A 56143-nucleotide genomic window follows, 5' to 3' on the forward strand; every position below is an offset into this window, starting at 1 on the left:
CCGCGAGCCGATGACGTACGAGGAATTTTTCCGCGAACGCCAGAATGCGCGGTACGGGTCGGGTGCGGGGAAGTGCTGTTGAGCGTGTGAAACGGCACGAACGAAGAAACGAGGCGTCATGGCGTGAAGGCCATGACGCCTTTTTTCATGGCGGCGCATGGCGATGGGGTCGCGCGACGCATCGTCTCACGGGCAGCCGTAGTCGGCCGTCGCGACGGTCAGTCGCTTTCGTGCCGGAGCGCAAGAACCGCTGCGGCCCCCGCGACGAGCGCGATGACGGTCAGTGCGACGGCAAAGCCGGTCGCGCCGGCCGTGAAGCCGATGCGATCGATCGCGTACCCGGTCATCACGGGCATCAGTCCCGCCGGAAGGTAGCCGCCGATGTTCATGACGGCGTTCGCCTCGGCGCGTCGTGCGTCCGATACGTGCAGGCCGATCAGCGTCAGGCCGCCGAGCTGCCCGAGGCCCTGCCCCGCACCCGCGAAGAGCGCCGCCGCGACGAGGACGGCGGCCGACGACGCATGCACGGCGATGCACAGCATCACCATCGACAGCGTGGTGGCGACCGTGCCGGCCACGAACGTCGTGCGGATCGATCCGCGCCGCGCGACGAACTGGACTCCGGTGGCGGCGATGAACATCGCGCAGGCCATCCCGCCCGCGAGCAGCGGGCTGCGCACGTGAAGCAGGCGCGCCAGCAACGACGGACCCAGCGCCAGCACGAAGGAGGTCGCGGTGATGCCCGGCCCGAACACGGCGATGCCGCCGGCGACATGGCGCCGGTTGTGCGACGGTACGGACGGCAGGCGCAGCGGCGGCGTGTCGCCAGGCACTTGCGCGGGACGGTTGCGCGGCAGCCGCAGGGCGACGGCCAGCGCGCTCAGCAGGATCACGAATTCGACGCCGAAGACGAGGGCGACCGGATGTGCGGCGGTTTGCGCGGCAATTCCGGCGAGCAACGGTCCGAGCCCCGCGCCGAGCACCATGGCCACGGACGCGAGCAGCGCGGCCTTGCGCCGCTCGGTGCCGGCGAGATCGATCACCGATGCCATGCCCGCCGACACGATGACGCCGACTGCGATGCCCGTCAGCAAGCGGGCGACCGCGAGCATCGCGACGGACGACGCGGTCGCGAACAGCGCGCACGCGATCAGCGCCGCGGCGAGGCCGGGCAGCAGGACCGGCTTGCGCCCGTAACGGTCCGAAAGCTGGCCGGCGACGAGCAGCGTACCCAGCAGCCCGGCGATGTAGAGCGCGAAGATGACGGTCAGCGTGCCGGACGAGAAGCCGAGTGTGCGCTGCCAGGCAACGTACAGCGGTGTCGGCGAGTTGGACAGCATGAACACGGCGGTGACCATCCAGGCAGCATGTGCCATGCGGGGCACGCCGCGCGGAGCTGCGCGTTGCGATTGGGGAACGACGGTGTCGGACATGAACGGACTCCTTGTACGAGTTTTTTCGAACTATAGCCTAGTTCGAAAAAACTCGTACAAGGTGATATGCTGGCGGACATGAAACGAGTTCACCCTGAACGGGCGGCCGGCAGCGTGCCGGCACCTGCGGATTTGCCCGATCCGCTGCCGGAGCCGGCCGTCGCCGAGCTTCGCCTCGAAACCATTCTTGGCGCGCTGGCCGATCCGTTGCGACTGACGATCGTGCAGAGGCTGATGCTGGAATCCGAGGCATACGACCATCCTTGCGGCTGGTTCGGCTTCGATCGCCCGAAATCGTCGCTTACCCACCATTTCAAGGCGCTGCGTGACGCGGGCGTGCTGCGCCAGCGTCAATACGGGCTCGAGCGGCGCAGCCGCGTGCGCACGGAAGATATCGACCTGCGCTTTCCCGGCCTGCTGAAGCTCGTGGCCGAGTGGGCGCCGCTGGCCAGCCACGACGGTTGATGGCGGTCATCCGGGATGGACGCGCGGCGACGGGCCGGGCTGGTCGCCATGCGGCGGCGAGCGTGACGCGCCGGGCAGGCCGCGCTGCGCAGCCGTCCTTGTGTCGAGCTTGATCTACCCGCAACCCGGGCGCGTTTCCCGGCCGGTATCATGTGAGCTTGAGCCATTGGCTCCCGATAAACCCGCACAGGAGGATCCCGTCGTGCATGCCGGTGAGCGTTTCAACAGCATTACCCATCTCGTCGGCGCGGTGCTATCGGTAGCAGGGCTGGCAACACTGGTGACGATGGGCGCGCTCGAAGGCGACGCCTACAAGGTGGTGAGTTTCAGCGTCTACGGCGCGATGCTCTGCGCGCTTTACGCAATCTCGACGCTGTATCACAGCGTGCGCAATCCGCGCCTGAAAGCGATCCTGCAGAAGTGCGACCACTCGGCGATCTACCTGCTGATCGCCGGCAGCTATACGCCGTTCACGCTCGTCACGCTGCGCGGCCCGTGGGGCTGGTCGCTGTTCGGCGTGAGCTGGGGGCTCGCCGTGTTCGGGATCGTGCAGGAGCTGACGCTCGGGCGCCGCACGCGCTTGCTGTCGATGATCCTGTACGTGCTGATGGGCTGGCTTGCGCTCGTCGCGGTGCGGCCGCTGATCCATGCGCTGCCGCCGATCGGCACCGCGTGGCTCGTGGCCGGCGGCCTGATCTACAGCGCCGGGATCTATTTCTTCATCAACGACGAACGCATCCGTCACGGGCACGGCATCTGGCATCTGTTCGTGCTGGCAGGGAGCCTGTGCCAGTTCGTCAGTGTCGCGATGTATGTCGCGTAAGCGGCGCATCTGCCGCGGCATGCGCTAGCGGCGCGTGGCGGCCGGCTGCAACTGCGCGGCAGCTTCGCCGGCTGCCGGTGCCGGCCGCTTCGTGATCGTGATCCACCACGTTGCCGCGGCGAGCGCCGACAGCGCGATCGCCATGACCAGCGCCACCCGCATCGCCACCGGAAACGGCTGCAGCGTCGCGATGCACGCACCGAAGATCGCCACGCCGAGCGCCGAACCGCACTGCCGCGCCGCGTTCAACGCCGCCGCCGCCACGCCGGCACGGCTGCGGTCGATCGTCCCGAGCGCCGGCGACGTCGCGGCCGGCGAGATGAATCCCGATGCGAAGCCGATCGCGAGCATGGGCGCGACGGCGAGCCATGCGGGCGTCGTCGTGCCGATGGCCGTCATCCCGAGCGCGCCGGCCGCATAGAGCCCGAACGCCGCGCACATCGTGCCGCGCGCGCCGAAGCGCGCCACCAGCCGCCCCGAACCCAACCCGCCGAGCGCAACCATCGCGGTCATCGGCAGGAACGCGAGCCCCGTGTCGAGCGGGCTCGCGCCGCGCACCTGCCGATAAAAGAGGCTGAGCACGAACAGCAGGCCGTAGAACACGAACGCCGATGCCATCGACACGAACGTCGATCCCGCGAACAACCGGTTGCGGAAGAAGGCGAGCGGCAGCATCGGCTCGCGGCGCCGTGCTTCGATCGCGATGAACGCGATCCACGCGACGACACTCGTCACGGCACCGCCGACGATCGGCGCCGAGCGCCAGCCAAGCGACGGCCCTTCGATCAGCGTGCCGATCAGCGCGGAGATCGCGACGATGGCGGTGGCCTGGCCGGCCCAGTCGAACTGCCGCGACGTGTCGGCGGCGGCGCGCGCGACCGTGCGGCCGAGCCAGATGCCGGCGAGCCCGAACGGCAGGTTCACGAAGAACAGGCTGCGCCAGCCGAACAGATCGATCAGCAGCCCGCCGATCAGCGGACCCGACGCCATCGCGATGCCGCCGCAACCCATCCACAGGCTGATCGCCGATGCGCGGGCGGCCGGTGCGGGGAAGGCGCGGTTGATCAGCGCGAGCGAGCAGGGCACCAGCATCGCGCTGCCGACGCCTTGCAACGCGCGAGCGGCGGCGAGTGTCGGGAGGGTCGGCGCGAGGCCGCACAGTGCCGACGCGGCGACGAATACCGCGAGCCCCGCGACATAGACGGTGCGGTCGCCGAGCCGGTCGCCGAGCGTGCCGCCCGTCAGCAGCAGGCTCGCGAACGCGAGCGTGTAAGCGTTCACTATCCATTGCAGGCCGGCGACCTGGCTGCCGAACGTATGCGCGATGTCGGTGAGCGCGACGTTGACGATCGACGCGTCGAGCAGCACGAGCGTGTAGCTCACGCAGGTCGCGGCGAGCACGCGGCGCGCCGCAGCCCTGTTTGGTGCGGCGGCCGTCATGCGTGGCCGCGCGACGGCGTGGCAGCCCGCAGCGCATTGAACCCGACCCATCCCCAGTACACGCGATGATGCGCGATCAGCCCGTCGCGGAGATCCATCACTTCGACGAGATCGACCTGGTCGCCGTCCGGCGTGGCGCGCGGGTATTCCCAGACGAGCTGGCGACCGTTCGAGAAGAACAGCCCGGTCCGGTACCAGCGCCCGAGCTTGTTGTCCGGATTGCGCAGGCCGGCCGCGAAGAATGCGCCGATCGCGGCCTTGCCGTGCAGCACGCCCGAGCCGTGTTCGGGCAGCGTGGCGACGACGAACGGCGTTTCGAGCACCGCGTCGTCGGCATACAGCGCCATCAGCGCGTCGAGGTCGCGCGCGACGACGGCGGCGTGCCAGTTTTCATGGATGCGCCGGGCGGCGGCGTCGGTCTCTGCGGGTGTCATGGCGGGTGTCCGGAAGCGTCGTTGACGGAAGCCCACTGTATGGGCGCACCGTCGCGTGACGTTTCACGTCGACCCGAAACGTGGATGCAGCGTCGGGCAGGTTGCGCCGTGGCCCGCCCTTATCCGGCCAGCGCGTCGAGATTCAGCGTATACGACTTGCCGATCCACACCGCGCAATCGCGATGGTCGCGCAGTTCGTCGTGCGTATTCGGATGCAGGAAGATGTCGAGCGCGCCGTGGTTCAGCACGAGCCACGGCACGATGTCGTCGAAGCGCGCGGCGTCGAACGCGATCTGGTACGACCACGCCGGATGCGGGCCGACGAGCCGTTCGTGAAAGCGCCCGAGTTCGATGACCGCGCCGAACTGCGCGTCGACGACCTGGCGAAACGCCCAGGCCGCGTCGCGGCTCGCCGCATCGAAATAGACGTGCGCGTGCCAACTGTCGATGGCGGTAATGTCGAGGGCAGCCATGGAGAGACTCGATTAAAAATGAAGAATGCGTGAGAGGCCCTGCGAAACGGCCGATGCGTGATTATCGCGCGTCCTTGCATATTGAGTCGCGTCTCAATCCGGCACGCCGATGCGAGTGATTTGTCCTGCATCAGAAGAATCGGCTGATCCGACGAAATCGCTTCGGCGGCATCCGCGTGCGCGATATTGCGCCGAAAGCCTTGTGCGCAGGCGCGCCTGCCGAAATCGCACCGGCAACACGTCATTTCGGAAATTGAAAAAGCGGGGCGAGCGCCCCACCGGATCGCCGGTAAAAATCCGATCAGATCGTTGAATGAAATAAAGAAATTCCATTTCGAAGGGATCCGCGAATGACGCAACTCGAACGCCGAATGCGCGGCTGAAAATAACAATTGCGGATTCGGCTATTCAAGCGGCATACGGCCCGACATACGATGATTTCAACGCATCGACGCTCGATCGATGCGGGGACAACCATCTGGAGGCCATTATGCGATCCCTCGTTCCCGTTGCCGTTCTTTCCTGCGCACTCGCTGCGCTGCCGGCCGTCAGCTTCGCGCAGTCGATCGGCGTCGCCGACGCCCCGAATGCCGCGCCGTTGACCTGGTCGGCGGCGCGTGCCGAAACCGATGCGCAGCTGATGCAGATGACGCGTGCCGGCTACCGCGCGACGACGGCCGGCAACCAGAACTATCCGCTCGCGATGCAGCGTGCGCTCGAGCGTGTGTACAACCCGGTGCCCGACCGGTGGGCCGACGAGAAGGCCGCGATGGAGGCGCGGGCGGCCCGCGACGCGCAGAGCGGCCATCCGGTGAAGGCGTTCTTCGTGAAAACCGCGTACTACCTGAAGGGCGAGAACACGTTTTGAGGCAGGAGACGAACATGGCATGCCCGAACCGATTGCCCGGCGTGTCGCGTGCGTCGGCGATACGCAAGCTGCCGGAGGCGTGCGCGGCACGGCGGCGCGTCGATGTGCACGGCATGCGACGCCGGGCGAATACCCCGCGCGACGCGGGCCGCGGCGCCGCCGTGTGCCGCCGCGCGTGGCCGGGCGCGGCGGGGGATGACGCGTCCGCGAACGAGGTCGCATCATGAAGGCTGCCCGCAAAGGCCGTCGCCATCCGCCGTTGACGCGCGAATGGCTGCTGCCGCTGCCGCCCGCGCATGCACGCGACATCTCGCTGAAATGCCACATGGCGCTGGTCGCGCTGCGCGGCGAGCACGGCAGCGAAACGCTGCTGATGCGGCTGCGCACGAGCGTGTATCTGGTGTTCCTCGCGCTCGACGATGCGGTTTCTCCCGACGCGACCATCGACCTGTGCGTCGACGCGGAGCGCGTGCTGGACGCAAGCGTGGCGCGAGCCGCGCAAAGCGGTGCCTGGATGCTGCACGACGACGAATGTGCGGTGCTCGAACGCGTGCTCGCTGCCAACGACGCATGCGTGGCGACGCTCACGCGGCATCGGCTGGCCGAGCTGTGGCGTCATGTCTGCACGTTCGCTTCCGCCGAACAGCCGGGGATCGTCGCGCAGGCCGCGGAGAAGATGCGGGCGTCGGCCGTTCTGCATTGAATGGCAGGCCGCAGGACGTGTTTCATACGCGTCCGATTCCATCGCGCGGCCGCGCGCCGTCTAATGACTTGACTGGAACCTGGCGTGGCCGGGTGACGAGGATCCATCCTCGCGTTTGCGACGGTCGTGCGTGTCGACGCGAACGCATTCGTTTTAGTCAGGAGGAGCGATGGCGCTATACAGGAGCGGCGGCTACTTCACATGCGGAAGTGGCCGCGCATTCAGCGAGAATCTGCCGCCGGGCAGCAAGGTGACGATCGCGGGCATCTATCGATGCACCGTATGCGGCGACGAAATCGGCATCGCGAAATGGCAGGCATTGCCGTCCGAGGACGCGCATCGGCACGATCTCGATCCGCCGTCCGACCCGCTGCTCGATCCGGGGCCGACCGCGTGGCAACTGATCGCCGCGGCTGAGTCGCGAAGTTAGGCATCTGACGTTCGCCCCCGCGCGCAGGCGCGCAAGCGCTGCCCGTCACACGGCGTCCGTCAAAACAAAAAGCGCCACGGAGCGAACTCCGTGGCGCTTCTTCGATGCGTGGCCGCTGCGAAGGCGCAAACCTCCGCGCGGCGCAACGTGCTGCTTAAGCAGCCGTTGCCGGCTTCGCCGGTTTCTGCAGCTTGCCCTTGCCGGCGCGCTGGATTTCCTCGAGCTTGATCTCGACGTGGCGCGAGAACACGTACTCGGCCGGACGCTGCTTTGCGATCGAGATGTCCGGTGCGAACGGGCCGTCGGTCTTGATGCCCTTGCGGCTCACGCGCAGCGCCTTCAGCGGGTTCGAGATGGTGTCCATCACGGCCGTCGCCTCGAAGCCGCAGTGGACCATGCAGTCCGCGCACTTCTCGTAGTTGCCGACGCCGTAGTTGTCCCACTCCGTCGTTTCCATCAGTTCCTTGAAGGTCTTCACGTAACCTTCGCCGACCAGGTAGCACGGCTTCTGCCAGCCGAACACCGTACGCGCCGGGTTGCCCCACGGCGTGCACTTGTACGTCTGGTTGCCGGCCAGGAAGTCGAGGAACAGCGACGACTGGCTGAACGACCAGCGCTTGCCGCCTTCGCCGCGCTTCAGGATTTCGCGGAACAGGTTCTTCGTCTTGTCGCGGTTCAGGAAGTGCTGCTGATCCGGCGCGCGCTCATAGGCGTAACCCGGCGACACCGTGATGCCGTCGACGCCGATCGGGCCCAGCGTGTCGAAGAACTTCGCGACGCGCTCCGGCACGGCATCGTTGAACAGCGTGCAGTTGATGTTCACGCGGAAGCCGCGGCGCTTCGCTTCCTTGATTGCCGCGACGGCCTTGTCGTACACGCCTTCCTGCGACACCGAGTGATCGTGCGCTTCCTTGTCGCCGTCGAGGTGGACCGACCAGACGAAATACGGGCTCGGCTCGTAGTCGTCCATCTTCTTTTCCATCAGCAGCGCGTTCGTGCACAGGTACACGAATTTCTTGCGCTTCATGATGCCCTTGACGATTTCCGGCATCTCCTTGTGGAGCAGCGGCTCGCCGCCGGCGATCGACACGACGGGCGCGCCGCACTCGTCGACGGCCTGCAGGCATTCCTCGACGGACAGGCGCTGGTTCAGGATCGGATCCGGATAATCGATCTTGCCGCAGCCGTTGCACGCGAGGTTGCAGCGGAACAGCGGCTCGAGCATCAGCGCGAGCGGATAGCGTTTGTTGCCGGACAGGTGCTGGCGCACGATGTAGGCGCCGACACGGACTTGCTGGAGCAGCGGAATAGACAAGGGATGTCCTCCTTAAACTTCGCGGGCGACAGCTTGCGTGAGCTTCGCCGGCAGCTTGAATTCGACTTTTTCTTCACGGCCCGCCATCGTCGCGACATCGACGGGCCCCAGTGCGCGCAGCGCGCCAATTACATCCTCGACCATCTCTTCGGGCGCCGACGCGCCGGCCGTCAGGCCGACCGTCTGCACACCCGTGAACCATTCGGCCTTCACTTCCGAGCCGTCCGCGACGAGATAGCTCGGCACACCGCTTTCGGTGCCGATCTCGCGCAGGCGGTTCGAGTTCGAGCTGTTCGTCGCACCGACGACGAGCAGCACGTCAACCTGTTCGCTCAGCTCGCGCACGGCGGCCTGGCGATTTTGCGTCGCGTAGCAGATGTCGCGCGTGTCCGGGCCGACGATGTCGGTGAACCGGCGCTGCAGCGCTTCGATGATGCCGCGCGTATCGTCGACCGACAGCGTGGTCTGCGTGATGTACGCAACCGGCGTGTCGACGGGCAGCGTCAGCGTATCGACTTCGGCCTCGCTCTGCACGAGGATTACCTCGGCCGGAATCTGGCCGATCGTACCCTCGACTTCCGGGTGGCCCGCGTGGCCGATCAGGATCAGCCGGCGGCCGGCCCCGACATACTGGCGGCCCTGCACGTGCACCTTCGTGACGAGCGGACAGGTCGCATCGAGCACGTCGAGCCCGCGCGTTTCCGCGTCGCGCTCCACCGTCTGGGCGACACCGTGCGCGCTGAAGATCGCGACAGCGCCGTGCGGCACCTCGTCGAGCTCCTCAACGAATCGTGCCCCTTTATTACGCAGATTTTCTACGACGTGCCGGTTATGCACGATTTCATGGCGTACATAAACCGGCGCACCGTGCTGCTGCAGCGCGCGATCGACGATCTCGATCGCACGGACAACCCCCGCACAAAAGCCGCGGGGCTGGGCAAGGATGACTCGCATAGGTGAGCGAACTCCGACGACAGACGCCGGGGTTCGAGAGCTGGCACTCGCTTGCTCGCCCCGGCTTGATGTTATGAAGGCAGGAACGAACCGGCCGGCCAGGCCCCGGAACCCCGAATTAATCGCGCATTTTAACCCTATCGCGCCGTCCGTGCTTCGGTGCTGTGCCGGCACTGTTGCAATTGCGGGAGAGCCGCGTCGGCGCTGGCGCGCGCGGAACCCGGTAAACTGCGCGGTTTCGCGGGCAGCCGCTCCGGCTGCCCGGCGTCGCGCTCATTTCAAGGCCATTCGATGACCGTCGATTCTTACGCGTATTGCCCGGCCGCCCCTGCGGTTTCGGGTGTTTTGTTCCAGACCCCAATTAAGCTCGGGCGAGTCGGCAACCGGCAGGAGGCATGCCGATGATGCTGGTGATAGCTTTCCTGGTGTCCGGCCTGTCGCTGATGATCTGGCTCGTGCTGCTCGTCGCGCGCGGCGGCTTCTGGCGTGCGCAGCCCGCGCGGCCGCTGCCGCCCGAGGCGCGCGGGGCGGCGGCCGAGGCCGGCTGGCCGGCCGTCGTCGCGGTCGTGCCGGCGCGTAACGAAGCCGACGTGATCGCCCGCGCGGCGACTTCGCTGCTCGAGCAGGACTACGCGGGCGAATTTCATCTGATCATCGTCGACGACCACAGCGACGACGGCACCGCCGATGCGGCCCGCGCGGCCGCGCTCGCGATCAACCGCGCCGACCGGCTGACGGTGCTGGGCGCGAAGCCGCTGCCGGCCGGCTGGTCGGGCAAGGTGTGGGCGCAGTCGCAGGGGATCGCCGCGGTGCAGACGCTCGGCCTGCCGGCCGACTACCTGCTGCTGACGGATGCCGACATCGGCCATCCGCCCGACGCCGTCGCGCAGCTGGTCACGCGCGCGCAGGCCGAGAACCGCGATCTCGTGTCGCTGATGGTGCGGCTGCGTTGCGATTCGTTCTGGGAAAAGGCGCTGATCCCGGCGTTCGTGTTCTTCTTCGCGAAGCTGTACCCGTTCTCGTGGATCAACAACCCGCGCAACCGCACGGCCGGCGCCGCCGGCGGCTGCATGCTCGTGAAGCGCACGGCGCTCGAGGAAGCGGGCGGCATCGAGTCGATCCGCGGCGCGCTAATCGACGATTGCAGCCTGGCCGCGCAGATCAAGCATCGCGGCAGCGGCCGCCATCCGATCCGGCTCGACCTCGCCGACCGCAGCGTGTCGCTGCGCCCGTACGACAGCTGGCACGACATCTGGAACATGATCGCGCGCACCGCGTTCACGCAGCTGCACTATTCGCCGCTGCTGCTGGCCGGCACGCTGCTCGGGATGACGATCATCTACCTCGTGCCGCCCGTCGCGGCGCTCGCGTACGGCGCGCGTGCATGGCCGGCCTGGCTCGCGTGGGCGTCGATGTGCGCCGCGTATGCGCCGATGCTGCGCTACTACCGCCGCTCGCCGCTGTGGGCGCCCGCGCTGCCGCTCGTCGCGCTGTTCTACGTGGGCGCGACGTTCGCGTCGGCGTGGCGCTACTGGCGCGGCAAGGGCGGCCAGTGGAAGGCGCGCGTGCAGGCGCCGGTGGATCGCTGAGTCTCGATTGCCCGGGAGGCATGTCTCCCGGCAGCGTGAAAGCAAACAGCCCGAGCGGTGCGAACCGGTCGGGCTGTGTCGTTTTCGGCGGGGCCGCCGACGGTGCGCGTGCTTACCGCTGGGTCAGCATCATGTACATCTGGACCACGACGTCCGGCGAGAACGTGAACGGCACCCAGCCGTAGCCGGTGTGGCGCGCGACCAGCAGGCGGTCGCCGTTCGACTGCTTCTGCACGGCCATCATCGGGTTCTTCGTCGTCACGAAACGCCAGCCGGCCGGGATGCCGGGCGGCGGCTCCGGCTGCATCGACGCGCGTGCGTGCGCGAGCTCCTCGATCAGCTGGCCCAGTTGCTCCGGATGCAGCGTGATCGACTGGCCGTTGACGGTCAGCGTGAGTTCGTTCTGGGACGGGCGCGCGACGTGCAGCGTCGCCTTGTCGGCCGGGGCGGGCGCGGCCTCGACGTCGACCGCGGGTTCGGCTTGCGCCGCCGGGACGATCGCAGTACCGGCTGCAGCCGCAGCGGAAACGTCGGCCGTTTCTGCCTCAAGCGTTGCAACTGCGCTCGCGACCGGTTCAGCCGCCGGCGTATCCGCCGGTGCCGCTTCGACGACTTCGGCCGCAACGGCCGGGGCGGCAACCGCGTGCGTCGCGGCTTCCTTGACGACGGCCTCGACCAGCGCCTCCGCGTCGGCGATGGCCTTCGCGTGGTGCTGCGCGGCCGCTTCGGCCTGCGCGATCGCTTCGGTATGGCGCTGCGTGACGGCCTCGGCTTCGGCGGTCGCCTGCGCGTGACGTTGCGCGGCGGCTTCGGCCTGCGCGATCGCTGCCGCGTGGCGCTGCGTGACGGCTTCGGCCTCGGCGGCCGCTTCGGCGTGACGCTGCGCGGCAGCCTCGGCTTCGGCGATCGCCTGCGCGTGACGCTGCGCGAGTGCTTCGGCCTCGGCGATCGCAGCCGTATGGCGTCGTGCGGCAGCTTCGGCCTCGGTCGTCGCTTCCGCGTGGCGCTTCGCGGCGGCTTCGGCTTCGACCGTCGCGGCCGCATGGCGTTGTGCGGCCGCATCGGCTTCGGTCGCGGCGGCGTGATGACGCTGCGCGGCGGCCTCGGCTTCGGCGATCGCGGCCGCGTGGCGCTGCGACGCGGCTTCGGCATCCGCGTGACGCTGCGCGAGCGCTTCGGTCAGCGCGGTGGCTTCCGCATGGCGCTGCACGGCCGCCTCGGCTTGCGCGGCGGCATCGGTGTGACGTTGGGCGGCAGCTTCGGCGGTGGCGGTCGCGGCGGCGTGGCGTTGCTGCGCGGCTTCGGCGTCGGCAGCAGCGGCCGTGTGGCGCTGCGCGGCAGCCTGCGCCTCGGTTTCCGCGGCGGCGTGACGCTCGGCCGCGGCCTGGGCTTCCGCCGCGGCGGCGCGCGCGAAGGCTTCCGCGCTGCGTGCCGCCTGCTGGGCGGCGTGGTGATCGTGGAGGAGCTGATCGACGCCCGTGGCGAGCGAAGCGATCTGATCGTTCAGGTTCATGCGTGTCTTCTCTGCGTAAGACCCGCGATTTTAACCGCTGCGCCGGTGCCGGTCCGCGCGGGACGTGTAACAAAATGCGCAAAGCGGCGCGAGGCGCGCCGCTTTGTGTTACTTCAGGTAGCCCGCCGAGCCGAACCAGTCGAGCGCATCGCGCAGCCCTTCGCGGTATGGACGCGCACGGTAGCCGAGCTCGCGCTCGGCCTTCGCGGACGTGAAATACATCTTGTTCTTCGACATCCGCAGCCCGTCCACGGTGACGAACGGTTCCTTCTTCGTGAACTTCGCGACCGCTTCGGCGCCGACCGCGAGCGGGTACAGCGGCCAGCGCGGCAGCGCGATCGTCGGCGCCTTGCGGCCCGTCATCTGCGCGATGTCGGCGAGCATCTGCTGCAGCGGCAGGTTCTCGCCGCCGAGGATGTAGCGCTCGCCGATCCGGCCGCGCTCGAGCGCGAGGAAGTGGCCGTGCGCGACGTCGTCGACGTGCACGAGGTTGAGCCCCGTATCGACGAACGCGGGAATCTTGCCGAGCGCGGCTTCGACGATGATGCGGCCGGTCGGCGTCGGCTTCACGTCGCGCGGGCCGATCGGCGTCGACGGATTGACGATCACGGCCGGCAGCCCTTCGTCGGCGATCATCCGCTCGACCGCGCGCTCCGCGAGCACCTTGCTGCGCTTGTACACGCCGATCGCCTGCTCGGCCGTGAGCGGCCGGTTCTCGTCGGACGGGTCGCCGGCGCTTGTCACCTTCAGCGTCGCGACGCTGCTCGTGTAGACGATCCGCTCGACGCCCTCCGCGCGGGCCGCGCGCATCGTCGCGACGGCCCCCTCGAGGTTCGCGCGCTCGATTTCGTCGGGATCGGGCGCCCACAGCCGGTAGTCGGCCGCGACGTGCAGCAGGTAGCGCACGCCGCGCAGCGCGGCGCGCATCGACGCCTCGTCGCGCATGTCGCCGGTGACGATCTCGGCATCGAGATCCGCGACGTTCGTGCGCGGGCTGGTCGGGCGCACGAGCACGCGCACCGCATAGCCTTTCTGCTGCGCAATGCGTGCGACGGCCGAGCCGACGAAACCGGACGCGCCGGTGACGAGAACGAGATCGCGGGAGGTATCAGTCATGCGTTTCCTTCAGGGCCGCGCGCGGGCGGCGCGGCGGTTGGGCATCGGCGAGATTGTACGTGGTCGGCGCGCGCGGCGACGCCTGGCCGGCGCGTGTGCGAAGCGGCCGACGCGACTACAATGCCGGGCTTGAATGCAACGGGAGGGCGACGCGATGAGCCGCAATGAACTGGACGAACGGATCGAGACCTACTACGTGCGGGTGCGCGGCGTCGTGCAGGGCGTCGGTTTCCGTCATGCGACGGTGCGCGAGGCGCATGCGCTGAAACTGCGCGGCTGGGTCGCGAATCTCGAGGACGGCACCGTCGAGGCGATGATCCAGGGCCCCGGCGCGCAGATCGACCGGATGCTCGCATGGCTGCGTCACGGGCCGCCGGCCGCGCGCGTGACCGAGGTGACGTTCGAGGAACGCCAGACCGAAAGACGCTTCGAGCGTTTCCAGCAGCAGTAAGAGGCACACAACAATCATGACGGGGTATCCGGAAGCCGGGCGCGGCCTCATGCTGTCGGTGATGGCGTCGACGCTGTTCGCGCTGATGTCGGCTTACGCGAAACTGCTCGCGCCGCTCACGGGGCTCGACATCTTCGCGTGGCGCGTATTGTGGACCGCGCCGTGCGCATTCGCGCTGATCGCACTGCGCGGCCGCTGGCCGTCGCTCGTCGAGCTCGCGCGGCGCACCGCGCGCGACTGGCGCCTGCTGATCGCGCTTCCGGTGAGCGCGGCGCTGCTCGGCGTGCAGCTGTGGCTGTTCCTGTGGGCGCCGCTGCACGGCCGCATGCTCGAAGTGTCGCTCGGCTATTTCCTGCTGCCGCTGACGATGGTGATCGTCGGCCGCTTCTACTATCACGAACGGCTCGACCCGCTGCAATGGGCGGCGGTCGCGTGCGCCGCGCTCGGCGTCGCGCACGAAGTGTGGGCGACGCGCGCGTTCGCGTGGCCGACACTCGTCGTCGCGCTCGGCTATCCGCCGTATTTCGTGCTGCGCCGGCGGATCAACGCCGATTCGCTGGCCGCGTTCGCGATCGAGATCGCGCTGCTGGGCCCGGTCGCGTTCGCGATGGTCGCGACGAGCACGACTCGCGTCGCAACGCATCCGGTGCTGTGGGCGGTGCTGCTGCCGGGGCTCGGCATCCTCAGCACGCTCGCGCTCGCGAGCTACCTGAAGGCGAGCCGGATGCTGCCGATGGCACTGTTCGGGATCCTCGGCTACGTCGAACCCGTGCTGCTCGTCGCGGTGTCGCTGCTGCTGCTCGGCGAGACGCTGAGCGTCGCGAAGCTCGCGACGTACGGGCCGATCTGGGTCGCCGTCGCGCTCACTGCGTGGCACAGCGCAATGCTGATGCGGCGTCTGCCCGCACGCGGATAAGCGTCGATCGCGATGCCGGGGCCGCACGGAACGTGCCGCGCCTCGCCGATCGATCGACGATCGAACGGGAGTCGTTCGGCGGTCGAATGCGACGATGCTGGCCGCGAACTGGCGTCGCGCTGACGCGAATCTGGCGGCGCCGACCGCCTTGCCCCACAAGGCTCGCGCGTGTAATCGAAGAGAAGATTCGGTTGCACTTTGTTACTTAGGGTCTCCCCTGATCGGCCATTAGACTGGTCTGAACGACTTCCCTTCGTATGCAGCTTTTCAATGAACGGTCATCTCCGTGCCTGGCCAGCCGGGTTGGCGCGATGCGAGCATACGCGCATCGCCGCTGATCGCGCTCGCCTTCTCCTTTCCGATCCCTTCCCCGGTGCGTGCCGCACCGCCGTCGTGCAGGTGCGCTCATGTCGTTGAGCCCGCCGCCTCCCGCCACGGTCCAGCCGCCACGCAGCGGCCGCCTGATCGAAATCGACTTCTTCCGCGGGCTCGTGCTGTTGATGATCGTCGTCGATCACATCGGCGCGAGCGTGCTGTCGCGCGTGACGCTGCACGCGTTCGCGCTGTGCGATGCGGCCGAGGTGTTCGTGTTTCTCGGCGGCTTCGCGACCGCGAGCGCGTACGGCGCGATCGCCGAGCGGCACGGCGCGCGCGCGGCGCAGGCGCGGTTCGTGCGCCGCGCGATGCAGATCTACCGCGCGTTTCTCGCGACGTCGACGCTGATGCTGGTCGTGTCGGCCGTGCTCGACCACTACGGGATCGATGCGCCGAACCTCTCGCTCGACGACGTCAGCGTGATGCTTGCGTCGCCGCTCACGGGCCTGGCCGAATTGCTGACGTTCCAGCGCCAGCCGTATCTCGCGTCGGTGCTGCCGATGTACGTGCTGTTCGCGCTCGCGTCACCGGTGCTCGTGCCGTTCGCACGCCGCCATCCGTGGCTGCTCGTCGCGTTCAGCGTCGCATCGTGGATCGCGGCCGGCTGGCTCGGCCCCGAGCTGCTGGACACCGACGGCTTTCGCTGGAGCTTCAACCCGTTCGCCTGGCAGCTGATGTTCGTCGCCGGCGTGCTGGCGCGCTGCCAGCCGTTTTACCGGCACGTCGCGCTCGGGCGCTGGGGCGCGGCGGCGACCGGGCTCGCGTGCGCGGTCGTGCTCGGTTGCGCGAGCTACAAGCTGTTCTCGGGGTTGCCGCTGCCGGAAGGCGTGTTCAAGCGCGACCTCGCGCTGCCGCGCGTCGTGAGCTTCGCGGCCGTCGCATGGCTGATGGCCGATTGCGTGCGCTTCGGCTGGATCGCGCGGATCGCACAGGGTGTGCGGCCCGTCGTGGCGGTCGGCCAGCGCGGGCTGATCTGCTTCGTGGCAGGCGCGGCGATTTCGCTCGTCATCGATTCGCTGCTGCATCCGGTCGTGCGCAGCGCCGACCTGCGGCAGGTCGGCGTGGGCCTCGTGGCCGACGCGTGCGCGCTCGGGCTGATGATGGCCGTGGCCGGTTCGGGAACGTGGATCGCGCGGTGGCGCAGTGCGGCCGCGTAGGCGGCGCGGGAGGTGGCGCGTGCGGCACGGCATGCGCCGCGCGGCGTCAGTGAGGTGAGTCGATACGGGAGCGGGGCACGACGGTTGCGTCGTCGGGTTCGGTGTCGTCGCGTTCGTCCTGCGCGGGATCGTCGCGTTCCGCGAGTACCGCGTCGGCTTCGGCTGCGGCCCGGGCGGCGCGCATCGCGGTGCAGCGCTGAGCGTGCCGGATGTCCGACAGTATTCTCAGCAGCCGCGTGGTCTTGCTTTTCATGGGTTTCTCCCGCCAGGCGCATCGCGGGAAGCGGATGCGCGTCCTGCAACCAGTGTAGGACGCGTTCGCGTGCCTGGCGGGAGAATGTGGCGTGCAGGCCGCACGCCAAGGGATAGTACTTACTGGATCGCGGCGACGCCCTGCGCCTGCAGCGTTTCTTCGCGACGCTCTTCCACGCAGCGCTGATGCTGGCGCGACAGGCGGTTCATCAGCGGCAGCAGCAGCAGGGCGAGCACCATGCCGATCGCGGCGAGCCAGCCGAGCTTCTCGAACAGCGACAGGTAGAGCGGCAGCGATTCGGTGGCCGGCAGCTCGTGCGACGGCATCTGCGCGAAGTTCGCGACGACGCTGCCCAGATACTGCGACACGCCCGTCGCGACGAAATACGCACCCATCATGAAGCCGCTCATGCGCGCCGGCACATAGCGGGCGATCATCGCGAGGCCGAGGCCGCTCACCAGCAGTTCGCCGAGCGAGTAGAGGCCGTAGCCCCACACCATGAACCACGACGACACGCGGCCGTCCACCGCATAGCGGCCGCTGATCGTGAACACCAGGTAGCCTGCGGCCACCGCACCGAAGCCGAGCGCGTACTTCGCGGCGACCGGCAGGTCGCGGCCGCCCTTCGCGACGGCGTTGTAGATCCACACGAGCACCGGGCTCAGCAGCATGATCCAGATCGGGTTCAGCGCCTGGAACTGCGCGGCGCTCCACGTGAACAGCGTCGTACCGAACAGCATGAAGCGCGGATCGACGTTGCGCAGCGCGAACAGCGTCAGCGACGTCGACATCTGCACGTAGAAGATGAAGAACAGGATCACCTGGCCGATCAGCACGAGTGCCGCGATCAGGCCCGCGCGCTCCGAGCGCTCCGACTTCGCGATCATGTAGGCGAAGATCGCGAGGATCGCGAACGCGGCCGTCCACACGCTGGCCACGGCGAGCTGCTTGTGCTGCAGCACGTACAGCGTGACCAGCGCGAGCCCGACGCCGCCCAGCGCCACCGCGCCGAGGCGCTTCCAGCGGATCGGTTCGTCGTCCGGCTGCGAGCCGACGTGTGCGAGCGTGCGATGCATCAGCATGAAGTTGAGGATCGCGAGCAGCATGCCGCCGCAGCAGACCGCAAACGCGGTGTGCCAGCCCCAGTGATCCTTGATCCACGGCGTCGCGAGCATCGACACCGTCGAGCCGATGTTGACCGCCATGTAGTAGATCGTGAACGCGCTGTCGATGCGCGCGTCGTCGCCTTCGTAGATGCGGCGCACGAGGTTCGCCGCGTTGGCCTTGAACAGGCCGTTGCCGACGACGATCACGCCGAGCGACGCATACATGTACGCCAGGTGGTCGTTCGGTACCGCGAGCATCAGGTAGCCGGCGCACAGCACGGACGCGCCGATGATCATCGTGCGACGGGCGCCGAGCACCTTGTCGCCGATCCAGCCGCCGATCGACGGTGCCGCATAGACGAGCGCGGTGAACGCACCCCAGGTCAGGTTCGCATGGCTGTCGGTGAAACCGAGCCGGTCGACCATGAAGAGGACCAGGAGCGCGGCCATGCCGTAATAGCCGAAGCGCTCCCACATTTCGATGAGGAAGACCGTCGTGAACGATCGGGTTTGTGAAACAGGTGAATGCATCATCAATCTCGGTTGAAACGGACGGCACGGATCGCGCGTCGTCTTGGGGGTCGAACTGGCGCCGGAGCACTGTGGCCGGGTAGGCTTTGCGTCGGCGATGGAGCAGTCGGGCGGTTAGCCCGGGCCGGGGTGGGACGCCGCGCCGGAAGGCGGGGCGCGACCCCGACCGGCGCGCGAATGGTAACGTTTGCCGGTCCGGTGCGTCGGGTCCGCGCCACTTAGGGAAACTCCCGATATGGCAGCAGCTTTCAGGAACATTCGTCTCATCATTTATTTGTAAGCTTCGCGCCCGTTCTCCGCAGATTCCCGGAGAGCCGCTTGCAGCTTGCCTGTGAAGCCTGCGAGTCTGGCAAGATAGCGCGTCGTTTCGCTCGCTTCGGGCCCTGTTTAGTGCACCGGGCTCAATGCCGAAGGCGTGTGCGAACCCGAAGATTAAGCTATCTCCAATTAACTTAGTTACTTTCCATCAAACATTTTTTGACGACCACTTTTCGGCCTGCTATGGTTCCCCCCACTGAAAACTCGCGATCGGCAGACGCTGTCGCACTTGGCAGCAAGATTCGCGCGTTGCGCCAACGTCTGAAGCGCACGCTCGACGACACCGCTACCGCCGCCGGGATTTCGAAGCCGTTTCTGTCTCAAGTCGAGCGCGGGCTCGCGTCGCCGTCACTGACGTCGCTGGCAGGTATTGCGCACGCGCTCGGTGTGACGGTGCAGTACTTCGTGGATACGCCGAGCGAGGAACGCTCGGTCTGCCGAGGCGATCAGCTGCGCTTCTTCGGGTTTGCCGATTCGGCGAACCTGTTCGCAAGGCTGACGAACGTGTCCGAAGGGCGCCAGCTGGAGGCGATCCTCGTGAGGATGCCGCCGGGGCAGAAGCGGTCCGAGGTGACGACACATGCAGGAGAGGAATTCCTGTATGTGATTGAAGGGGAAGTGTCGCTGACGCTGGAAGGCAAGACGTTCGTCCTGCAGGCCGGCGACAGTTCGCATTATCAGTCGACGGTGCCGCACAGTTGGGTCAACACCGCGAAAGTCGAGTCGGTGGTGGTCTGGGTAGGTACACCTAGGCTGTTCTAACGCACAGGTATTCCTTCGTTTCCAAGACGGGATGCCTGTCGAAAGAAACGTAAGGAATACTAAAATGCTACACGAGAATCACGGGCCTCCTCAATCGCTGCACCCGTCAGCGTCTCACGCGTAAGCCGCGGCATCCGCCGCGCGACGCTCACCGAACAAACCTTCTCAAGACTGCCACGATGAAATCCTTGCATGCCATGTCGGCCGTGCTGGCCGCGCTCGCCCTGACGACGCCTGTTGCCCACGCCGTTACCGTCCCGTCGAACGTCGCGCTCGCTCCCCAACAGGACCTGACGCGACAGGTGCCCGCCGAAATCGAGTCGCTCGACCCCGCGCACATCGAATCGTGGACCGGCAACACGATCGGCCTCGACCTGTTCGAAGGGCTGGCCCGCATCGATGCGGCCGGCCAGGTCGTGCCGGGCGTCGCGCTGTCGTGGGAGCGCAAGACGCCGCAAACATGGATCTTCAAGCTTCGCCATGACGCGAAGTGGAGCAACGGCCAGCCGGTGACGGCCGCCGATTTCGTATATTCGTGGCAGCGCCTCGTCGATCCGAAGACGGGCTCGAAGTACACGATCCTCGTCGAGTTCGTGAAGAACTCGAAGGACATCATCGCGGGCAAGGCCGCGCCGTCGACGCTCGGCGTGCGCGCCGTCGATCCGTACACGCTGGAAGTGACGACCGACGTGCCGGTCGCATTCTTCCCGGAACTGACGGCCATGGTGCCGCTCGCGCCGGTGAACAAGGACACGGTGACGAAGCTCGGCGACGCATGGACGCGCCCGGGCAACATCGTCAGCAACGGCGCATACCAGCTCGTCGACTGGCAGCCGAACAACCGCATCGTGATCTCGAAGGATGCGAAGTACTGGAACGCGCCGAAGGTCGTGATCAACAAGGTCACGTACCTGCCGATCGAGAGCGACGAGACGGCGTTGCGCATGTACCAGGCCGGCCAGATCGACTACAGCTACTCGATCCCGTCGGGGATCTTCCAGCAGGTCAGCAAGCAGTTCGGCGGCGAACTGCGCCAGGGCCTGCAGCTCGCGACCTATTACTACTACCTGAACAACAGCGATCCGGCACTGAAGGACAAGCGCGTGCGCCAGGCGCTGTCGATGGTGCTCGATCGCGACGTGCTGACGCAACGGCTCACGCAGGCCGGCGAGAAGCCGATGTACGGCCTGATGCCGAACGGCACGAAGGGCGTGCAGCCGTTCACGCCGGATTGGGCGTCGTGGCCGATGGCCAAGCGCGTCGAGACCGCGAAGAACCTGCTGAAGCAGGCCGGCTACTCGGATGCGAAGCCGCTGTCGTTCACGCTGACGTACAACACCAACGACCTGCACAAGAAGGTCGCGCTGTTCGCCGCGTCGGAATGGCGCACCAAGCTCGGCATCAATACGAAGCTCGAGAACGTCGAGTTCAAGGTGCTGATGAAGGAGCGTCATGACGGCAAGGTGCAGATCGCCCGTGACGGCTGGTTCGCCGACTACAACGACGCGATGACGTTCTTCGACCTGCTGCGCTGCGGCAGCGCGCAGAACACCGTCGGCTACTGCAACAAGCAGGCCGACGCGCTCGTCGACGAAGGCAACCAGAAGCTCGACGACAAGGCACGCGCCGCGCTGCTCACGCAGGCGCACGACCTGGCGCTGAGCGACACGCCGATGGTGCCGCTGTTCCAGTACTCGGCCGATCGTCTCGTGAAGCCCTATGTGGGCGGCTACTCCCTGAAGAACGTGATCGACATGCGTGCTTCGCAGGACATGTACCTGATCAAGCACTGAGCGGAGCGATCATGCTGGCCTACGCATTGAGGCGCACGTTGTGGGCGGTGCCGACGATCCTCGCGGTCGTCACCGTCTGCTACCTGCTGCTGCACTTCACGCCCGGCGGTCCGTTCGATACGGAAAAGCAGTTGTCCGCCGCGACGCTCGCGAACCTGAACGCGAAGTACCACCTCGACCAGCCGCTGTGGAAGCAGTACCTGATGTACCTCGATTCGCTGCTGCATGGCGATCTCGGTCCGTCGTTCCGCTACGTCGACTGGTCGGTGAACGACCTCGTGAAGAAGGCGCTGCCCGTGAGCCTCGGCGTGGGCGGCGTGTCGATCCCGATCTCGATCGGGCTCGGCGTGCTGCTCGGCACCGTCGCGGCGGTGCGCCGCGACAGCTTCATCGACCGCGTCGTGATGCTGATCGGCAACGTCGGCAACGTCGTGCCGCCGTTCGTGCTCGGCCCCGTGCTCGTGTGGATCTTCGCGATCCTGCTGAAGACGTCGGCCGGCAACGGCTGGCTGCCGGCAGGCGGCTGGGGCGACGGCGGCTGGCAGTACCGGCTGCTGCCGATCGTGCTGCTGACCTTCATCAACATGTCGCTGCTCGCGCGCGTGATGCGCGGCTCGATGATCGAGACGCTGTCGAGCAACTACATCCGCACCGCGCGCGCCAAGGGCCTGCCGGGCTCGACGATCGTGCTGCGCCATGCGCTCAAGCCCGCGCTGATGCCGGTCGTGTCGCTGTTCGGCACGGTCTGCATCTCGTCGATCACGGCGGCCGTCGTCACCGAGTCGGTGTTCGCGCTGCCGGGCCTCGGGCAGCTCGTCGTGAACGGCGCCATCAACCGCGACTACACGCTGGTGCTCGGCCTCGTCGTCCTGACTACCGTCTGCGCCGTGCTGTTCAACCTGCTGGTCGACCTCGCGTATGCGTGGCTCGATCCGCGCATCCGTTATTGAGCGAGGCACCGCGATGACTCCGACTACTCCCGTCGTCGGCCTGCCCGTGCAGACCGATTCGCCGCCCCGTTCGCGCTCGCCGCTCGCGCTCGCGATGGCGCGCTTCCTTCACAACCGCGCGGCCGTGTTCAGCCTCGTGCTGCTGGCGCTGGTCACGCTCGCCTGCTTCGTCGGCCCGTGGCTGCTTGCGGCCGATCCCGCCGCGAGCGACTGGGGCGCGATCAGCCTGCCGCCGACCTGGGCGAACCAGCACTGGTTCGGCACCGACGAGCTTGGCCGCGACCTGCTCGTGCGCACGCTGATCGGCGGTCGCGTGTCGATCGAGGTCGGCGTGCTCGGCACGCTCGTGTCCGGCCTGTTCGGCGTCGCGTGGGGCGCGACCGCGGGCTTCGCGGGCGGCCGCGTCGACTCCGTGATGATGCGCGTCGTCGACATGATGTACGCGATCCCGTACCTGCTGATCGCGATCCTGATGATGACCCTGTTCGGCCGCTCGTTCATGCTGGTCGTGCTGACCATCAGCGCGTTCTCGTGGATCGACATGGCGCGCGTCGTGCGCGGCCAGACGCTGTCGCTGCGCAACCGCGAGTTCGTCGATGCGGCGCGTGCGATCGGCGTGACGCCGGCCACGATCGTGCGGCGCCATGTCGTGCCGAACCTGCTCGGCGTGGTCGTCGTGTACGCGACGGTCTCGGTGCCGGGCATCGTGCTGACCGAATCGGTGCTGTCGTTCCTCGGCCTCGGCGTGCAGGAGCCGATGACGAGCTGGGGCGTGCTGATCCAGGACGGCGCGCAGAAACTGGAATCGATGCCGTGGCTGCTGCTGGCCCCGGCCGTGATGCTTTGCGTGACGCTTTACTGCGTGAATTTCGTCGGCGACGGCCTGCGGGATGCGCTTGACCCGAAGGATCGTTGAGATGGCTGCACTACTCGAAGTAGAAAATCTCGGCGTGCGCTTCACGCGCAAGGATGCACCGCCGATCGACGCCGTGAGCGGCGTGTCGTTCTCGCTCGAAGCCGGCAAGACGCTCGGCATCGTCGGCGAATCGGGTTCGGGCAAGAGCCAGACCGTGATGGCGCTGCTCGGCCTGCTGGCCGGCAACGGCACGACGACCGGCGCCGCGCGCTATCGCGGCGACAACCTGCTCGACATGGACACGCGCGCGCTGAACGCGGTGCGCGGCGACCGGATCGCGATGATCTTCCAGGATCCGATGACGTCGCTCAATCCGTTCCTGACGATCGAGCGGCAGATGACCGAGACGCTGCAACTGCATCGCAAGCTGTCGCGCAAGGAAGCGACGAAGCGCGCGATCGAGGCGCTCGAATCGGTGCGCATTCCCGATGCGGCGCGGCGCATCCGCATGTATCCGCACGAGTTCTCGGGCGGCATGCGCCAGCGCGTGATGATCGCGATGGCGCTGCTGTCCGAGCCGGAAATCCTGATCGCCGACGAGCCGACCACCGCGCTCGACGTGACCGTGCAGGCGCAGATCATCGACCTGCTGCGCGAACTGAACCGCGAGCGCGGCACCGCGATCGTGCTGATCACGCACGACATGGGCGTGGTCGCCGGCCTCGCGGACGACGTGATGGTCATGTACTCGGGGCGCACCGTCGAATACGCGCCGGCCGAATCGATCTTCGCGGCGCCGTCGCATCCGTACACGATCGGCCTGCTCAATGCGCTGCCGCGCCTGACCGACGCCGACGACGCGCCGCTCGTCGCGATTCCCGGCAATCCGCCGATGCCCGGCACCGCGCCGGCCGGCTGCGCGTTCGCGAAGCGCTGCACGTATGCGGAAGAACGCTGCGGTACGGCACGCCCCGCGCTCGAAACCTATGGCGCCGTGGGCGCGGTGCGCGCATGCCACCGCCCGGTGGCCGATCTGACGGGAGGTCTGCGATGAGCGTCAATGAACGCCGCGATGCCGGCGCGACGGACGACACGCTGCTGTCCGTCGACAATCTGAAGGTGCATTTCCGCGTGCCGCTCGGCGGCTATCCGTGGTCGCCGAAGGGCACGCTGCGCGCGGTCGACGGTGTCTCGTTCGACGTGAAGCGCGGCGAGACGGTCGGGCTCGTCGGCGAATCGGGCTGCGGGAAGTCGACGCTTGCGCACGCGCTGATCGGCCTCGTGCCGATGACGGCCGGCTCGGTGAAATGGCGCGGCGAAGCCGTCGCGCCCGATCACCTGCGCGGCAACGCGATGCGGCGCGAAGTGCAGATGATCTTCCAGGATCCGCTCGCGTCGCTCGACCCGCGCATGACGATCGAACAGGTCGTGGCCGAGCCGATCGTCACGCACCAGGCGGGCCTCGGCCGTACCGAAGTGCGCCGCCGCGTGGTCACGATGCTCGAACGCGTCGGCCTGAACGCGCATCACCTGCTGCGTTATCCCCATGAATTTTCCGGCGGGCAGTGCCAGCGCGTCGGTATCGCACGTGCACTGATCGGCGAGCCGAAGCTCGTGATCTGCGACGAACCGGTGTCGGCGCTCGACGTGTCGATCCAGGCGCAGATCGTGAACCTGCTGCGCGACCTGCAGCGCGACCTGTCGTTGTCCTATCTGTTCGTTGCACACGATCTCGCCGTGGTGAAGGCGATCAGCCAGCGTGTGCTCGTAATGTATCTCGGCCGCGTGATGGAGTTCGGCACGCGGCATGACGTGTACGGCGTGCCGCAGCACCCGTACACGAAGGCGCTGCTCGATGCGGCGCCGACGCCGGAGCCGGCGCGCGAGCGTGCTCGCCGTCCGATGCTGCTGGCGGGCGAGATGCCCTCGCCGCTCAACCCGCCGTCCGGCTGCGCGTTCCGCACGCGCTGCCCGGTCGCGATCGACGCGTGCGCGCAGGACGTGCCGCTGCCGGAAGTGCGGCAGGGGTCGGCTGCACGTGTCGCGTGTATCCGCGCGGGCGCGGCGTGATGTGAAGTAACTCGGCAAATAAAACCAGGCAGGTCAACAGGGGCAGTGGCGGCGCGAATGATCTTCGCGTCGCGGGTACAGGCGCGTCCTTAGCCGGGCGTGCCGGGGGGCCGGGAGCGGATCGCGACCGGCGTGGACGGATATCAAACAAGACGAGAATGACGATGAAAAAACAGAAGACGATCGGGACGGCATCGAAGATGCTGCTTGCATGGGGACTGCCGGCACTCGCCGGCGTCTCACTGACGGGCGTGGCGCACGCCGACGACGCGGCACCCGCGCCGCTGACGGTCGCGCAGGCCGCACCGGCCGCGACCGTTGCGCAGGCATCGACCCCGAACGCCATCATCAACGCCGAAGCGAACCAGGCCGTCACGCCGCCGGACGAGCCGTCGGCGCAGTCGAAGTCGAACGGCTTCATTGCCGACAGCCATCTCAACTTCCTGTTCCGCAACTACTCGGACGTGCTCGACAGCAAGGGCGGGCCGCATCGCCACGCGTGGGTCCAGGGCGCGATGGCGAACTTCGAGTCGGGCTTTACGACGGGCCTGATCGGCATCGGCTTCGACGCATCGCTGTATGCGGCACTGAAGCTCGACGGCGGCCAGGGTGCCGGCAGCATGGTGCACATCGCGAAGGGCGGCGGCGGCGGCAACCAGCTCGCGTGGGCATACCCCGGCATCTACGACATCAAGGCGCGGATCTCGAACACGGTGGTCAAGTACGGTCTGCAGGCCGTCGACAACCCGTTCATGGAGCAGCACGACAACCGTGCGCTGCCGCCGACGTTCCTCGGTGCGACGATCGTCAGCAATGAATTCAAGAACGTGATGCTCGAGGCCGGCAGCTTCACGAAGACCGACGCGCGCGGTCACACGACGCTCACCAACCTGACGACGCAGTACGGCGGCACGCGCATCGATCGCCTGACGTATGTCGGCGGCACGTGGGACTACTCGCCGAACGGCGAAGTCGCGCTGTACGCGAACCAGGCCGACGACGTGTGGCACCAGTACTACGCGTCGGTGAAGCACAGCATCGGCAGCCCGCAGACGATCAAGTGGACCGGCTTCGGCAACGTCTACTCGACGCACGACACGGGCGACGCGCGGCAGGGCAAGATCGACAACAACGCCTACAGCCTGTCGGTGGCCGCACAGCACGGCCCGCACGAGCTGCTGCTCGGCTTCCAGCAGGTGCTCGGCGACCAGTTCTTCGACTACCTGAACGAAACGAACGGCATCTTCCTGACCAACTCGATGGACGTCGACTACAACGCGCCGCACGAAAAGTCGCTGCAGCTGCGTTACACGTTCTACGGCAAGGAAGCGGGCCTGCCGGGCTTCAAGGCGATGGTCTGGGGCGTGACGGGCTGGGGTGCGGACGGCAGCGCGGGCGCGGCCAACGACCCGAGCAAGTCGAGCATCTACTGGGCCAACGGCGCGCCGGTGCAGGGCCGTCACCACGAGTTCGGCTTCATCCCGTCGTACACGTTCCAGAGCGGCAAGCTGAAGGACACGAAGGTCACGTTCATCGCGATGTGGCACAACGGTTCGGCTCACTACTCGGACGCGACGAACCGCGAGTACCGCCTGGTCGTGAACCTGCCGCTGCACGCGTTCTGAACGAAGGGGGACACCGGTTCCCCCGCATCGCGCAGCCGGCCGGGCCCGCAGTTCGGTCAGGCCGGCTTGTGCAGCCCCGCGACGGGATCGTTCGCGGCGGGCATCTCTTCCACGAGCGACGTGAGCTGGCGGCCCGTATTGCGCCAGGCGTCGAGGCCGCCGCGCAGCGCGAGCGCATCGGTGAAGCCTGCGTCGAGCAGGCGCTTCGCCATCAGCGCGGCCGTCACTTCATTCGGGCACGAGCAATACACGACGAACTTCTGCGACAGCGGATAGCGCGCGACGATGTCGCCGATCTGCCGCTCGTCGGCGAATTGCGCACCGGGAATCGTGAACGGGTCGAGCTTGCGGTGCTCGGGCGAGCGCACGTCGAGCACCACCGGCGCGGCGGTGTCGCGCAGCAGCACGTCGAGTTCGTCGACACCGATCCGCGCGTTCGCGAGCTGGCGGATCAGCGCGCGGCGGCGCATCCAGCGCACGGCCGCATAGATCGCCAGCAGCGCGACGATGACCAGCAGCACCGCGCGGCCGAGATGGCTCGCGCCGGCGAACAGCCAGTCGATCTGACGGTAGAACACGAGGCCGGCGATCAGCCCGACGATGGTCCACAGCGCGGCGCCGAGCGCGTCGTAGCCGGCGAACGTGCGATAGCGCGTGCCGAGCGCGCCGGCCATCGGCACCGACACCAGCGACAAGCCCGGAATGAAGCGTGCGACCGCGAGCACGCGCACGCCGTAGCGGCCGAAGAAGCGCTCGGTCTTGCGCACGCAGGTATCGCGCGACAGCGACAGCCGGCAGATCGTCTTCAGCGTCGTGCCGCCGTAACGGCGCCCCGCGACGTACCAGACGGTGTCGCCGATCAGCGCGCCGAGCACCGACAGCGCCACCACCGTCACGAGCTGCGACCCGATCATCGCCGGGTGCATCGCGGACATCGCGCCGAACAGCACGAGCGTCGGCATCGCGGGCACCGGCAGGCCGATGGCCGCCGCGAGCACGTTGGCGAACACGAGAAGCGGCCCGTACTGGGCGACGAGGTCACGTAGGAGCATGACGGCTGGCCGAAAAGGAGACGCGTGGGCAGGAAACGCAGATGGGCCGATTATCGGCCTTTTTCAAGACAACGGCGGGAATGACGCAAAGCGCCTGACGGCGGCAGGGGGATACCGGTGAGCCGGCGCGCTGCGCGCGGCTCACCGATCGGGATCAGGAGGGGGTACGGGCGAGCGACGCGGCACCGTGGTTTTCGCCGGGCAGCTCGGCGCCGTGCGAGCGGATCGCCGCGATCAGTTCGGCCGGCGTGATCTCGTAGCGGACCTCGCGGTGGATGCCGGGTTTGCGTTCGTCGATCTCGATCAGCAGCACGCTTTTGCCGTCGCCCGTTGCTTCCAGCCGGAGCGAGCGCAGTTCGCGGCCGTCGGCCGGGTCGTGTTCGGTGAGCAGGGTCATTGCCCCGGATGAGCCGGTAGTGCGCATCGAACCTATCCTCGTATCGTGTCGTGGATGCCGTAACGGCAAAGATGTCTTTGTTGACTACAGCTTGACGCAGTTTAACGCGAACGGGCCGCGGTACGGAGCATTTTCGTGCGGTGAAATGAGGGCTGCACCACCGATCCTTCTGATGTTTGAGCCGCGCCGGGCGGGCGTTTCAGCCGGATCGGCCACAGTCGCGGCCGGCGCGTGAGCGGCGTGCGCGGTTGCACCGGCGCGGGTGGCGACACGCGAGGCGAAGCGTGTCGCCGCGGTGCCGTCGGAAGCGGTCGGCGAGACCCATCGCCGGCGCCGACCGAGTGGCGGCCGGTTTCGACGCGCCGGCCACGCGGCGCGAGAAGCTCGCGTCGCTGTCGGCGGTGACGATGAAGTCGTACCAGTGGCCGGTCGAGTCGCGTTTCCGGTGCAGCTCGGCCCGGTCGCCGGCGCGTACCGTGACGGTCCACGTGGGACCGGTACCGTGGCCGCGACCCAGGCTGTTGCCGTCCTCGTTGCCGTGGCCATGACCATGATCGTCGTTGCCGCGGTTGCCGGCGAGCGGGCCGTAGACCCGGATCGACTTCGCACCGTGCCGTCGCCGTCGTCGCCGCCGTCGTTGCGCGGCCGCAGGTGGAGGAGGTGCGCGCATCGCGTTCGACACGCGGTGTCGCGCGAAGGCAGCGGCCATCGTCCGGATTCCGTTCGAATCTCCTTGCCACGTTCGTTGCGGGTGCAACGTGATGCGCGAGCGCGTGACGCCCATGTTTCAAATGCGTGAAATCGGATAAGCTCGACACGTTGCTGCGCCCATGCGCAGTCCGCGCCTTCAGCGCGATTTTTCGGAACCGGCCCACCCATGACCGACATCACGATCCGGCACAGCGAGACGCACGACGTCGACGCGATCCGGCACATCGCCGCGCATCCAGCGGTATACAGCAATACGTTGCAGTATCCGTTTCCGTCGCTCGAAAAATGGCAGAAGCGGATCGAGAACGTGCATGAGCGCGGCGTGAGCCTCGTCGCCGAAATCGACGGCACGGTCGTCGGCCATCTCGGCCTGCAATTCGAGCCGAATCCGCGCCGGCGCCATGCAGCAGGGCTCGGCATGATGGTCGATGCGGCCCGTCACGGGCACGGCATCGGCAGCCGGCTGCTCGCGGCCGCGATCGACCTCGCGGAAAACTGGCTGAACCTCACACGCCTCGAGCTGACCGTATTCACCGACAACCGGGCGGCGATCGCGCTCTACGAGAAGCACGGTTTCCAGATCGAAGGCGAATCGCCGGGCTACGCGTTGCGCGACGGCGTGCACGCGTCCGTGTATCACATGGCGCGGGTCAAGGCACGGCAGTGAAAGGCCTGCAGACGCGCACGCGACGGCACATGCGGCCGCGATAGCGCACGTCATATTCATTCGAGAATTCGTTCGTTTTCCACCGTCTGTACCCGTCGTATCGTTGAATGATTTGCCGGCCGCTTCGGCCGGCGTTCGTTGTTCCGACTCGATGCATGCGCGGCGTCGCACGCTGGCCAGCCTCATCGTCATCGCTTCCCGGCCGTTGTTTCGCGCGCCGCACTGTCCCGCAACCGCCTCCTTCAACGGAACCCGCTTCGATGAAAACCGTTCTCCGGAATCTGACTGCCGCCTGCCTGTTCGCTGCCGCCGCAGGTGCGGCGTTTGCCGCCGCCACGCCCGCCGCCGCCCCGCTGGCGAGTGCCTCGCCCGACGGTGCGCACCTGCCGCCCGGCATCGCGTGGCAGCACGGCGACGTCGACGCCGCGTTCGCGCTCGCGAAGCGCACCGGCAAGCCGCTGCTGCTGTACTGGGGCGCGGTGTGGTGTCCGTCGTGCAACCAGGTGAAGTCGACGATCTTCAGCCAGCAGGCCTTCAAGACGCGCTCGTCGTTCTTCGTGCCCGTGTATCTCGACGGCGATACCGAAAGCGCGCAGAAGCTCGGCGAGCGTTTCAAGGTGCACGGCTATCCGACGATGATCCTGTTCCGCCCCGACGGCACCGAGGTGACGCGGCTGCCGGGCGAAGCCGATCTCGACCGCTACATGCAGGCGCTGTCGCTCGGGATGACGGCCGCGCATCCGGTGCGGCAGACGCTGGCGACGGCGCTGAAGAACGGCGCGTCGCTGACGCCGGACGAATGGCGCCTGCTGGCCGACTATTCGTGGGATACGGATGGCGCACTGCCGGTGCCGGCCGACCGCGTCGCCGAGACGCTGCAGTCGCTCGCGCAACGTGCGCGGGCGGCCGGCGCGAAGGCCGAGGCGGCACGCTTCGCGTTGAAGTCGGCGGTGGTCGCCGCGTCGGACGATCCGGCGCAGGCCGGTGCGCTCGACAAGGCGGCGCTCGCCGATTCGCTGCGTACCGTGTTGCACGATCGGGCGCTGTCGCGGGCCGATTCGGACGTGCTGGTCGCGGCGCCCGCGCGCGTGGTCGCGTATCTCGGCAGCGACGACGCACAGCGCGCGACGCTGCGCGGCGCGTACGACGCTGCACTCTCGCGCCTGTCGACCGACACGACGCTGTCGTCGATCGACCGGCTGATGGCATTGCACGGCCGCGTGCTGCTCGCGCACGGCGACGCGAGCAAGGGCGTGCCGCTCGCTGCGCCGGCGCTGGCCGATACCGCGCGCAAGCAAATCGCCGCATCGGTGCAGCAAGCGGCGAACGCGTACGAGCGGCAGGCGCTCGTCAGCGAAGGCGCGGACACGCTGACCGACGCGGGGCTGTACGACGAGTCGGATGCGTTGCTGAAGGCAGAGCTGCCGCGTTCGTCCACGCCGTATTACTTCATGTCGGGGCTGGCCGCGAATGCGAAGGCGCGCGGCGACAAAGCCGCCGCGCTCGACTGGTATCGCAAGGCATACGACGCGGCGAGCGGGCCGGCGACGAAGCTGCGCTGGGGTGCCACCTACTTTGCGAATGCGGTCCAGCTGGCGCCGGACGATTCGGCACGTATCGAAGGCATTGCCGCGAGTGTGCTCGCGCAGGCCGACAAGACCCGCGACGCGTTCTACGGCGCGAACCTGCGCGCGTTGACCAAGGTCGTCACGCAGCTGAACCGCTGGCGCGGCAGCGGCGCGCACGATGCGTCGGTCAAGTCGGTCGTCAAGCAGTTCGACGGCGTATGCGGAAAACTGCCTGCAGGCGATCCGCAGGCAGCGGCGTGCGCCAAGCTGATCCAGCCCGTGAAGGCGTAACGGCGCAGCGATGCGTCGTCGAGCGGGCCGGACGCCGGATTACTGGCCCGACTCCGACGACGCGCCGCGATCGCTGCCGTATCCGGCGTCGTGCTGGCGGGCGATTTTCGCTTCGGCGGAAACGATGCTGGCGGGGTAGAACCAGTCGCTCGACTGGAAGCCGGCCTCCTTTAGCGCCTTGACTTCGGCGCGGACCTGCGCGCGCGTCAGCGGCTGGTTCGACTGGGCTTGCGCGGCGAGCGGGGCCGAGATGGCGAGGGCAATGGCAACGGCTTGGACCAGGCGCTTCATGATCGGGACCTCCAGGATTCCGGTGAATCGCTGCACTTCGTTCATCGAAGCACCGTGCGACGTTGAACCCAGTGTAGGCCGGAGCACGTGCGCGAAAAATGCGATCGCGCCCAACGCAGTGTTTTGTTGCGGGCAACAATGGTTGCGCGGAGGCGGAGGCGGAGGCGGAGGCGGAGGCGGAGGCGGAAGCGGAGGCGGAAGCGGAGGCGGAGGCGGAAGCGGAAGCGAATGCCGGATGCTGGATGCCGGAGGGCATCGCGGGCGCTGCGCAGGCGCCTGGCGGTACGGATTCGACAAGGTTCGCGAGCGGGGAAATGAAATCGGACCGGATGCGAATTCCGGAATCCGTTCCGGTTCGCATGCGATCCGATCCTGACGCGCAGGCGAGGCGGGAGGCGGCGTACGAGTGCCGCCTCAGGCAGGCACTTACACGAGCCCCGTCGCGTAGTACACGGCGATCACGAAGAACACCGCGAGCGTCTTGATGACGGTGACCGCGAAGATGTCACGATACGACTCGCGGTGCGTGAGGCCCGTGACCGCGAGCAGCGTGATGACGGCGCCGTTGTGCGGCAGCGTGTCCATGCCGCCGCTGGCCATCGCGACGACCCGGTGCAGCACGTCCATCGGAATGTTGGCGGCCTGTGCGCCCTTGATGAACAGGTCCGACATCGCGGCGAGCGCGATGCTCATGCCGCCCGACGCGGAACCCGTGATGCCGGCGAGCGAGCTGACCGACACGGCTGCGTTGACGAGCGGGTTCGGGATGCTCTTCAGCGCATCGCCGACGACGAGGAAGCCCGGCAGTGCGGCGATCACGCCGCCGAAGCCGTATTCCGACGCGGTGTTCATCGCGGCGAGCAGCGCGCCGCCGACGGCGGCCTTCGAGCCGGCCGCGAAGCGGTCGCTGACGCGCTTGAACGCGGTCAGCACGACCAGCACGATGCCGAGCAGCAGTGCGGCTTCGACCGACCAGATCGCGACGACGGTCTTGATCGACGTCGTGACCGGCGTATGCACGCCCGGCAGCACGTCCGGCGCGACCGTGTACGACGCGGCGCCGTACCACTGCGGGATCAGCTTCGTGAACGCGAAGTTCGACACGCCGACGAGGATCAGCGGCAGGATCGCCAGCGCGGGATTCGGCAGCGACGTCGCCTCGACGCGCTCCGGCTCGTTGACGAGCGACGTGCCGTAGCCTTCACCCTTCGCCATGGCCGAACGGCGGCGCCATTCGAGATACGAGAGGCCGACGACGATGATGAACAGCGAGCCGATGGTGCCGAGCGCGGGCGCGGCCCACGCAGTCGTCTTGAAGAACGTGGTCGGGATGATGTTCTGGATCTGCGGCGTGCCGGGCAGCGAATCCATCGTGAACGAGAACGCGCCGAGTGCGATCGCGCCGGGCATCAGTCGCTTCGGAATGTTGCTCTGGCGATAGAGTTCGGCCGCGAACGGATAGACCGCGAACACCACGACGAACAGCGAGACGCCGCCATAGGTGAGCAATGCACACACCGCGACGATCACCGCATTCGCGCGCGAGCGGCCGATGTAGCGGATCGCGGCATGGACGATCGACTCGGAGAACCCGGACAGTTCGATCACCTTGCCGAACACGGCGCCGAGCATGAAGACCGGGAAATACAGTTTGACGAAGCCGACCATCTTCTCCATGAAGATGCCGGAGAAGACCGGTGCGACGGCGGCGGGTTCGGTCAGGAGCACCGCGCCGAGCGCGGCGATCGGTGCGAACAGGATCACGCTGTAGCCGCGATACGCGGCGTACATCAGGAACGCCAGCGCGGCGAGGACGATCACGAAAGACAAGGGAGTCTCCTAATGGCTTTGGTTGTTGTTCGATCGCGCGACGCGCCGCGGACCGGCTCAGGTTCGTGCAGGTTTCGTGCCATCGGCCGGATTGCGCCGCCGGACATGGGTCCGCCGGAGGCCGGCGGGCCCGCGCCGGCCTATGTCTGACGATTCTACATAAAACGTCTCCGCCTGGAGACGATATGGCCGTCCGGCCAGCCCGTGAAATCGGGCAAGGCATTCCCGGACAACGTATTGCGGCATGTCTCCGTAATGAGATAATCCGTCTCGTTCCGGAGACATCCGGTCGACAATACGCGGAGACGAAGACACGATGATGAACGACTGGGCCCGCCTGCCCGTCAACTACGGCGACGTGCTGCGGCGCGCCGCCGAGTCGCTGTTCCGGACCTTCGAGGATTCGAGCGCGGGCACGGTGGTCGTCGATCGCGATGCGCGCGTCGTATGGATGAACGAGCGTTACGCGGCACGCTTCGGCTTTGCCGATCCGCAGCAGGCCGTCGGCCTCGACTGCGAAGCCGTGATTCCGAACAGCCTGATGCGCGAGGTCGTGTCGACCGGGCAGCCGATCCTGCTCGACATCATGGAGACGGGCCGCGAGCCGCTCGTCGTCACGCGCCTGCCGCTGAAGAACGAGGCCGGCGAGACGGTCGGCGCGATCGGCTTCGCGCTGTTCGACCAGCTGAAGACGCTCACGCCGATCTTTTCCCGCTATGCACAGCTTCAGCAGCAGCTGATCGCGACGCAGCGTTCGCTCGCGCAGGCGCGCCGCGCGAAATACACGTTCGCGAGTTTCGTCGGCACGAGCGCCGCGAGCCTCGAAACCAAGCGTCAGGCGCGGCGCGCCGCGCAGGTCGATTCGCCGGTGCTGCTGCTCGGCGAGACGGGCACCGGCAAGGAGCTGCTCGCGCACGCGATCCACGCGGCGTCGGCGCGTGCGCTTCAGCCGCTCGTTACCGTCAACGTCGCCGCGATTCCCGATACGCTGCTCGAAACCGAATTCTTCGGCGCGGCGCCCGGCGCGTACACGGGCGCCGACCGTAAGGGGCGCATCGGCAAGTTCGAGCTGGCCGATCGCGGCACGCTGTTCCTCGACGAGATCGGCGACATGCCGCTGCCGTTGCAGGGCAAGCTGCTGCGCGTGCTGCAGGACAAGGAGTTCGAGCCGGTCGGCTCGAACCGGATCGTGCGCGCGGACGTCCGGATCATCGCCGCGACGTCGGCCGACCTGCCGGCGCTCGTCGCGGCCGGGCGCTTTCGCGCGGATCTCTATTACCGGCTGAACGTGCTGACGATCCATGCGCCGCCGCTGCGCGAGCGCGCATCCGACATCGCGGCGCTCGTCTACGCGACGCTCGAGGAACTGGCCGCGCAGCACGGGCGCGCCGCGCACTGTGAACTGACCGACGACGCGTTGCGGATGCTGTGTGCGTATCCGTGGCCCGGCAACGTGCGCGAGTTGCGCAATACGCTCGAGCGCGCGCTGATGCTGTCGGATCGTTCGGTGATCGATGCGCGTGCGCTCGCACCGTTCCTCGGGCCGGTGCGCGTCTCGGCGGACGGCGCGGCTCCGGCGCTGCGGGTTGCCGCGACGCCGGTCGAACCGCGAGCGGGCGATGCATCCAGCGTACCCGGTGCGGCCGTCGCTTCGTATGCCGATGCGTTGGCGGCGTGGGAGCGCCAGTTCCTGACCGATGCGCTCGCGGCCTGTGACGGGAAGGTCGTCGAAGCGGCCGCGCGCATCGGGATCGGCCGCGCGACGCTGTACAAGAAGCTGGCGGCGCTGGGCATCGACCGGTAGGCCGATCGGCGATGCCGATCCGGCCGGACGTGAAGCATCGAACAGGAGATCACGATGAGGCGGATCGGTATCGCAGGGTGGCTGACCATGTTGCTGGCGACTTCCGCGTTCGCGCAAGCCGGCGACGCCGACGCGCCCGAGGCGCGGCGCAACTGGTACAACGATCCGTTCATCGCGCTGTCGCGGGACGTGGCCGAATGCCCGTTGCCGCTCGGCCCGTGGATGACGCGTGCCGAGATGACGGACGACGCGCATTACCGCGCCGAACGCGGCACGACCTGCTGGCTCGCCCACCGCTGCACGAAGCCGAACTCGTATATGTATGACGCGTCGATCGCCGATGCCGCGAAAGCGCACTTCGCCGGCTCGGATCGCCTGCGCGGCACGAGCCTGTGGATCACCGTGCAGCGACGTTTCATCTACGTCGAAGGATGCGCGCAGACGGCGTTCGATCGTCAGGCGCTGCAGCGCGAATTCGAGGCACTGCCGGACGTCGAGCAGGTTTTCGTTCGCATCACCGACGATCCGCGCCGGAGCTTGCCGTACAAGGCGCGCGGGCAACCGGACCGGGTGCCGAACTGACGGTGGAAGGGCTGCGCATGGCATACTCGCGACATTCAAAAAAAGGTTGACGGGAAGAACAATGAAACACATGCTTGCGTCGGTCTGTCGGCGGTCTCGGGCGGCTGCATTGTTGGCTCTGGTGGCGGGGCTTGGCGGGTGTGGCGGCAGCGCGCCGCTGTTCACTTCGGACGGGCGCCCGACGACACAGGTGCAATGCACCGGCAGCGACTGGAGCAATTGCACGGACAATGCCCGAGCGATATGCAACGGGGATTTCGAAGTGATCCAGCAATCGACCGATGACGCCGTACGAAATCTTCTCTTCGCATGCAAGAAGAAAAGCGGTTATTGATCCCGAAATGACCGGCTGAGGAAACCACGATCGGGCGCAGCGCTTTTCCATTTGCTTGGTGTTACCTATTTTTCACGAATAACACTCACGGAGTCCCATCCATATGGCGACCTACAGGCAACTGTCCGCACAGCTCGAACGGCTTCAGCAAAAGATCGACAAGGAACGTGAAAAGGCGATTGCCGACGCGATTGCCGAAATCCGCGCGAAAATCGAGGAATACGACATTACGCCCGAGGAGCTCGGTTTTCGTCCGATCGGGGCCGCCGTTGCTGCCACCGCGAAGGCGAAGCGGTCGTTGCCGCCGAAGTACCTGAACCCGAAGACCGGCGAAACGTGGAGCGGCCGCGGACGGGCGCCGACCTGGCTCGGCAAGAACCGCGCACGTTTCCTGATCAAGGACTGACTCCCGAAAATCCTCACCTTTCGTGTGCCGACTGACGGTGCGAATGACCCTACGGTCATCGCACCGTTTTGTTTTCGTGCAGTCGCCGAGCGATTTTCCCCGGTGAATGGATGCGCAATGCTGCGCAATTAACGGATCCCGTTTTGCGAATTCGCCGCGATCCGGCCGCATATCGCGGCGAATTCCCGTAAACAGCCGCGCAATTTCGCAGCGCATGCGCATGGGCAATCGCGATTTTCGCGGTGCATGCGTGCCGCGGATTCTCATCACCTTTCGCGTGTTCGCGTGCTGCGTCGTGCAAATCCCGAAGAGTCTCACCATGACTCCTGTAAATCCTCACCTTTGAGGAAGCGGACGCAGCGTCGTGCCGCGTTGCCTGCGTCGTGCGGCGATGCGTCGCCGCGTGTGTTGCAGGTCCATGGTGCAAGCGTTGACGCTCGTCGAACAGTCAGCCGTTCGGCATATAGGCAGTCGCATGCGCTTCGCCTATGCTTGGGATTCGCGTCGATCGGCACCCGGTCTCTCGGGCCGCATGCCGATCGTGTCGTCTTTCGTCACCGCAGGGAGCCGATGTGACCGTTCGCCATCTCGATGCGTTGTTCCAGCCCAAGTCCGTTGCAGTCGTCGGCGCGTCATCGCGTGCGGGCAGTATCGGCGCGATGGTGTGGTCGCGCGTGCTCGACGGCGCGTTCCAGGGGCCCGTGTGGCCCGTCAATCCGAAGTATCGCGAGCTGGACGGGCATGCGGTCGTGCCGGACGTCGACCGGCTGCCCGCGCCGCCGTCGGTTGCCGTGATCTGCACGCCGCCCGCGACCTGGGCCGGCATCGTGCGCAAGCTCGGGGAGCTCGGCACGCGCGTCGCGGTGATCGTCGGCGAGGCGCGCACGGATGCCGATCGCGCCGCCGTCGATCGTACGTTGAAGGCGGCGAAGCCGTTCGTGCTCCGTATCGTCGGGCCCGGCAGCCTCGGCGTGTTGTCGCCCGCACGGCATGCGCATTTCGGTGCGCCGGCCTATACGGCGCGATCGGGCGGCGTCGCGTGGGTGTCGCAATCGAATGCGCTGACGAACGCGGTGCTCGGCTGGGCCGATGCGCGCGGCCTCGGCTTTTCGCATGTCGTCGCGCTCGGCAGCGAATCCGACGTCGACGCCGGCGACGTGCTCGACTATCTGGCGAGCGATCCCGGCACGCGCGCGATCCTGCTCGAACTCGATACCGTGCGGGCCGCGCGCAAGTTCATGTCGGCCGCGCGTGCGGCCGCACGCAACAAGCCGGTCCTCGCGTTGCGCACCGGGCGCGCCGATCCCGGCGACGCACTCTATACGGCGGCATTCCAGCGCGCGGGCATGGTGCGTGTCGATGCGCTCGACGATCTGCTCGACGAGATCGAGACGCTCGGCGTCGGCCGCGTGACTGCGCGCGGCGCGGCGACGCTCGTCACCAGCGATGCGGGTGTCGCGAAACTCGCGGTCGATGCGGTCGCCGAAGTGCGCGACGTGCTGGCCGACTGGTCGCCGGCGGCAACGTCGGCCGTGTCGGCCGCGCTGCCGCATCTCGCGGCGCCCGGCAATCCGCTGACGCTGGGCGACGACGCACGCCCCGAGCACTTTGCCGCGGCGATCAAGGCGCTTGCGCCGTTCCCGCAAACGGGCACGCTGTTCGTCGTCCATTCGACGTCCCACAGTGCACCGGCCGATTCGGTCGCGCGCACGCTGATCGACTCGCGGCAGTACGCGCATCGCGGCATCCTCGCGTGTTTCTTCGGTGCCGTCGACGCCGCGACGCGCGATGCGCTGCATGCGAACGGCATTCCCGTGCATACGACACCGCAGCGGCTCGCACGCGCGTATGCGCGTCTCGTCGACTACAACCTCGGGCGGCAACTGCTGATGCAGACGCCCGAAGGCACGCCGCCGCAGCCGGCCGAGTGCGTCGCTTCCGCGCAGGCGGAAGCGCGCCGCATGGTCGAAGCCGGCCAGCACGAGCTGGCCGGCGATGCCGCGCTGCGGTGGCTGTCCCATTTCGGCCTGCAGGGCGAGCAGGCTGCCGAGCCGGCCGGCAAGAAGGTTGTCGATGTCACGGTCGACATGTACGACGATTCGAACTTCGGTCCGGTGTTTCGCTATGCCGTGCCGCCCGCGGACGGCGTCTCGGCGCCATTCGTCGTCTACGGCCTGCCGCCGCTGAACACCGTGCTTGCCCGCGCGGTGATGGAGCGCTCGCCGTATGCGCGCAGCACGCCCGTCGAGCCGACGCTCGACGCATTGACGGCGTTGTCGCAGGTCGTCTGCGACGTGCGCGAAGTTGTCGCGCTGTCGGTCACGCTGCGCGTGCTGTCCGGCGGCGCGCGCGTGATCGCACCGCGCATCACGCTGGCCACGGGGCGCAGCCGGCTCGCGATCATGCCGTATCCGCGGCACCTTGAACAGACGCTCGAGTGGCGCGGCGAGACGGTGACGATCCGCCCGATCCGTCCGGAAGACGAGGCCGCGCACAATGAACTGCTCGCCGCGATGACGCCGGACGATCTGCGGATGCGTTTCTTCGGCGCGGTGCGCAGCTTCGATCACTCGCAGGTGGCGCGCATGACGCAGATCGATTACGACCGTGAGATGGCTTTCATCGTGTCGTTCACCGATGTGTCGGGGCGCGACCATACGCTCGCGGTGGCGCGCGCGGTCGCCGATCCCGACAACGAGACGGCCGAGTTCGCGATCGCGGTACGCCCCGATCAGAAGGGCAAGGGGCTCGGCAGGCTGATGATGGCCCGCATCATCGACTACGCGCGCTCGCGCGGCACTGCCTGGATGATCGGCGAGGCGCTGCGCGAGAATTCGGCGATGATCTCGCTCGCGAAGTCGTGCGGCTTTGCGGTGTCGAGCACGGAGGAGCCTGGCGTCGTGGGCTTCAGGATGAAGTTGCAGCCGTAGCGGCTGTCGGCTGCGCGAAGCGAGGAGGCATCGTCTGCAGGTGGCTGTCTCCATTCATTCACCGGTAACGCACGTAGTCACTCAGGAATGCAAAATATTTGCGCGGGCTTTCGCAGGCTGCACCTGAACCTGTCGAACCAGTTTGTCACGCCGATCCAGACAGCATCTGAAGGCGCTTGCCGAGCACCGCGTTACCCGCCCCGCGTGGTCATTTCACGCGATGTGTTCAAGCGTTTCGAGCACCGCATTCCGGCCTCGCCGATTCGGATCGATCGCAAAGGTGAGATTTTTCGGGAGCGGTAAGTGAGCGTTTCCGGGAGCGCGTGGTGAGCCGATACGGGAGCATTCGGTGAGCCTTCCCGGGAGTGGCCGGTGAGCCCCTGCGGGAGCCGCTGGTGAGCCTTTCCAGGACGTATCGGTGAGCGCTTGCGGGAGCATCCAGTGAGGACATTCGGGAGCCGTTGGTGAGCGTCTTCGGGAGCGTTGGGTGAGCTTGTTCGGGAGGTGTCGGTGAGTGCTTGCGGGAAGCTGAGGTGAGATTTTTCGGGAGCAGGCTGATGGACCGCTCCCGCGAGCGCGGCACCAGCCAATGCGGGCGTCGCGCGAGGGTTCGGGCACGCATGAACCGTGCCCGATGCCACATTTACGCGGCGAGTTTCGACGCCGCGTCGTTCACCTGATCGCGCGAAATCGCGAGTTCGTCGAGGTGCGGATCGGCATAGACGGCGCCGGTTTCGCGCTCGAGGCGGGCGATCGTCAGCGCACAGCGCGCGGTGTCTTTCGGCATCGCGATGAAGCGCTTGATCGACTCGCCGGCCGTGAATGCTTCGAACAGCGCGCCGCGCACGTCGTCCGGAAGCGTCTTGGTCCATTGGTACGGCTTGCCGTTGAACGTGATCGACGGCGGCAGCGTGCGCTCCTTCTTGGTCGCCGTGATGAGCCCGTAGGTGCGGGCCGCGTCGCCGATCTGTTCGGGCGAGAAGAGTTCGTCAGGCGTGATGTCGAACTGCTCGATGTAGTTTTCGATCGTCTGCATTGCGGCAGCACGATCGTCGCGCTTCTGCTGCGCGCGCGCGACGATATCGCGCAGCTCGTCCGCTTCGTCGGGCGTGATCGTGAAGCTTGCCTGCTTCTGCTGAAGTTCGGAGAAACGCTGGAATTCTTGATCGTTCAGAAGTTTGGCCATGACATCCATCGGACACGACGGCCGCGACAACCGGCCGTCGTAGTTTTTGAGAGGGCCGCTATTTTAGCGTAGCGCCGCGGGCGCACGATATGACACCGCATATCGCGTACCGCACGGGCGTCGCGCAACCGGGGGCCGGCGCTGCCGCGCCGCGCCCGGTGTGTTTCGTGGAGAAATCCGCGGGTCAGCAGATCTCGGTGCGGCCCATCGACAGATGGGCGGCCGTGTCGCGCAGCCCTTCGACGACGAGGTCGACGGGAGGCGCCGCGTGCGCATCGATCCGGCGCATGTACGGGCAGGTCAGCACCGCGATCGCATGGCCGGACGGCCCGAGGATCGGTGCGGTCAGGTCGGTCACGCCATAGGCCTGGCGGCTGTCCTGGCGCAGGTAGCCATCCTGCCGGATGGACTGGCACGCATACGCGAGTTCTTGCTCGTTCAGCGGCGCCTCGCCCTTGACCTTGCGATGCTCGGTCAGCATGTGCGCACGCTGCTCGGGGCCCTGGAACGCCAGCATCACGCGTCCCGACGCCGTATCGGCGAGCCCGACGCGCGAGCCGAGCCGGACCGACACGCCCCACGGGCCGGGCCCGTCGACCTGGGCGATCACGAGCAGGTTGCCGCGATCGTAGACGGACAGGTGGCACGACTGTTCGGCTGCATCGGCGAAGCGCTGCATCGGCGGCAGCGCTTCGGCAATCAGCCGGCTCATCGGCGGGTGCCGGTGCGCAAGCGCGAACAGCTTGAGGCTGAGCGTGTAGCGATCGCCGCCGGTCGAGCGCATCACGTAGCGGCGTGCGACGAGGCGTTCGAGCATCCGGTAGATCTCGCTCGCGTTGCGGCCGAGCTCCTTCGTGATTTCAGTGCGGGTGAGTCCTTCTTTCTGCTCGGCCAGGAGCTCGAGAATGTCGAGTCCCTTGTCGAGCGCGGGGGCGCGATAGCGGTCGATAGCGGCCATCGATTCCCGTGCGTCGCAGCCGGGAAGCGGGTCGTTGGTTGTCTGCATTGTCGGTGTGAGGTTGGGGATTACCGTCGATCGGCTGGCGACGCACGCTGGCCGGTTCTGCACGCGCATAGGGTGGGCCCGCGTATGGCGATGAAAGCCATTCGTACGAGCTTAGCAATAAACATACAGTGTGCAATGCAGCGTCTTTTTACCGATCATTACCGGACAAGAACGGATTGGCAAACGTTCTCGATGACAGGGCCACCCCGAATATCCAGTATTCATGGTCTGATGGCAGGCGATACCGGCAATCCCGACCGGTCGGTCGATGTATGCGCATCCAATGCTGCGCCGCAACGTCTGCGGGTGCACCAATAGTCGGTATCCGTCGCGGGCCATTTCACGGCGCGCGGCCGATGGTACAAAGGCTGGCGGGCCAACGACGGCGCGGCCGCGCGTGAAGCCGGCCGGCATGGGCCGGTACGCGTCGCGGGTGCCGGGCCGTCGTCGCCGATGCGCAGACCGGCGGCCGCCCGTTCGATGCGCGCCATACTGTTCGTGCGGCGCCGCGATCGCTGCGCCCGCGCGACCCTCGCGCGTCGAACCGCCTGCCGGATGCGGTGCCGACGCGCGCTATCGACGATCGACAATCAGTCCGGCGCGCGGCCGCGAAAGGTCGCGTCGGCCGCTATCCTGTCCCATTCGACAACAGAGGTGAGCACGATGAAACTGCTTCGCTATGGCCCGTCCGGCCAGGAAAAGCCCGGTATTCTCGACGCGGACGGCCGGATTCGCGACCTGTCCGCGCACGTGCCGGATCTGGCCGGCGATGCGCTGTCCGACGCCGGTCTCGCGCGGCTGCGCGCGATCGATCCGGCCACGCTGCCGCTCGTTTCCGGCGAGCCGCGCATCGGCGCGTGCGTCGGGCACGTCGGCAAGTTCATCGGCATTGGCCTGAACTATGCCGATCACGCGGCCGAAGCCGGCATGCCGGTCCCGAAGGAGCCGGTCGTGTTCGGCAAGTGGACGAGCTCGATCTGTGGCCCGAACGACGGCATCGACATCCCGAAGGGTTCGGTCAAGACCGACTGGGAAGTCGAGCTGGGCGTCGTGATCGGTGCAACGTGCAAGGACGTCGCCGAAGCGAACGCGCTCGATTACGTTGCGGGCTATTGCGTCGTCAACGACGTGTCCGAGCGCGAATGGCAGATCGAGCGCGGCGGCCAGTGGGACAAGGGCAAGGGTTTCGACACGTTCGGCCCGATCGGTCCGTGGCTCGTCACGCGCGACGAAGTGCCCGATCCGCAGCGTCTCGACCTGTGGCTCGAAGTCGACGGCCACCGTTATCAGAACGGCAACACGCGCACGATGGTGTTTACCGTCGCGCAGTTGATCGCGTATCTGTCGACCTGCATGACGCTGCAGCCGGGCGACGTGATCACGACCGGCACGCCGCCGGGCGTCGGCATGGGCATCAAGCCGTCGCCGGTGTTCCTGAAGGCCGGCCAGACGGTGCGCCTCGGGATCGAAGGGCTCGGCGAGCAATTGCAGCACACGCGCGGCGCGCAATAACCGGTCGCTTGCGCGCTAAAACCGAGGGCCCGATTCCGCATCGCGCGGAATCGGGCCCTCGGCATTGGTACGCGATATATGCAGCGGCGTCACACGACGTTGTCGAGCTCGCAATGCGCTTCCAGCCGATACCCGTCGGGATCGACGACGAACGCCGCGTAATAGCCGGGGCCGTAGTGTTCGCGCTTGCCGGGCCCGCCGTTGTCCTTGCCGCCGTGCTCGAGCGCGGCGCGGTAGAACGCGTCGACCTCGACCGGCGAAGCAGCCTTGAACGACAGGTGCAATCCGGAATCGGGATCGGCGACGACGGGCCGAGCCGCGTGCTCCAACCACAGCTGGGGCTCGGTCGTGCCGTACCCGACGGCGCCGTCGTCGCTATATAGACGCTTGTAGCCGAGTGCGCCGAGCGCGCTGTCGTAGAAGGTGCGGCTGCGGTCGATGTGGGCAACGCCGAACGAAAGATGGTCGATCATCTGTAGCTCCTTGAACCGAGAGGGGGACGTCAGTGCGGCAAGCCTGCTTGCAGGCACCATGCCAGCCGCTTGTAGCGAAGCGCGCCGAGCGTGCTGTCGTCGTACGTGCGGCCGGCGGCGGTGTGGATAACCCTGAACGAAAAGCGATCGCTCATCTGTGTCTCCTTGGATTGAAAGGGGCGTCAGTGCGGCAAACCTGTTTTTAACCACCATGCAGGTTATGTTAGAAATCGCTCGGGCGCTTGTCAACCGGCATGGTGGTTAGATACGATCGCGTCATGAGCAAAACGCAACCTTCCGTCACGACGGACTATCTGATTCCCGCGCCGTCCGAAACGTTGAGCCTCGATTTCGCGAATACGCTGTATTGGCGCGGCAGCGACCCGCCAACGGAAACCTTCGGCACGATGGACGACCTGCTGGCCTGGTGCCGCGATCAGGCGGGCGTACCGGCCGCACTGGCCGATGCATGTCGCGTGCCCGACAAGGAGAAATGGAAAGAAAAGGGCGACGAGCCGGCGATGCTGGCGCGCTCGCTCGCGTTGCGCGAGGCGCTGTACCGGCTCTTTCATGCGCAGGCCGAGCAACGCGAGCCGCAGGCCGACGATCTCGCGCTGTTGAGCGGTTTTCTGGCGGAAGCGTCGCCGCGCGTCGCGCTGGCGCGCATCGACGGCGGCTATGCGTGGCGGATCGATGCGGCACGCGCCACGCTCGCGGGGCTGCTGAGCCCGGTGCTGTGGTCGGCGGTCGACCTGCTCGGCGGCGCGCGGCTCGCGAAGGTCAAGCGCTGCGCGAACGATGCATGCCAGTGGCTGTTCGTCGACGACAGCAAGAACGGCAGCCGCCGCTGGTGCTCGATGTCGTCGTGCGGCAATCGCGCGAAGGCGTACCGCCACTATCACAAGGCCGACTGACGGGCCGGCCGCGCGCCAGGCCTATTTCGCCGACAGCTTCCGCCACAGCGTCGTCTTGCTGATGCCGAGCATCGCGCACGCACGGTCGCGGTCGCCGCCGCATGCGTCGAGCACCGCGCGGATCTCGTCGGCTTCCGCGCGGCGGCGGCGCGCGTGCAGCGTCTGCGCGTCTTCGGTATCGGCCGCGTCGGGCGGCGCGGCGAACAGCTCGGGCGCGATCGCCTGCAGCGCGTCGGGATCGAGCGCGGCGCACGCGGCGGCGGGATCGTTTTCATCGGCTTCCTCGGCGAGTTCCACCGCGATCCGCTCGATCACGTTCTGCAGCTCGCGCACGTTGCCGGGCCACCGGTAGCGCGCGAGTGTGGCCTGCGTCGTGCCGAGCACACGCGCGGCATCGCCGGCATCGCGCAGGCGTTCGGCGAGCCGCGGCTCGCGCCGCGCCGCCTGCACGAGCAGCGTCGCCGCGAGCGCCGGAATGTCGGCCGCGCGCTCGCGCAGCGGCGGCAGGCCGACGTTCAGGATGTTGAGCCGGTAATAGAGATCCGCGCGGAACGTGCCGGCCTCGACGGCCGCGAGCAGCGGCCGGTGTGTCGCGGCGATCACGCGCACGTCGATGCGGATCGGCTCGGTCGAGCCGAGGCGGATCACCTCGCGCTCCTGCAGCACGCGCAGCAGCCGGCTCTGCAGCGATGGCGGCATCTCGCCGATTTCGTCGAGAAACAGCGTGCCGCGGTGCGCGGCCTCGAACAGGCCGGTCTTGCCGCCGCGCCGCGCGCCGGTGAACGCGCCTTCCTCGTAGCCGAACAGTTCGCTCTCGAGCAGCGCCTCCGGAAACGCGCCGCAGTTGACCGCGACGAACGGGTAGCTGCGCCGCGCGGACAGCGCGTGCAGGCTCTGCGCGATCATTTCCTTGCCGGTGCCGCTTTCGCCGAGCACGAGCACGGTCGCATCGGATTTCGCGTAGCGGCGCACGAGGTCACGCACGCGCGCCATCGGTGCCGACGCGCCGACCACGTCGTCGAGCGCGTAGCGCGCGGCGAACTGCTGCGTGGTCGGCTGCGACCGCAACGCGCGATCGAGCCGCTCGACCGCCCGCGATTCCTGGAACGTCAGCACGCTGCCCGACGTCACGCCGCGATCGACGAGCGGCCCGCGATGCACGACGTAGCGCACGCCGCGTACGGTCGCGAGCGCGTCGCCGTCCTCGCCGCGCAGCGTGCGCAGCTCGGGGCGCAAGTCGACGAGCGCGCGGCCGACGGCCGCCGCAGGTTCGACCCCGAGCGCCGACGCGAGCCGCTCGTTGATCGCCTCGACGCGGCCGTGCGCATCGAGCGCGACGACGCCGTCGCGCAGATGCTGCAACAGCGTGTCGAGCCGCTGGCGGCGGAACGCCTCGGCGTGCGTCGCATATGCGACTTCGAGCGCCGTCTCGACGGCCTTGCGCACCGATGCGTGCGAATACAGGAATACCGCGCCCATGCCGGCACTCGCCGCGAGATCGGTGACAAGGCCCGGGCCGACGATCGTTTCGATGCCGCGATCGTGCAGGTCGTGCACGCAGGCTTCCGCTTCCTGTGCCGACTGATATGACGCAAACTGCACGTCGAGGCCGTACGCGGCGACGAAGCGGCGCACTTCGGGCGGCGTTTCCCCGGCGCTGACGAGCGCGATCCGCGACGCGTCGCGCCGGGCGCGCGCAAGCGCCTGCATCACGTCGAAGCCGGTCGGCGACACGACCACCACCGGCACCTGCGCACGCGTTTTCAGGAAGCCGCCGTTCGAGCCGGCCGCGACGATCACGTCGGGCCGCGCGGCGCCGGCCTCGGCGATCGCGCTCAGCGCATCTTCATAGGCGCGCGTGACGATGCGCACGTCGGCGCGTTCGTCGAATTCGCCTGCGATCTCGCGAAACAGGTCGCGCAGGCGGCTGATGCCCATCGCCCAGATGCGCGGGCGCACCGTGCGATCGGCCGGGCCGACGGGCTTGGTCGAGGAGAGGTCCATGACGATCGATTATGCGCGTGTGATTTCATTTTTGAAACACGAAATTGCTGAATTGAAATGTCTGGGCGCTGCGTCGCGTGTGCCGGTTGCTTAAGAATCAGTGGGTTAGCGACGTTTCGCGAGCTGGCCCGGTCCTTGCTGTTATCGGGCATTCCATCAGGAGGCCGTTCATGAGCAATACGCATCTTCAGAGCGCCGGCGCGAAATTCCGCGCGGCAGTCGCGGCGGAACAGCCGCTGCAGGTGGTCGGCGCGATCACCGCGTACGCGGCCAAGATGGCGCAGGCCGTCGGCTTCAAGGCCGTGTACCTGTCGGGCGGCGGCGTCGCCGCGAACTCGCTCGGGATCCCCGACCTCGGCATCAGCACGATGGAAGACGTGCTGATCGACGCGACGCGGATCACCAACGCGACCGACCTGCCGCTGCTGGTCGACATCGACACGGGCTGGGGCGGCGCGTTCAACATCGCGCGCACGGTCCGCTCGTTCATCAACGCCGGCGTCGCGGCCGTGCACCTCGAGGACCAGGTCGGCCAGAAGCGCTGCGGCCACCGTCCGGGCAAGGAGGTCGTGCCGATCGACGAAATGGTCGATCGCGTGAAGGCCGCGGTCGATGCGCGTACCGACGACCAGTTCGTGATCATGGCGCGCACCGACGCAGCCGCCGCGGAAGGGATCGACTCGGCGATCGAACGCGCGGTGGCCTACGTCGAAGCCGGCGCCGACATGATCTTCCCGGAAGCGATGAAGACGCTCGACGACTACCGCCGTTTCAAGGCTGCCGTGAAGGTGCCGATCCTCGCGAACCTGACCGAATTCGGCTCCACGCCGCTGTTTACGGTCGACGAACTGCGCGAGGCGAACGTCGACATCGCGCTGTACTGCTGCGGCGCGTATCGCGCGATGAACAAGGCCGCGCTGAACTTCTACGAGACGCTGCGCCGCGACGGCACGCAGAAGGCGGCCGTGCCGACGATGCAGACGCGCGCCGAGCTGTACGACTTCCTCGGCTATCACGAATACGAGCGCAAGCTCGACGAGCTGTTCGCGCAGGGCAAGAAGTAACGCGGCCCGCACCCCCGATACCCATTGGAGAAAGGAAACATGAGCGAGACGAAAGACGCAGCAGCACCGGCCGCCGCAGGCGCATTCAAGCCGAAGAAATCGGTGGCGCTGTCGGGCGTGACGGCCGGCAACACGGCGCTGTGCACGGTCGGCAAGACCGGCAACGACCTGCACTACCGCGGCTACGACATTCTCGACGTCGCCGAATCGTGCGAATTCGAGGAAATCGCGCATCTGCTCGTGCACGGCACGCTGCCGAACCTGACCGAACTGGCCGCGTACAAGACCAAGCTGCGCGCACTGCGCGGCCTGCCGAGCGCGCTGAAGGCCGCGCTCGAGCAGATCCCGGCGTCGGCTCACCCGATGGACGTAATGCGTACCGGCGTGTCGGTGCTCGGCACCGTGCTGCCGGAGAAGGACGACCACAACCTGCCGGGCGCGCGCGACATCGCCGACCGCCTGATGGCGTCGCTCGGCTCGATGCTGCTGTACTGGTATCACTTCTCGCACAACGGCAAGCGCATCGAGACGGAAACCGACGACGACTCGATCGGCGGCCACTTCCTGCACCTGCTGCACGGCAAGACGCCGTCGAAGTCGTGGGTCGAGGCGATGCACACGTCGCTGATCCTGTACGCGGAGCACGAATTCAACGCATCGACGTTCACGGGCCGCGTGATCGCGGGCACGGGCTCGGACATCTACTCGGCGATCACCGGCGCGATCGGCGCGCTGCGCGGGCCGAAGCACGGCGGCGCGAACGAAGTCGCCTATGAAATCCAGAGCCGCTACAGCTCGCCGGACGATGCCGAAGCCGACATCCGCCGCCGCGTCGAGAACAAGGAAGTCGTGATCGGCTTCGGCCACCCGGTCTACACGATCTCCGATCCGCGCAACAAGGTGATCAAGGGCGTCGCGCACAAGCTGTCGAAGGAAGCGGGCGACCTGAAGCTGTACAACATCGCCGAGCGCCTCGAATCGGTGATGTGGGACGCGAAGAAGATGTTCCCGAACCTCGACTGGTTCAGCGCGGTGTCGTATCACATGATGGGCGTGCCGACCGCGATGTTCACGCCGCTGTTCGTGATCTCGCGCACGTCGGGCTGGAGCGCGCACATCATCGAGCAACGCGTCGACAACAAGATCATCCGCCCGAGCGCGAACTACACGGGCCCGGAAGACCTGCAGTTCGTGCCGATCGAGAAGCGCTGAAACGCCCGCCGCACGCGCCGGCACCCGTGATGCGGGCCGCCGGCGCGCGCGGAACGTCATACCCCGAATTCCGCCCCACATCATGAATACCGCCAACCGCAAACCCCTGCCCGGCACGTCGCTGGACTATTTCGACGCGCGTGCCGCGGTCGACGCGATCGCGCCCGGCGCCTACGACACGCTGCCGTACACGTCACGCGTGCTCGCCGAAAACCTCGTGCGCCGCTGCGACCCGGCGATCCTTGCCGATTCGCTGAAGCAGATCATCGAGCGCAAGCGCGAACGCGACTTCCCGTGGTTCCCGGCGCGCGTGGTGTGCCACGACATCCTCGGGCAGACGGCGCTCGTCGATCTCGCCGGCCTGCGCGACGCGATCGCCGACGGCGGCGGCGACCCGGCGAAGGTGAACCCGGTCGTGCCCGTGCAGCTGATCGTCGATCACTCGCTCGCCGTCGAATGCGGCGGCTTCGATCCGGACGCGTTCGCGAAGAACCGCGCGATCGAGGATCGCCGCAACGAGGATCGCTTCCACTTCATCGAGTGGACGAAGAAGGCGTTCGAGAACGTCGACGTGATCCCGCCGGGCAACGGCATCATGCATCAGATCAACCTGGAGAAGATGTCGCCGGTGATCCAGGCGCAGGATGGCGTCGCGTACCCGGACACCTGCGTCGGCACCGACAGCCACACGCCGCACGTCGACGCGCTCGGCGTGATCGCGATCGGCGTCGGCGGGCTCGAAGCCGAGAACGTGATGCTCGGCCGTGCGTCGTGGATGCGCCTGCCCGACATCGTCGGCGTCGAGCTGACCGGCAAGCGCCAGCCCGGCATCACCGCGACCGACGTCGTGCTCGCGCTGACCGAGTTCCTGCGCAAGGAAAAGGTGGTCGGCGCGTATCTGGAATTCCGCGGCGAAGGGGCGGCGAGCCTCACGCTCGGCGACCGCGCGACGATCTCGAACATGGCGCCCGAATACGGCGCGACGGCCGCGATGTTCTTCATCGACGGCCAGACGACCGACTACCTGCGCCTCACCGGCCGCAGCGACGAGCAGGTGAAGCTCGTCGAGACCTATGCGAAGGCAGCCGGCCTGTGGGCCGATACGCTCGCCAACGCGCAGTACGAACGCACGCTGACGTTCGACCTGTCGAGCGTCGTGCGCAACATGGCCGGCCCGTCGAACCCGCACAAGCGGCTGCCGACGTCCGATCTCGCCGCACGCGGGATCGCCGGCCAGTGGGAAGAGACGCCGGGCGAGATGCCCGACGGCGCGGTGATCATCGCCGCGATCACGAGCTGCACGAACACCAGCAACCCGCGCAACGTGATCGCCGCGGCCTTGCTCGCCCGCAACGCGAACGCGAAGGGCCTCACGCGCAAGCCGTGGGTCAAGAGTTCGCTCGCGCCGGGCTCGAAGGCGGTCGAGCTGTATCTCGAAGAAGCGAACCTGCTGCCGGAACTCGAGAAGCTCGGCTTCGGCATCGTCGCGTTCGCGTGCACGACCTGCAACGGGATGTCGGGCGCGCTCGACCCGAAGATCCAGCAGGAGATCGTCGATCGCGACCTGTACGCGACGGCCGTGCTGTCCGGCAACCGCAACTTCGACGGCCGCATCCACCCGTATGCGAAGCAGGCGTTTCTCGCGTCGCCGCCGCTCGTCGTCGCGTATGCGATCGCCGGCACGATCCGTTTCGACATCGAGAAGGATGTACTGGGCCATGACCAGGACGGGCAGCCCGTCACGCTGAAGGACATCTGGCCGACCGACGAGGAGATCGATGCGATCGTTGCGTCGAGCGTGAAGCCCGAGCAGTTCCGCAAGGTCTACGAGCCGATGTTCGCGCGTAGCGCCGATGCGGGCGAGCGCGCGGCGCCGCTGTACGACTGGCGCGCGCAGAGCACGTACATCCGCCGTCCGCCGTATTGGGAAGGCGCGCTGGCCGGCGAGCGCACGCTGCAAGGCATGCGCCCGCTCGCGGTGCTCGGCGACAACATCACGACCGACCACCTGTCGCCGTCGAACGCGATCCTGCTGGATAGCGCGGCCGGCGAATACCTCGCGAAGATGGGCCTGCCGGAAGAAGACTTCAACTCGTACGCGACGCACCGGGGAGACCACCTGACCGCGCAGCGCGCGACCTTCGCGAACCCGACGCTGATCAACGAGATGGCGGTCGTCGACGGCGCGGTGAAGAAGGGCTCGCTTGCGCGGGTCGAGCCGGAAGGCAAGGTCATGCGGATGTGGGAGGCGATCGAGACGTACATGAATCGCAAGCAGCCGCTGATCGTCGTGGCCGGCGCCGACTACGGCCAGGGCTCGTCGCGCGACTGGGCCGCGAAGGGCGTGCGGCTCGCGGGCGTCGAGGCGATCGCCGCCGAAGGCTTCGAGCGGATCCACCGCACGAACCTGATCGGGATGGGCGTGCTGCCGCTCGAGTTCAAGCCCGGCACGAACCGGACGACGCTCGGCATCGACGGCACCGAGACCTTCGACGTGATCGGCGAGCGCACGCCGCGCGCCGACCTGACGCTCGTGATTCACCGCAAGAACGGCGAGCGCGTCGAAGTGCCGATGACGTGCCGGCTCGATACGGCCGAGGAAGTGTCGATCTACGAAGCGGGCGGCGTGCTGCAGCGTTTCGCGCAGGACTTCCTCGAATCGTCGCAGGCGGCGTGACCGACGCACACAGGGATAACGCAAACATGGCTCACATTCCTCAAATCAGGATTCCCGCGACCTATATGCGCGGCGGCACCAGCAAGGGCGTGTTCTTCCGGCTGCAGGACCTGCCGGATGCCGCGCAGGCGCCGGGCGCCGCGCGCGACGCGCTGCTGCTGCGCGTGATCGGCAGCCCCGATCCATACGGCAAGCAGATCGACGGGATGGGCGGCGCGACGTCGTCCACCAGCAAGACGGTGATCGTGTCGAAGAGCACGCGGCCCGGGCACGACGTCGACTACCTGTTCGGGCAGGTCGCGATCGACCGCGCGTTCGTCGACTGGACCGGCAACTGCGGCAACCTGTCGGCGGCCGTCGGCCCGTTCGCGATCAGCGGCGGGCTCGTCGATCCGGCGCGCGTGCCGCGTGACGGCGTCGCGACCGTGCGGATCTGGCAGGCGAACATCGGCAAGACGATCATTGCCCATGTGCCGATCACGAACGGCGCGGTGCAGGAGACGGGCGACTTCGAACTGGACGGCGTCACGTTCCCGGCCGCCGAAGTGCAGCTCGAATTCATGGATCCGGCCGCCGAGGAAGAAGGCGCGGGCGGCTCGATGTTCCCGACCGGCAACCTCGTCGACGATCTGGCCGTGCCGGGCATCGGCACGCTGAAGGCGACGATGATCAACGCGGGCATCCCGACGATCTTCGTCGACGCGGAAGCGATCGGCTACACGGGCACGGAGCTGCAGGACGCGATCAACGGCGATGCGAAGGCGCTCGAGAAGTTCGAGACGATCCGCGCGCACGGCGCGCTGCGCATGGGCCTGATCGATACGCTCGACGAAATCGCGACGCGGCAGCACACGCCGAAGATCGCGTTCGTCGCGAAGCCGGCCGACTATGTCGCGTCGAGCGGCAAGCGCGTGAACGCGGCCGACGTCGACCTGCTGGTGCGCGCGATGTCGATGGGCAAGCTGCATCACGCGATGATGGGCACGGCGGCGGTGGCGATCGGCACGGCCGCGGCGATCCCCGGCACGCTCGTCAATCTGGCGGCCGGTGGCGGCGAACGCAACGCGGTGCGCTTCGGCCATCCGTCGGGCACGCTGCGCGTCGGCGCGGAAGCGCAGCGCGAGAACGGCGAGTGGACCGTCACGAAGGCGATCATGAGCCGCAGCGCGCGCGTGCTGATGGAAGGCTGGGTGCGGGTGCCGGGGGATGCGTTCTGAGCGTTGCCGGTTACGGCGATGGCGATGCGGGCGGCTTCGGCCGCCCGCGTCGTTTGCGTCAGCCGTGCAGGAAGCGGCGCAGCGCGTCGTGGCTCAGGCGGCGTGCCGTTTCGGATACGCGCGCACCGGGCACGATGTCGAAGCCGTGTACGCCGCCGGGCAGCACGTGCAGCTCGGTCGGTACGCCCGCGCGGAGCAGGCGCTGCGCGTAGTCGAGATTTTCGTCGACGAACAGATCGAGCGAGCCGACCGACAGGAACGTGGGCGGCAGGCCGTCGAGCCGCGTGGCGCGTGCAGCGGCCGCGTACGGCGACACGCCGTCGATGCCCGGCGCGTGACCGAGCAACGAGGTCCAGCCGAACCGGTTGTTGGCTGCATGCCAGACGAATTCGCCGGCATGCGGATGCGGCGGGCGCGTGCAGGTGCGATCGTCGAGCATCGGATAGACCAGATGCTGGAACGCGAGCCGGTACTCGCCGCGGTCGCGGGCCAGCAGCGCCAGCGCGGCGGCGAGCCCGCCGCCCGCACTTTCGCCTGCCACGCCGATGCGCGATGCGTCGATGCCGAGCGCGTCGGCATCGCGGAAGACCCATGCGAGCGCCGCGTAGCAATCCTCGATCGCGCCGGGAAACACGGTTTCCGGCGCGAGCCGGTAGTCGATCGAGATCAGCGCGCAGCCGAGCTGCGTCACGAGTGACCGATGAACCGCCTCGAGATCCTTCGCCTTGCCGCGCACGAAGCCGCCGCCGTGCATGTGGACGATTGCCGGGAGCGGGCGCGCGTGATCGTCGGGCAGGTAGACGAGCACCGGGACGTCCGGCGCGCCGGCCGGACCGGGCACCGTGCGGCGTTCGAGCGTGCTGCCGGCAAGGTCGGGCGGCGGCAGCGGCAGCACGCGTTCGCGCGACTGCGCAAGGTTGTCGATGCCGAGCGTGACGGTCGGCCAGGTCTCGAGCAGCGGGCGGATTTCGGGATCGACGAGGTGCAGGGTGTCCAACGCGTAGCTCCATCGTGAAGGTGGGGGCGCGCCGTGGTCAGAGTGCGCTGCGCGCGATGACCCAACGGTGCACCTCGGTCGGGCCTTCGAAGATGCGCATCAACCGCGCCTCGCTGGCCATCTGCTGCAACGGCATTTCCTTCGTCATGCCCATCGCGCCGAGCGTCTGCATCGCATGGTCGATGACGCTCGATGCCATTTCGGTGGCGAACACCTTGACCATCGAGATCTGCGTGCGCGCATCCTGTCCGGCATCCACGCGCGCAGCCGCTTCGTAGGTCATGAGGCGGCACGCGTGGATCTGCGTGAGCGCGTCGGCGACCCACCACTGGACCGCCTGGCGCTCCGCGAGCGGCACGCCGAAAGTCTTGCGCTGTTTCGCATGGTCGCACAGCATCGCGACCGCGCGCTCGGCGCGGCCGATGCACCATGCGGCCATCTCCAGCCGCCGGTTCGCGAGCCGCGCCTGCATCGGCGCGAAGCCGGCGCCTTCCGCGCCCAGCAACTGCGCGGCGGGGAGGCGACAGTCCTCCAGCACGATTTCGTAGGTCGACAGCCCGCCGATCATCGGGATCCGCCGTTCGATGACGAAGCCCGGCGTGTCGCGATCGACGATGAACGCCGTCATGCCGCCGCGCTTGCCCTTGCTTCGATCGGTGAGCGCCATCACGATCGTCCAGTCGGCCTCGGGCGCGTGGCTGATCCAGATCTTCCGTCCGTTCAGCACCCAGCTGTCGCCGTCGCGCACGGCCGTCGTCGACAGCGCACCCGGATCCGAGCCGGCGCCCGGCTCGGAGATCGCCATCGCGGCGCGCGTGGCGCCGCGTGCGTACGGTTCGAGATAGCGCGCGCGTTGCGCGTCGTCGGCCACTTCGCACAGCATCCGCAGGTTCGGTGAATCGGGCGGCAGGATGTACGGCGTCACGGTCGTGCCGATCGCTTCGTTCACGCCGACCATCGCGACGGCCGGCAGGTCCGAGCCGCCGGCGTCGAGCGGTGCGTCGAGGCCCCACAGGCCGAGTTGCCGGGAACGCTCGTCGAGGTGCGCGCGTTCATCGTCGCGCAGCCCGAAGCGCTGGCCGTCGGCCTCGCGCGCCATCACCGCGGCTTCGAGCGGAATCAGCTCGTCCTTCACGAAACGTGCGACGAGATCGCGGATCATCCGGTGTTCGAGTTCAAGGTCGAAATTCATGGGAGTCGATGAGTGTGAGGTAGGAGAGGCGGATGCCATCAGCCGGCATGCACGGGAGCCGATGCCCTGGCCCGTAGCGTGCCGAGCAGCGCGATGGCGCCGGCCGCGAGCAGCGCGGCGTTGAAATAGAGCCCGCCGCGCATCGACCCGGTGGCCGTGTTGAGCACGCCCATCAGGAACGGGCTCGCGAACCCGCCGATCGCGCCGGACATCGTGATCGCCGCGATCGCGACCGCCATCGAACGCTTCGGCAGCGCGAGCCCCGGCAGCACCCAGAAAGCGGGCAACGACGCGGCGTGCGTGGCGACCGCGATGCAGAGCGCGATCATCAGGTGCGATGTGCCGCCGACGCTCGCCAGCCCGGCGAGCGCCACCGCGCACGCGAACATCGCGACTGCACCGTGCCCGCGCCACTCGCGCCGGCGCTCGGTGCGCCAGCCCATCGCGAGCATGCCGACGATGCCGCACAGGTACGGCAGCGCGGACAGCAGCCCGATCTGCATCGCGCCATGCAACCCGCCGCGATGCAGGATCACGGGCATCCAGAACACGAGCGCGTAGCCGGCGGCCGCGATCGCGAAATTGGCCGCGCACAGCAGCCAGAAGTCGCGGTGCGCGAGCAGCGACCGCGCCGCGTTTGCGTTCGGCGTGCCGGCTTCGGCCTGCGCGTGCGCGGCGCGCAGTGCGGCCTTGTCGGTATCCGACAGCCAGCGTGCGTCGTCCGGCCGGTCGTCGAGAAAACGCAGCGCGACGAGGCCGAGTACGCTGCTCGGCAGCCCTTCGACGACGAACAGCCATTGCCAGCCGCTCAGGCCGGCGGCGCCGTCGAAGTACGAGAGGATGGCGCCCGACACGGGGCCGGCGATCAGCCCCGCGAGGTACAGCGCGGTCATGAACAGCGCGAACGCCTTCGCGCGTTGCCGCGGCGGATACCACGCGCCGAGATAGAACAGGATGCCGGGGAAGAAGCCGGCCTCGAACACGCCGAGCAGGAAGCGGCACGCGTAGAACTGCGCGGGCGTCGTGACGAACATCGTCGCGGCCGAGCCGAGCCCCCATAGCACCATGATCCGGGCGATCGTCCTGCGTGCGCCGATCCGCGCAAGC

At 67.6% G+C, this 56143-nt stretch carries 53 protein-coding genes and 1 pseudogene (2 of these 54 cut by a window edge); 30 read left to right on the forward strand and 24 right to left on the reverse strand.

The annotated features are described in order from the left end of the window. Nucleotides 1–82, forward strand: partial view of a YbdD/YjiX family protein gene (locus DIE03_RS13120; protein WP_006480280.1) — the 3' end only. It extends 125 nt beyond the left edge of the window; the window shows 82 of its 207 coding nt (coding positions 126–207); its start codon lies beyond the left edge, outside the window; it ends in the stop codon at nt 80–82. A gap of 136 nt (nt 83–218) precedes the next feature. Here DIE03_RS13120 and DIE03_RS13125 read toward each other — a convergent pair whose 3' ends face one another. Beyond that, the gene (locus DIE03_RS13125) at nt 219–1376 is read right to left on the reverse strand and encodes an MFS transporter (protein ID WP_124450850.1); all 1158 of its coding nucleotides are present in this window, start codon (nt 1374–1376) and stop codon (nt 219–221) included. Between the two features lie 123 nt (nt 1377–1499). Between DIE03_RS13125 and DIE03_RS13130 the strand changes: the two genes are divergently transcribed. After that, on the forward strand, nt 1500–1898 hold the full coding sequence (locus tag DIE03_RS13130) for a helix-turn-helix transcriptional regulator (protein ID WP_221623686.1): 399 nt from the start codon (nt 1500–1502) through the stop codon (nt 1896–1898). Nucleotides 1899–2100: 202 nt separating this feature from the next. Beyond that, complete coding sequence (gene trhA, locus DIE03_RS13135; RefSeq protein ID WP_124450852.1) at nt 2101–2721, forward strand: PAQR family membrane homeostasis protein TrhA; 621 nt, start codon at nt 2101–2103, stop codon at nt 2719–2721. A 24-nt stretch (nt 2722–2745) separates the two neighbouring features. Here the strand turns inward: trhA and DIE03_RS13140 are convergent, their stop codons facing one another. The 4 genes from DIE03_RS13140 to DIE03_RS13155 form a co-directional block, all read right to left on the reverse strand. Continuing rightward, nucleotides 2746–4122 carry an MFS transporter gene (locus tag DIE03_RS13140; RefSeq protein ID WP_260434871.1) on the reverse strand — a complete coding sequence of 459 codons (1377 nt, stop codon included), beginning with the start codon at nt 4120–4122 and terminating at the stop codon, nt 2746–2748. A 35-nt stretch (nt 4123–4157) separates the two neighbouring features. Continuing rightward, nucleotides 4158–4595, reverse strand: coding sequence for a nuclear transport factor 2 family protein (locus tag DIE03_RS13145; RefSeq protein WP_124450856.1), 438 nt, complete (start codon nt 4593–4595; stop codon nt 4158–4160). Between the two features lie 119 nt (nt 4596–4714). Next, on the reverse strand, nt 4715–5068 hold the full coding sequence (locus DIE03_RS13150; RefSeq protein ID WP_124450858.1) for a DOPA 4,5-dioxygenase family protein: 354 nt from the start codon (nt 5066–5068) through the stop codon (nt 4715–4717). A 93-nt stretch (nt 5069–5161) separates the two neighbouring features. Continuing rightward, complete coding sequence (locus DIE03_RS13155; protein ID WP_124450860.1) at nt 5162–5401, reverse strand: hypothetical protein; 240 nt, start codon at nt 5399–5401, stop codon at nt 5162–5164. 157 nt (nt 5402–5558) lie between these two features. Here DIE03_RS13155 and DIE03_RS13160 point away from each other — a divergent pair, with 157 nt between their 5' ends. The 3 genes from DIE03_RS13160 (at nt 5559) to DIE03_RS13175 (ending at nt 7069) form a co-directional block, all read left to right on the forward strand. Further along, nucleotides 5559–5936: a hypothetical protein gene (locus DIE03_RS13160; protein ID WP_124450862.1), complete on the forward strand. Its 378-nt coding sequence runs from the start codon at nt 5559–5561 to the stop codon at nt 5934–5936. 223 nt (nt 5937–6159) lie between these two features. Then, entirely contained in the window at nt 6160–6639 is a 480-nt protein-coding gene (locus DIE03_RS13170; protein ID WP_124450866.1) for a hypothetical protein, read from the forward strand. A gap of 169 nt (nt 6640–6808) precedes the next feature. Further along, nucleotides 6809–7069, forward strand: a complete 261-nt coding sequence (locus DIE03_RS13175; RefSeq protein WP_124450868.1) for a hypothetical protein — start codon at nt 6809–6811, stop codon at nt 7067–7069. Nucleotides 7070–7223: 154 nt separating this feature from the next. Here the strand turns inward: DIE03_RS13175 and hpnH are convergent, their stop codons facing one another. Further along, a complete protein-coding gene (hpnH, locus tag DIE03_RS13180) occupies nt 7224–8384 on the reverse strand; it encodes an adenosyl-hopene transferase HpnH (protein ID WP_069749367.1) in 1161 nt (386 codons plus the stop codon). A 12-nt stretch (nt 8385–8396) separates the two neighbouring features. After that, nucleotides 8397–9338, reverse strand: a complete 942-nt coding sequence (gene ispH, locus DIE03_RS13185; RefSeq protein WP_124450870.1) for a 4-hydroxy-3-methylbut-2-enyl diphosphate reductase — start codon at nt 9336–9338, stop codon at nt 8397–8399. 401 nt (nt 9339–9739) lie between these two features. Between ispH and DIE03_RS13195 the strand changes: the two genes are divergently transcribed. After that, nucleotides 9740–10927: a glycosyltransferase gene (locus DIE03_RS13195; protein WP_124450874.1), complete on the forward strand. Its 1188-nt coding sequence runs from the start codon at nt 9740–9742 to the stop codon at nt 10925–10927. A 112-nt stretch (nt 10928–11039) separates the two neighbouring features. Here the strand turns inward: DIE03_RS13195 and DIE03_RS13200 are convergent, their stop codons facing one another. Together DIE03_RS13200 and hpnA are read right to left on the reverse strand one after the other, a co-directional pair. Continuing rightward, nucleotides 11040–12440, reverse strand: coding sequence for a phage tail protein (locus tag DIE03_RS13200; protein WP_124450876.1), 1401 nt, complete (start codon nt 12438–12440; stop codon nt 11040–11042). A 108-nt stretch (nt 12441–12548) separates the two neighbouring features. Further along, a complete protein-coding gene (gene hpnA, locus DIE03_RS13205; protein WP_011353724.1) occupies nt 12549–13556 on the reverse strand; it encodes a hopanoid-associated sugar epimerase in 1008 nt (335 codons plus the stop codon). Between the two features lie 154 nt (nt 13557–13710). On the opposite strand from hpnA, the gene DIE03_RS13210 reads away from it, so the two are divergent. The 3 genes from DIE03_RS13210 to DIE03_RS13220 all read left to right on the forward strand — a co-directional run bounded on the left by DIE03_RS13210 (nt 13711) and on the right by DIE03_RS13220 (nt 16455). After that, nucleotides 13711–14007 (forward strand): acylphosphatase, encoded by a 297-nt coding sequence (locus tag DIE03_RS13210; RefSeq protein ID WP_034205906.1) that lies wholly within the window; start codon nt 13711–13713, stop codon nt 14005–14007. A gap of 16 nt (nt 14008–14023) precedes the next feature. Continuing rightward, nucleotides 14024–14923, forward strand: a complete 900-nt coding sequence (rarD, locus tag DIE03_RS13215; RefSeq protein ID WP_124450878.1) for an EamA family transporter RarD — start codon at nt 14024–14026, stop codon at nt 14921–14923. A 407-nt stretch (nt 14924–15330) separates the two neighbouring features. Continuing rightward, complete coding sequence (locus DIE03_RS13220) at nt 15331–16455, forward strand: OpgC domain-containing protein (protein WP_124450880.1); 1125 nt, start codon at nt 15331–15333, stop codon at nt 16453–16455. Between the two features lie 46 nt (nt 16456–16501). On the opposite strand, the gene DIE03_RS13225 is transcribed toward DIE03_RS13220, so the two are convergent. Next, nucleotides 16502–16708: a hypothetical protein gene (locus DIE03_RS13225; protein ID WP_124450882.1), complete on the reverse strand. Its 207-nt coding sequence runs from the start codon at nt 16706–16708 to the stop codon at nt 16502–16504. A gap of 119 nt (nt 16709–16827) precedes the next feature. Next, nucleotides 16828–18348 (reverse strand): peptide MFS transporter, encoded by a 1521-nt coding sequence (locus tag DIE03_RS13230; protein WP_124450884.1) that lies wholly within the window; start codon nt 18346–18348, stop codon nt 16828–16830. A 498-nt stretch (nt 18349–18846) separates the two neighbouring features. On the opposite strand from DIE03_RS13230, the gene DIE03_RS13240 reads away from it, so the two are divergent. The 7 genes from DIE03_RS13240 (at nt 18847) to DIE03_RS13270 (ending at nt 26719) form a co-directional block, all read left to right on the forward strand. Further along, nucleotides 18847–19425 (forward strand): cupin domain-containing protein, encoded by a 579-nt coding sequence (locus tag DIE03_RS13240; protein ID WP_124450886.1) that lies wholly within the window; start codon nt 18847–18849, stop codon nt 19423–19425. A gap of 179 nt (nt 19426–19604) precedes the next feature. Then, entirely contained in the window at nt 19605–21218 is a 1614-nt protein-coding gene (locus DIE03_RS13245; protein ID WP_124450888.1) for a peptide ABC transporter substrate-binding protein, read from the forward strand. A gap of 11 nt (nt 21219–21229) precedes the next feature. After that, nucleotides 21230–22168: an ABC transporter permease subunit gene (locus DIE03_RS13250; RefSeq protein WP_124450890.1), complete on the forward strand. Its 939-nt coding sequence runs from the start codon at nt 21230–21232 to the stop codon at nt 22166–22168. 13 nt (nt 22169–22181) lie between these two features. Next, complete coding sequence (locus DIE03_RS13255) at nt 22182–23084, forward strand: ABC transporter permease (RefSeq protein WP_124450892.1); 903 nt, start codon at nt 22182–22184, stop codon at nt 23082–23084. 1 nt (nt 23085) lies between these two features. Beyond that, complete coding sequence (locus tag DIE03_RS13260; RefSeq protein ID WP_124450894.1) at nt 23086–24078, forward strand: ABC transporter ATP-binding protein; 993 nt, start codon at nt 23086–23088, stop codon at nt 24076–24078. Continuing rightward, nucleotides 24075–25094 (forward strand): ABC transporter ATP-binding protein, encoded by a 1020-nt coding sequence (locus tag DIE03_RS13265; RefSeq protein ID WP_124450896.1) that lies wholly within the window; start codon nt 24075–24077, stop codon nt 25092–25094. The genes DIE03_RS13260 and DIE03_RS13265 overlap by 4 nt, the downstream gene beginning before the upstream one ends. A 164-nt stretch (nt 25095–25258) precedes the next feature. Then, entirely contained in the window at nt 25259–26719 is a 1461-nt protein-coding gene (locus DIE03_RS13270) for an OprD family outer membrane porin (RefSeq protein WP_124450898.1), read from the forward strand. 56 nt (nt 26720–26775) lie between these two features. Here the strand turns inward: DIE03_RS13270 and DIE03_RS13275 are convergent, their stop codons facing one another. The 3 genes and pseudogenes from DIE03_RS13275 to DIE03_RS38725 form a co-directional block, all read right to left on the reverse strand. Then, entirely contained in the window at nt 26776–27771 is a 996-nt protein-coding gene (locus DIE03_RS13275; protein ID WP_124450900.1) for a DedA family protein/thiosulfate sulfurtransferase GlpE, read from the reverse strand. 154 nt (nt 27772–27925) lie between these two features. Further along, the gene (locus DIE03_RS13280) at nt 27926–28195 is read right to left on the reverse strand and encodes a hypothetical protein (RefSeq protein WP_012493620.1); all 270 of its coding nucleotides are present in this window, start codon (nt 28193–28195) and stop codon (nt 27926–27928) included. 277 nt (nt 28196–28472) lie between these two features. After that, nucleotides 28473–28825, reverse strand: a pseudogene (locus DIE03_RS38725) (phospholipase domain-containing protein); the annotation flags it as partial. 220 nt (nt 28826–29045) lie between these two features. Here DIE03_RS38725 and DIE03_RS13290 point away from each other — a divergent pair. Together DIE03_RS13290 and DIE03_RS13295 are read left to right on the forward strand one after the other, a co-directional pair. Beyond that, entirely contained in the window at nt 29046–29546 is a 501-nt protein-coding gene (locus tag DIE03_RS13290; protein ID WP_124450902.1) for a GNAT family N-acetyltransferase, read from the forward strand. Nucleotides 29547–29806: 260 nt separating this feature from the next. Further along, complete coding sequence (locus tag DIE03_RS13295; RefSeq protein WP_124450904.1) at nt 29807–31405, forward strand: thioredoxin family protein; 1599 nt, start codon at nt 29807–29809, stop codon at nt 31403–31405. A 39-nt stretch (nt 31406–31444) separates the two neighbouring features. Here DIE03_RS13295 and DIE03_RS13300 read toward each other — a convergent pair whose 3' ends face one another. Further along, a complete protein-coding gene (locus DIE03_RS13300) occupies nt 31445–31696 on the reverse strand; it encodes a DUF4148 domain-containing protein (protein WP_124450906.1) in 252 nt (83 codons plus the stop codon). A 426-nt stretch (nt 31697–32122) separates the two neighbouring features. Then, nucleotides 32123–33526 (reverse strand): GntP family permease, encoded by a 1404-nt coding sequence (locus DIE03_RS13310; RefSeq protein ID WP_124450909.1) that lies wholly within the window; start codon nt 33524–33526, stop codon nt 32123–32125. A gap of 316 nt (nt 33527–33842) precedes the next feature. On the opposite strand from DIE03_RS13310, the gene DIE03_RS13315 reads away from it, so the two are divergent. The 5 genes from DIE03_RS13315 (at nt 33843) to DIE03_RS13335 (ending at nt 39582) form a co-directional block, all read left to right on the forward strand. After that, entirely contained in the window at nt 33843–35330 is a 1488-nt protein-coding gene (locus DIE03_RS13315) for a sigma-54-dependent Fis family transcriptional regulator (protein WP_124450911.1), read from the forward strand. A 54-nt stretch (nt 35331–35384) separates the two neighbouring features. Continuing rightward, nucleotides 35385–35912: a BON domain-containing protein gene (locus DIE03_RS13320; RefSeq protein ID WP_124450913.1), complete on the forward strand. Its 528-nt coding sequence runs from the start codon at nt 35385–35387 to the stop codon at nt 35910–35912. Nucleotides 35913–35973: 61 nt separating this feature from the next. Continuing rightward, nucleotides 35974–36246 carry a hypothetical protein gene (locus DIE03_RS13325; RefSeq protein WP_124450915.1) on the forward strand — a complete coding sequence of 91 codons (273 nt, stop codon included), beginning with the start codon at nt 35974–35976 and terminating at the stop codon, nt 36244–36246. A gap of 103 nt (nt 36247–36349) precedes the next feature. Beyond that, nucleotides 36350–36652 carry an H-NS family nucleoid-associated regulatory protein gene (locus DIE03_RS13330; protein ID WP_124450917.1) on the forward strand — a complete coding sequence of 101 codons (303 nt, stop codon included), beginning with the start codon at nt 36350–36352 and terminating at the stop codon, nt 36650–36652. Between the two features lie 572 nt (nt 36653–37224). Beyond that, nucleotides 37225–39582, forward strand: coding sequence for a GNAT family N-acetyltransferase (locus DIE03_RS13335; protein ID WP_124450919.1), 2358 nt, complete (start codon nt 37225–37227; stop codon nt 39580–39582). Nucleotides 39583–40225: 643 nt separating this feature from the next. Here the strand turns inward: DIE03_RS13335 and DIE03_RS13340 are convergent. After that, nucleotides 40226–40777, reverse strand: coding sequence for a hypothetical protein (locus DIE03_RS13340; RefSeq protein WP_124450921.1), 552 nt, complete (start codon nt 40775–40777; stop codon nt 40226–40228). 175 nt (nt 40778–40952) lie between these two features. Next, nucleotides 40953–41774 carry an IclR family transcriptional regulator gene (locus tag DIE03_RS13345; protein WP_124450923.1) on the reverse strand — a complete coding sequence of 274 codons (822 nt, stop codon included), beginning with the start codon at nt 41772–41774 and terminating at the stop codon, nt 40953–40955. Between the two features lie 663 nt (nt 41775–42437). Here DIE03_RS13345 and DIE03_RS13355 point away from each other — a divergent pair. After that, nucleotides 42438–43286 (forward strand): ureidoglycolate lyase, encoded by an 849-nt coding sequence (locus DIE03_RS13355; RefSeq protein WP_124450925.1) that lies wholly within the window; start codon nt 42438–42440, stop codon nt 43284–43286. An 89-nt stretch (nt 43287–43375) separates the two neighbouring features. On the opposite strand, the gene DIE03_RS13360 is transcribed toward DIE03_RS13355, so the two are convergent. Together DIE03_RS13360 and DIE03_RS38730 are read right to left on the reverse strand one after the other, a co-directional pair. Then, nucleotides 43376–43759: a VOC family protein gene (locus DIE03_RS13360; RefSeq protein WP_124450927.1), complete on the reverse strand. Its 384-nt coding sequence runs from the start codon at nt 43757–43759 to the stop codon at nt 43376–43378. A gap of 29 nt (nt 43760–43788) precedes the next feature. Beyond that, nucleotides 43789–43914, reverse strand: a complete 126-nt coding sequence (locus DIE03_RS38730; protein ID WP_260434874.1) for a hypothetical protein — start codon at nt 43912–43914, stop codon at nt 43789–43791. A gap of 99 nt (nt 43915–44013) precedes the next feature. On the opposite strand from DIE03_RS38730, the gene DIE03_RS13365 reads away from it, so the two are divergent. Further along, nucleotides 44014–44673 (forward strand): ABATE domain-containing protein, encoded by a 660-nt coding sequence (locus tag DIE03_RS13365; RefSeq protein ID WP_124451137.1) that lies wholly within the window; start codon nt 44014–44016, stop codon nt 44671–44673. Nucleotides 44674–44694: 21 nt separating this feature from the next. On the opposite strand, the gene prpR is transcribed toward DIE03_RS13365, so the two are convergent. After that, on the reverse strand, nt 44695–46677 hold the full coding sequence (prpR, locus tag DIE03_RS13370) for a propionate catabolism operon regulatory protein PrpR (RefSeq protein ID WP_124450929.1): 1983 nt from the start codon (nt 46675–46677) through the stop codon (nt 44695–44697). 170 nt (nt 46678–46847) lie between these two features. Here prpR and prpB point away from each other — a divergent pair, with 170 nt between their 5' ends. The 4 genes from prpB (at nt 46848) to prpF (ending at nt 52847) form a co-directional block, all read left to right on the forward strand. Then, a complete protein-coding gene (gene prpB / locus DIE03_RS13375) occupies nt 46848–47741 on the forward strand; it encodes a methylisocitrate lyase (protein WP_006480320.1) in 894 nt (297 codons plus the stop codon). Nucleotides 47742–47780: 39 nt separating this feature from the next. Then, complete coding sequence (gene prpC / locus DIE03_RS13380; protein ID WP_124450931.1) at nt 47781–48953, forward strand: 2-methylcitrate synthase; 1173 nt, start codon at nt 47781–47783, stop codon at nt 48951–48953. 82 nt (nt 48954–49035) lie between these two features. Next, nucleotides 49036–51630, forward strand: coding sequence for a Fe/S-dependent 2-methylisocitrate dehydratase AcnD (gene acnD / locus DIE03_RS13385; protein ID WP_124450933.1), 2595 nt, complete (start codon nt 49036–49038; stop codon nt 51628–51630). A 26-nt stretch (nt 51631–51656) separates the two neighbouring features. Continuing rightward, nucleotides 51657–52847: a 2-methylaconitate cis-trans isomerase PrpF gene (prpF, locus tag DIE03_RS13390; RefSeq protein ID WP_124450935.1), complete on the forward strand. Its 1191-nt coding sequence runs from the start codon at nt 51657–51659 to the stop codon at nt 52845–52847. Between the two features lie 58 nt (nt 52848–52905). Here prpF and DIE03_RS13395 read toward each other — a convergent pair whose 3' ends face one another. The 3 genes in view from DIE03_RS13395 to DIE03_RS13405 are tightly spaced (at most 38 nt apart) and all read right to left on the reverse strand, a layout consistent with a single transcriptional unit that may run on beyond the window. Beyond that, nucleotides 52906–53844: an alpha/beta hydrolase gene (locus DIE03_RS13395; protein ID WP_124450937.1), complete on the reverse strand. Its 939-nt coding sequence runs from the start codon at nt 53842–53844 to the stop codon at nt 52906–52908. 37 nt (nt 53845–53881) lie between these two features. After that, nucleotides 53882–55036, reverse strand: coding sequence for an acyl-CoA dehydrogenase family protein (locus DIE03_RS13400; RefSeq protein ID WP_124450939.1), 1155 nt, complete (start codon nt 55034–55036; stop codon nt 53882–53884). A gap of 38 nt (nt 55037–55074) precedes the next feature. After that, nucleotides 55075–56143, reverse strand: partial view of an MFS transporter gene (locus DIE03_RS13405; protein WP_124450940.1) — the 3' portion only. The gene runs 254 nt beyond the window's last position; only the last 1069 of its 1323 coding nucleotides appear in the window; the start codon falls outside the window, past its right edge; the stop codon is at nt 55075–55077.

Origin of the sequence: Burkholderia sp. Bp8992 (assembly GCF_003853705.1) — a bacterium.
GTDB lineage: Bacteria > Pseudomonadota > Gammaproteobacteria > Burkholderiales > Burkholderiaceae > Burkholderia.

Excerpts from the sequence above, each read along its gene's own strand:
- DIE03_RS13250 (WP_124450890.1), top strand. The coding sequence starts at position 21,230 with ATGCTGGCCTACGCATTGAGGCGCACGTTGTGGGCGGTGCCGACGATC.
- DIE03_RS13200 (WP_124450876.1), bottom strand. The coding sequence starts at position 12,440 with ATGAACCTGAACGATCAGATCGCTTCGCTCGCCACGGGCGTCGATCAG.
- DIE03_RS13255 (WP_124450892.1), top strand. The coding sequence starts at position 22,182 with ATGACTCCGACTACTCCCGTCGTCGGCCTGCCCGTGCAGACCGATTCG.
- DIE03_RS13260 (WP_124450894.1), top strand. The coding sequence starts at position 23,086 with ATGGCTGCACTACTCGAAGTAGAAAATCTCGGCGTGCGCTTCACGCGC.
- DIE03_RS13175 (WP_124450868.1), top strand. The coding sequence starts at position 6,809 with ATGGCGCTATACAGGAGCGGCGGCTACTTCACATGCGGAAGTGGCCGC.
- rarD (WP_124450878.1), top strand. The coding sequence starts at position 14,024 with ATGACGGGGTATCCGGAAGCCGGGCGCGGCCTCATGCTGTCGGTGATG.
- DIE03_RS13155 (WP_124450860.1), bottom strand. The coding sequence starts at position 5,401 with ATGGAATTTCTTTATTTCATTCAACGATCTGATCGGATTTTTACCGGC.
- DIE03_RS13225 (WP_124450882.1), bottom strand. The coding sequence starts at position 16,708 with ATGAAAAGCAAGACCACGCGGCTGCTGAGAATACTGTCGGACATCCGG.
- DIE03_RS13355 (WP_124450925.1), top strand. The coding sequence starts at position 42,438 with ATGAAACTGCTTCGCTATGGCCCGTCCGGCCAGGAAAAGCCCGGTATT.
- DIE03_RS13210 (WP_034205906.1), top strand. The coding sequence starts at position 13,711 with ATGAGCCGCAATGAACTGGACGAACGGATCGAGACCTACTACGTGCGG.
- DIE03_RS38730 (WP_260434874.1), bottom strand. The coding sequence starts at position 43,914 with ATGAGCGATCGCTTTTCGTTCAGGGTTATCCACACCGCCGCCGGCCGC.
- DIE03_RS13330 (WP_124450917.1), top strand. The coding sequence starts at position 36,350 with ATGGCGACCTACAGGCAACTGTCCGCACAGCTCGAACGGCTTCAGCAA.
- DIE03_RS13170 (WP_124450866.1), top strand. The coding sequence starts at position 6,160 with ATGAAGGCTGCCCGCAAAGGCCGTCGCCATCCGCCGTTGACGCGCGAA.
- prpC (WP_124450931.1), top strand. The coding sequence starts at position 47,781 with ATGAGCGAGACGAAAGACGCAGCAGCACCGGCCGCCGCAGGCGCATTC.
- DIE03_RS13280 (WP_012493620.1), bottom strand. The coding sequence starts at position 28,195 with ATGCGCACTACCGGCTCATCCGGGGCAATGACCCTGCTCACCGAACAC.
- DIE03_RS13150 (WP_124450858.1), bottom strand. The coding sequence starts at position 5,068 with ATGGCTGCCCTCGACATTACCGCCATCGACAGTTGGCACGCGCACGTC.
- DIE03_RS13195 (WP_124450874.1), top strand. The coding sequence starts at position 9,740 with ATGATGCTGGTGATAGCTTTCCTGGTGTCCGGCCTGTCGCTGATGATC.
- DIE03_RS13345 (WP_124450923.1), bottom strand. The coding sequence starts at position 41,774 with ATGCAGACAACCAACGACCCGCTTCCCGGCTGCGACGCACGGGAATCG.
- DIE03_RS13145 (WP_124450856.1), bottom strand. The coding sequence starts at position 4,595 with ATGACACCCGCAGAGACCGACGCCGCCGCCCGGCGCATCCATGAAAAC.
- DIE03_RS13315 (WP_124450911.1), top strand. The coding sequence starts at position 33,843 with ATGATGAACGACTGGGCCCGCCTGCCCGTCAACTACGGCGACGTGCTG.
- prpR (WP_124450929.1), bottom strand. The coding sequence starts at position 46,677 with ATGGACCTCTCCTCGACCAAGCCCGTCGGCCCGGCCGATCGCACGGTG.
- DIE03_RS13325 (WP_124450915.1), top strand. The coding sequence starts at position 35,974 with ATGAAACACATGCTTGCGTCGGTCTGTCGGCGGTCTCGGGCGGCTGCA.
- DIE03_RS13220 (WP_124450880.1), top strand. The coding sequence starts at position 15,331 with ATGTCGTTGAGCCCGCCGCCTCCCGCCACGGTCCAGCCGCCACGCAGC.
- DIE03_RS13295 (WP_124450904.1), top strand. The coding sequence starts at position 29,807 with ATGAAAACCGTTCTCCGGAATCTGACTGCCGCCTGCCTGTTCGCTGCC.
- ispH (WP_124450870.1), bottom strand. The coding sequence starts at position 9,338 with ATGCGAGTCATCCTTGCCCAGCCCCGCGGCTTTTGTGCGGGGGTTGTC.
- DIE03_RS13125 (WP_124450850.1), bottom strand. The coding sequence starts at position 1,376 with ATGGCACATGCTGCCTGGATGGTCACCGCCGTGTTCATGCTGTCCAAC.
- DIE03_RS13360 (WP_124450927.1), bottom strand. The coding sequence starts at position 43,759 with ATGATCGACCATCTTTCGTTCGGCGTTGCCCACATCGACCGCAGCCGC.
- acnD (WP_124450933.1), top strand. The coding sequence starts at position 49,036 with ATGAATACCGCCAACCGCAAACCCCTGCCCGGCACGTCGCTGGACTAT.
- DIE03_RS13365 (WP_124451137.1), top strand. The coding sequence starts at position 44,014 with ATGGTGGTTAGATACGATCGCGTCATGAGCAAAACGCAACCTTCCGTC.
- DIE03_RS13275 (WP_124450900.1), bottom strand. The coding sequence starts at position 27,771 with ATGCTCCTACGTGACCTCGTCGCCCAGTACGGGCCGCTTCTCGTGTTC.
- prpF (WP_124450935.1), top strand. The coding sequence starts at position 51,657 with ATGGCTCACATTCCTCAAATCAGGATTCCCGCGACCTATATGCGCGGC.
- DIE03_RS13300 (WP_124450906.1), bottom strand. The coding sequence starts at position 31,696 with ATGAAGCGCCTGGTCCAAGCCGTTGCCATTGCCCTCGCCATCTCGGCC.
- DIE03_RS13290 (WP_124450902.1), top strand. The coding sequence starts at position 29,046 with ATGACCGACATCACGATCCGGCACAGCGAGACGCACGACGTCGACGCG.
- DIE03_RS13320 (WP_124450913.1), top strand. The coding sequence starts at position 35,385 with ATGAGGCGGATCGGTATCGCAGGGTGGCTGACCATGTTGCTGGCGACT.
- DIE03_RS13160 (WP_124450862.1), top strand. The coding sequence starts at position 5,559 with ATGCGATCCCTCGTTCCCGTTGCCGTTCTTTCCTGCGCACTCGCTGCG.
- hpnA (WP_011353724.1), bottom strand. The coding sequence starts at position 13,556 with ATGACTGATACCTCCCGCGATCTCGTTCTCGTCACCGGCGCGTCCGGT.
- DIE03_RS13130 (WP_221623686.1), top strand. The coding sequence starts at position 1,500 with ATGCTGGCGGACATGAAACGAGTTCACCCTGAACGGGCGGCCGGCAGC.
- DIE03_RS13340 (WP_124450921.1), bottom strand. The coding sequence starts at position 40,777 with ATGGATGTCATGGCCAAACTTCTGAACGATCAAGAATTCCAGCGTTTC.
- DIE03_RS13240 (WP_124450886.1), top strand. The coding sequence starts at position 18,847 with ATGGTTCCCCCCACTGAAAACTCGCGATCGGCAGACGCTGTCGCACTT.
- DIE03_RS13245 (WP_124450888.1), top strand. The coding sequence starts at position 19,605 with ATGAAATCCTTGCATGCCATGTCGGCCGTGCTGGCCGCGCTCGCCCTG.
- DIE03_RS13265 (WP_124450896.1), top strand. The coding sequence starts at position 24,075 with ATGAGCGTCAATGAACGCCGCGATGCCGGCGCGACGGACGACACGCTG.
- DIE03_RS13400 (WP_124450939.1), bottom strand. The coding sequence starts at position 55,036 with ATGAATTTCGACCTTGAACTCGAACACCGGATGATCCGCGATCTCGTC.
- prpB (WP_006480320.1), top strand. The coding sequence starts at position 46,848 with ATGAGCAATACGCATCTTCAGAGCGCCGGCGCGAAATTCCGCGCGGCA.
- DIE03_RS13230 (WP_124450884.1), bottom strand. The coding sequence starts at position 18,348 with ATGATGCATTCACCTGTTTCACAAACCCGATCGTTCACGACGGTCTTC.
- DIE03_RS13270 (WP_124450898.1), top strand. The coding sequence starts at position 25,259 with ATGAAAAAACAGAAGACGATCGGGACGGCATCGAAGATGCTGCTTGCA.